This window comes from Paraglaciecola algarum (assembly GCF_021532655.1).
In the GTDB taxonomy this organism is placed as follows: Bacteria; Pseudomonadota; Gammaproteobacteria; order Enterobacterales; family Alteromonadaceae; genus Paraglaciecola; species Paraglaciecola algarum.
The window spans coordinates 1-57,671 of record NZ_JAKGAS010000001.1; the positions used below are offsets into that span (position 1 = coordinate 1).

At 39.3% G+C, this 57,671-nt stretch carries 51 protein-coding genes, 2 tRNA genes, 1 pseudogene and 1 other annotated feature (1 of these 55 running past the window's edge); of the genes and pseudogenes, 24 read left to right on the plus strand and 30 right to left on the minus strand.

Translation table 11 applies throughout. The features are described from left to right. Window positions 1-303 precede the first annotated feature (303 nt). The 9 genes from hisIE to hisG form a co-directional block, all read right to left on the minus strand. Entirely contained in the window at window positions 304-924 is a 621-nt protein-coding gene (hisIE, locus tag L0668_RS00005) for a bifunctional phosphoribosyl-AMP cyclohydrolase/phosphoribosyl-ATP diphosphatase HisIE (protein WP_235310017.1), read from the minus strand. Between the two features lie 148 nt (window positions 925-1,072). Beyond that, window positions 1,073-1,846 (minus strand): imidazole glycerol phosphate synthase subunit HisF, encoded by a 774-nt coding sequence (gene hisF / locus L0668_RS00010; RefSeq protein WP_235310018.1) that lies wholly within the window; start codon window positions 1,844-1,846, stop codon window positions 1,073-1,075. 8 nt (window positions 1,847-1,854) lie between these two features. Continuing rightward, window positions 1,855-2,853: a branched-chain amino acid aminotransferase gene (locus tag L0668_RS00015; protein WP_235310019.1), complete on the minus strand. Its 999-nt coding sequence runs from the start codon at window positions 2,851-2,853 to the stop codon at window positions 1,855-1,857. A gap of 46 nt (window positions 2,854-2,899) precedes the next feature. Continuing rightward, window positions 2,900-3,640: a 1-(5-phosphoribosyl)-5-[(5-phosphoribosylamino)methylideneamino]imidazole-4-carboxamide isomerase gene (gene hisA / locus L0668_RS00020; RefSeq protein ID WP_235310020.1), complete on the minus strand. Its 741-nt coding sequence runs from the start codon at window positions 3,638-3,640 to the stop codon at window positions 2,900-2,902. A gap of 47 nt (window positions 3,641-3,687) precedes the next feature. Next, a complete protein-coding gene (hisH, locus tag L0668_RS00025) occupies window positions 3,688-4,305 on the minus strand; it encodes an imidazole glycerol phosphate synthase subunit HisH (RefSeq protein ID WP_235310021.1) in 618 nt (205 codons plus the stop codon). Window positions 4,306-4,318: 13 nt separating this feature from the next. Beyond that, complete coding sequence (hisB, locus tag L0668_RS00030; RefSeq protein WP_235310668.1) at window positions 4,319-5,389, minus strand: bifunctional histidinol-phosphatase/imidazoleglycerol-phosphate dehydratase HisB; 1,071 nt, start codon at window positions 5,387-5,389, stop codon at window positions 4,319-4,321. Beyond that, entirely contained in the window at window positions 5,383-6,504 is a 1,122-nt protein-coding gene (gene hisC / locus L0668_RS00035; RefSeq protein WP_235310022.1) for a histidinol-phosphate transaminase, read from the minus strand. The genes hisB and hisC overlap by 7 nt, the downstream gene beginning before the upstream one ends. After that, window positions 6,501-7,823: a histidinol dehydrogenase gene (hisD, locus tag L0668_RS00040; protein WP_235310023.1), complete on the minus strand. Its 1,323-nt coding sequence runs from the start codon at window positions 7,821-7,823 to the stop codon at window positions 6,501-6,503. Before hisD ends, hisC begins: the two co-directional genes overlap by 4 nt. Before the next feature lie 16 nt (window positions 7,824-7,839). Continuing rightward, window positions 7,840-8,739 (minus strand): ATP phosphoribosyltransferase, encoded by a 900-nt coding sequence (gene hisG, locus L0668_RS00045; RefSeq protein ID WP_235310024.1) that lies wholly within the window; start codon window positions 8,737-8,739, stop codon window positions 7,840-7,842. An 87-nt stretch (window positions 8,740-8,826) separates the two neighbouring features. Continuing rightward, window positions 8,827-8,935, minus strand: a sequence feature (His leader region). Between the two features lie 235 nt (window positions 8,936-9,170). Here hisG and L0668_RS00050 point away from each other — a divergent pair. Then, a complete protein-coding gene (locus tag L0668_RS00050; RefSeq protein WP_235310025.1) occupies window positions 9,171-9,467 on the plus strand; it encodes a hypothetical protein in 297 nt (98 codons plus the stop codon). Window positions 9,468-9,547: 80 nt separating this feature from the next. After that, entirely contained in the window at window positions 9,548-10,543 is a 996-nt protein-coding gene (locus L0668_RS00055; protein WP_235310026.1) for a YeiH family protein, read from the plus strand. Window positions 10,544-10,621: 78 nt separating this feature from the next. Here L0668_RS00055 and L0668_RS00060 read toward each other — a convergent pair whose 3' ends face one another. Beyond that, window positions 10,622-12,469, minus strand: a complete 1,848-nt coding sequence (locus L0668_RS00060; RefSeq protein ID WP_235310027.1) for an arylsulfatase — start codon at window positions 12,467-12,469, stop codon at window positions 10,622-10,624. 222 nt (window positions 12,470-12,691) lie between these two features. Here L0668_RS00060 and L0668_RS00065 point away from each other — a divergent pair, with 222 nt between their 5' ends. Next, window positions 12,692-13,354, plus strand: coding sequence for a FlgO family outer membrane protein (locus tag L0668_RS00065; RefSeq protein WP_235310028.1), 663 nt, complete (start codon window positions 12,692-12,694; stop codon window positions 13,352-13,354). A 128-nt stretch (window positions 13,355-13,482) separates the two neighbouring features. Here L0668_RS00065 and L0668_RS00070 read toward each other — a convergent pair whose 3' ends face one another. Both L0668_RS00070 and L0668_RS00075 read right to left on the minus strand, forming a co-directional pair. Then, window positions 13,483-14,214, minus strand: a complete 732-nt coding sequence (locus L0668_RS00070) for a FlgO family outer membrane protein (protein ID WP_235310029.1) — start codon at window positions 14,212-14,214, stop codon at window positions 13,483-13,485. A gap of 9 nt (window positions 14,215-14,223) precedes the next feature. Then, window positions 14,224-14,835, minus strand: coding sequence for a FlgO family outer membrane protein (locus tag L0668_RS00075; RefSeq protein ID WP_235310030.1), 612 nt, complete (start codon window positions 14,833-14,835; stop codon window positions 14,224-14,226). 158 nt (window positions 14,836-14,993) lie between these two features. On the opposite strand from L0668_RS00075, the gene L0668_RS00080 reads away from it, so the two are divergent. From L0668_RS00080 to L0668_RS00090, 3 genes are all read left to right on the plus strand, one after another. Then, on the plus strand, window positions 14,994-15,614 hold the full coding sequence (locus L0668_RS00080) for an HvfX family Cu-binding RiPP maturation protein (protein ID WP_235310031.1): 621 nt from the start codon (window positions 14,994-14,996) through the stop codon (window positions 15,612-15,614). Between the two features lie 97 nt (window positions 15,615-15,711). Then, complete coding sequence (locus tag L0668_RS00085; RefSeq protein WP_235310032.1) at window positions 15,712-16,263, plus strand: NAD(P)H nitroreductase; 552 nt, start codon at window positions 15,712-15,714, stop codon at window positions 16,261-16,263. Window positions 16,264-16,736: 473 nt separating this feature from the next. Then, complete coding sequence (locus L0668_RS00090) at window positions 16,737-16,907, plus strand: hypothetical protein (RefSeq protein ID WP_235310033.1); 171 nt, start codon at window positions 16,737-16,739, stop codon at window positions 16,905-16,907. 251 nt (window positions 16,908-17,158) lie between these two features. On the opposite strand, the gene L0668_RS00095 is transcribed toward L0668_RS00090, so the two are convergent. Then, window positions 17,159-17,644, minus strand: a complete 486-nt coding sequence (locus L0668_RS00095) for a VOC family protein (RefSeq protein WP_235310034.1) — start codon at window positions 17,642-17,644, stop codon at window positions 17,159-17,161. 122 nt (window positions 17,645-17,766) lie between these two features. Between L0668_RS00095 and L0668_RS00100 the strand changes: the two genes are divergently transcribed. From L0668_RS00100 to L0668_RS20805, 5 genes are all read left to right on the plus strand, one after another. Beyond that, on the plus strand, window positions 17,767-18,654 hold the full coding sequence (locus L0668_RS00100) for a LysR family transcriptional regulator (protein WP_235310035.1): 888 nt from the start codon (window positions 17,767-17,769) through the stop codon (window positions 18,652-18,654). 384 nt (window positions 18,655-19,038) lie between these two features. Next, window positions 19,039-20,016: a DUF1852 domain-containing protein gene (locus tag L0668_RS00105; protein WP_235310036.1), complete on the plus strand. Its 978-nt coding sequence runs from the start codon at window positions 19,039-19,041 to the stop codon at window positions 20,014-20,016. Between the two features lie 64 nt (window positions 20,017-20,080). Next, complete coding sequence (locus L0668_RS00110) at window positions 20,081-21,139, plus strand: methionine synthase (protein WP_235310037.1); 1,059 nt, start codon at window positions 20,081-20,083, stop codon at window positions 21,137-21,139. A gap of 95 nt (window positions 21,140-21,234) precedes the next feature. Then, window positions 21,235-22,119 carry a LysR family transcriptional regulator gene (locus tag L0668_RS00115; protein ID WP_235310038.1) on the plus strand — a complete coding sequence of 295 codons (885 nt, stop codon included), beginning with the start codon at window positions 21,235-21,237 and terminating at the stop codon, window positions 22,117-22,119. A gap of 265 nt (window positions 22,120-22,384) precedes the next feature. Further along, window positions 22,385-26,431, plus strand: coding sequence for a S8 family serine peptidase (locus L0668_RS20805; RefSeq protein ID WP_349815620.1), 4,047 nt, complete (start codon window positions 22,385-22,387; stop codon window positions 26,429-26,431). A gap of 265 nt (window positions 26,432-26,696) precedes the next feature. On the opposite strand, the gene L0668_RS00135 is transcribed toward L0668_RS20805, so the two are convergent. Continuing rightward, window positions 26,697-27,479 carry a DUF3800 domain-containing protein gene (locus tag L0668_RS00135; RefSeq protein ID WP_235310039.1) on the minus strand — a complete coding sequence of 261 codons (783 nt, stop codon included), beginning with the start codon at window positions 27,477-27,479 and terminating at the stop codon, window positions 26,697-26,699. 661 nt (window positions 27,480-28,140) lie between these two features. On the opposite strand from L0668_RS00135, the gene L0668_RS00140 reads away from it, so the two are divergent. The 4 genes from L0668_RS00140 to L0668_RS00155 all read left to right on the plus strand — a co-directional run bounded on the left by L0668_RS00140 (window position 28,141) and on the right by L0668_RS00155 (window position 31,593). Continuing rightward, the gene (locus L0668_RS00140; protein WP_235310040.1) at window positions 28,141-28,374 is read left to right on the plus strand and encodes an RH3 domain-containing protein; all 234 of its coding nucleotides are present in this window, start codon (window positions 28,141-28,143) and stop codon (window positions 28,372-28,374) included. Beyond that, window positions 28,361-28,624, plus strand: a complete 264-nt coding sequence (locus L0668_RS00145; RefSeq protein ID WP_235310041.1) for a type II toxin-antitoxin system RelE family toxin — start codon at window positions 28,361-28,363, stop codon at window positions 28,622-28,624. The genes L0668_RS00140 and L0668_RS00145 overlap by 14 nt, the downstream gene beginning before the upstream one ends. A gap of 324 nt (window positions 28,625-28,948) precedes the next feature. Then, complete coding sequence (locus tag L0668_RS00150; RefSeq protein WP_235310042.1) at window positions 28,949-29,347, plus strand: hypothetical protein; 399 nt, start codon at window positions 28,949-28,951, stop codon at window positions 29,345-29,347. A gap of 86 nt (window positions 29,348-29,433) precedes the next feature. Further along, a complete protein-coding gene (locus L0668_RS00155; protein WP_235310043.1) occupies window positions 29,434-31,593 on the plus strand; it encodes a TonB-dependent receptor plug domain-containing protein in 2,160 nt (719 codons plus the stop codon). An 86-nt stretch (window positions 31,594-31,679) separates the two neighbouring features. Here L0668_RS00155 and L0668_RS00160 read toward each other — a convergent pair whose 3' ends face one another. Then, window positions 31,680-32,576 (minus strand): LysR family transcriptional regulator, encoded by an 897-nt coding sequence (locus L0668_RS00160; RefSeq protein ID WP_235310044.1) that lies wholly within the window; start codon window positions 32,574-32,576, stop codon window positions 31,680-31,682. Between the two features lie 99 nt (window positions 32,577-32,675). Between L0668_RS00160 and L0668_RS00165 the strand changes: the two genes are divergently transcribed. The 4 genes from L0668_RS00165 (at window position 32,676) to L0668_RS00180 (ending at window position 35,927) form a co-directional block, all read left to right on the plus strand. Beyond that, window positions 32,676-33,395 (plus strand): NAD(P)-dependent oxidoreductase, encoded by a 720-nt coding sequence (locus L0668_RS00165; protein WP_235310045.1) that lies wholly within the window; start codon window positions 32,676-32,678, stop codon window positions 33,393-33,395. A gap of 703 nt (window positions 33,396-34,098) precedes the next feature. Beyond that, window positions 34,099-34,605 (plus strand): sigma-70 family RNA polymerase sigma factor, encoded by a 507-nt coding sequence (locus L0668_RS00170; protein ID WP_235310046.1) that lies wholly within the window; start codon window positions 34,099-34,101, stop codon window positions 34,603-34,605. Window position 34,606: 1 nt separating this feature from the next. Continuing rightward, window positions 34,607-35,266, plus strand: coding sequence for a hypothetical protein (locus L0668_RS00175; protein ID WP_235310047.1), 660 nt, complete (start codon window positions 34,607-34,609; stop codon window positions 35,264-35,266). Window positions 35,267-35,441: 175 nt separating this feature from the next. Then, on the plus strand, window positions 35,442-35,927 hold the full coding sequence (locus L0668_RS00180) for a hypothetical protein (RefSeq protein WP_235310048.1): 486 nt from the start codon (window positions 35,442-35,444) through the stop codon (window positions 35,925-35,927). A 109-nt stretch (window positions 35,928-36,036) separates the two neighbouring features. On the opposite strand, the gene L0668_RS00185 is transcribed toward L0668_RS00180, so the two are convergent. Both L0668_RS00185 and L0668_RS00190 read right to left on the minus strand, forming a co-directional pair. Continuing rightward, window positions 36,037-37,062, minus strand: coding sequence for an endonuclease/exonuclease/phosphatase family protein (locus L0668_RS00185; protein WP_235310049.1), 1,026 nt, complete (start codon window positions 37,060-37,062; stop codon window positions 36,037-36,039). Window positions 37,063-37,410: 348 nt separating this feature from the next. Then, window positions 37,411-37,634, minus strand: a pseudogene (locus L0668_RS00190) (endonuclease III); the annotation flags it as partial. A gap of 234 nt (window positions 37,635-37,868) precedes the next feature. Between L0668_RS00190 and L0668_RS00195 the strand changes: the two are divergent. Beyond that, complete coding sequence (locus L0668_RS00195) at window positions 37,869-39,032, plus strand: mechanosensitive ion channel family protein (RefSeq protein WP_235310050.1); 1,164 nt, start codon at window positions 37,869-37,871, stop codon at window positions 39,030-39,032. Window positions 39,033-39,058: 26 nt separating this feature from the next. On the opposite strand, the gene L0668_RS20970 is transcribed toward L0668_RS00195, so the two are convergent. Continuing rightward, window positions 39,059-39,328 carry an iron-sulfur binding domain-containing protein gene (locus tag L0668_RS20970; protein ID WP_370659872.1) on the minus strand — a complete coding sequence of 90 codons (270 nt, stop codon included), beginning with the start codon at window positions 39,326-39,328 and terminating at the stop codon, window positions 39,059-39,061. Between the two features lie 134 nt (window positions 39,329-39,462). On the opposite strand from L0668_RS20970, the gene L0668_RS00205 reads away from it, so the two are divergent. Together L0668_RS00205 and L0668_RS00210 are read left to right on the plus strand one after the other, a co-directional pair. Beyond that, on the plus strand, window positions 39,463-39,696 hold the full coding sequence (locus L0668_RS00205; RefSeq protein WP_235310051.1) for a PAS domain-containing protein: 234 nt from the start codon (window positions 39,463-39,465) through the stop codon (window positions 39,694-39,696). Between the two features lie 36 nt (window positions 39,697-39,732). Beyond that, on the plus strand, window positions 39,733-41,880 hold the full coding sequence (locus L0668_RS00210) for a PAS domain S-box protein (protein WP_235310052.1): 2,148 nt from the start codon (window positions 39,733-39,735) through the stop codon (window positions 41,878-41,880). Window positions 41,881-42,047: 167 nt separating this feature from the next. On the opposite strand, the gene nth is transcribed toward L0668_RS00210, so the two are convergent. The 9 genes from nth to L0668_RS00255 form a co-directional block, all read right to left on the minus strand. Beyond that, a complete protein-coding gene (gene nth / locus L0668_RS00215) occupies window positions 42,048-42,680 on the minus strand; it encodes an endonuclease III (RefSeq protein ID WP_235310053.1) in 633 nt (210 codons plus the stop codon). 57 nt (window positions 42,681-42,737) lie between these two features. Beyond that, complete coding sequence (locus L0668_RS00220; RefSeq protein WP_235310054.1) at window positions 42,738-43,436, minus strand: electron transport complex subunit E; 699 nt, start codon at window positions 43,434-43,436, stop codon at window positions 42,738-42,740. Beyond that, window positions 43,429-44,091 carry an electron transport complex subunit RsxG gene (gene rsxG, locus L0668_RS00225; RefSeq protein WP_235310670.1) on the minus strand — a complete coding sequence of 221 codons (663 nt, stop codon included), beginning with the start codon at window positions 44,089-44,091 and terminating at the stop codon, window positions 43,429-43,431. The genes L0668_RS00220 and rsxG overlap by 8 nt, the downstream gene beginning before the upstream one ends. Before the next feature lie 98 nt (window positions 44,092-44,189). Continuing rightward, a complete protein-coding gene (rsxD, locus tag L0668_RS00230; RefSeq protein ID WP_235310055.1) occupies window positions 44,190-45,284 on the minus strand; it encodes an electron transport complex subunit RsxD in 1,095 nt (364 codons plus the stop codon). Then, window positions 45,284-47,620, minus strand: a complete 2,337-nt coding sequence (gene rsxC / locus L0668_RS00235) for an electron transport complex subunit RsxC (protein ID WP_235310056.1) — start codon at window positions 47,618-47,620, stop codon at window positions 45,284-45,286. Before rsxC ends, rsxD begins: the two co-directional genes overlap by 1 nt. Window positions 47,621-47,628: 8 nt before the next feature. Continuing rightward, window positions 47,629-48,195, minus strand: a complete 567-nt coding sequence (gene rsxB, locus L0668_RS00240) for an electron transport complex subunit RsxB (protein WP_235310057.1) — start codon at window positions 48,193-48,195, stop codon at window positions 47,629-47,631. Further along, window positions 48,195-48,776, minus strand: coding sequence for an electron transport complex subunit RsxA (rsxA, locus tag L0668_RS00245; protein ID WP_235310058.1), 582 nt, complete (start codon window positions 48,774-48,776; stop codon window positions 48,195-48,197). The genes rsxB and rsxA overlap by 1 nt, the downstream gene beginning before the upstream one ends. A 178-nt stretch (window positions 48,777-48,954) precedes the next feature. Further along, window positions 48,955-49,031, minus strand: a tRNA-Asn gene (locus tag L0668_RS00250). A 49-nt stretch (window positions 49,032-49,080) separates the two neighbouring features. Then, window positions 49,081-49,157: transfer RNA gene (locus L0668_RS00255), tRNA-Asn, on the minus strand. A 946-nt stretch (window positions 49,158-50,103) separates the two neighbouring features. On the opposite strand from L0668_RS00255, the gene L0668_RS00260 reads away from it, so the two are divergent. Together L0668_RS00260 and uvrB are read left to right on the plus strand one after the other, a co-directional pair. Continuing rightward, window positions 50,104-51,480 (plus strand): MATE family efflux transporter, encoded by a 1,377-nt coding sequence (locus L0668_RS00260; RefSeq protein WP_502572561.1) that lies wholly within the window; start codon window positions 50,104-50,106, stop codon window positions 51,478-51,480. Between the two features lie 43 nt (window positions 51,481-51,523). Continuing rightward, on the plus strand, window positions 51,524-53,542 hold the full coding sequence (uvrB, locus tag L0668_RS00265; protein ID WP_235310059.1) for an excinuclease ABC subunit UvrB: 2,019 nt from the start codon (window positions 51,524-51,526) through the stop codon (window positions 53,540-53,542). Between the two features lie 172 nt (window positions 53,543-53,714). On the opposite strand, the gene L0668_RS00270 is transcribed toward uvrB, so the two are convergent. The 3 genes from L0668_RS00270 to L0668_RS00280 form a co-directional block, all read right to left on the minus strand. Next, complete coding sequence (locus L0668_RS00270) at window positions 53,715-56,576, minus strand: M16 family metallopeptidase (RefSeq protein ID WP_235310060.1); 2,862 nt, start codon at window positions 56,574-56,576, stop codon at window positions 53,715-53,717. Between the two features lie 102 nt (window positions 56,577-56,678). After that, window positions 56,679-57,518: a sugar phosphate isomerase/epimerase family protein gene (locus L0668_RS00275; protein ID WP_235310061.1), complete on the minus strand. Its 840-nt coding sequence runs from the start codon at window positions 57,516-57,518 to the stop codon at window positions 56,679-56,681. Further along, on the minus strand, window positions 57,515-57,671 hold the 3' portion of the coding sequence (locus tag L0668_RS00280; protein WP_235310062.1) for a YiiD C-terminal domain-containing protein. Its footprint extends 290 nt past the window's final position; the window shows 157 of its 447 coding nt (coding positions 291-447); its start codon lies off the right edge, out of view; the stop codon is at window positions 57,515-57,517. Before L0668_RS00280 ends, L0668_RS00275 begins: the two co-directional genes overlap by 4 nt.

Consider the following 57,671-nt stretch of genomic DNA (forward strand, 5'->3'; position numbering starts at 1 on the left):
TTAAAGACGTAGTAGCGATGGCGATAGATGTTTTAACTATTTTCAACATGGTTAAATTCTCTTTTTAGTTAAGTTAAATGGATTTGTTTGGAAGTGATGTTTGCTTCCGATGTGTGTATTAAAGCTCAACTAATTTGATTAAAAAATCTACGTGTGAATACTTAGGTATGTGAAGTGATAACTAACTATTTTGAGATGATGAGTATGAGTTCTGGGTAGTTAAACCGCATTCACAGTTTTAGAAACTAAAAAAGCCGCAAAGCGGCTTTTTCATAATAGATGTTATCTTCTAACTAGTGTGGCTTATTTAGCGTGGCGTTTTTTTAAAACGTTAACTACATCAGACAAATTTAAATCACTGGCTTGAAGTAAAACTATTAGGTGGTATAACAAATCAGCTGATTCATTTTTTAGTTCTTCTAAATCTTTAACCGTAGCAGCTAGGGCTGTTTCAACGCCTTCTTCACCGACTTTTTGGGCTATACGTTTAATACCACTCGCATACAAGCTTGCCGTATAACTTGAGTTAGCATCTGCACCTTTACGTGAGGCGATAACTTGTTCCAGTTCAGCAATGAAACTGACATCAGCAGATCCACTAGCAGCCCAGCATGTTTCTGTACCTTTGTGACAGGTTGGCCCTACTGGGTTAACTAATGCCAATACACAATCGTTATCACAATCAACGCTAATCTCTACTAAGTTTAAGCTATTGCCGGACTCTTCACCTTTGGTCCATAACCTTTGCTTAGAGCGACTAAAAAAAGTGACTAACTGAGTATCTAAGGTTTTTTCAAGGGCTGCTTGGTTCATAAAACCTTGCATTAATACTTTGCCGCTAACCGCATTTTGGACAACGCAAGGAAGCAGGTTATCCATTTTTTGCCAAGCCAAGTCAGCCATGTTTTGTTTAGTAATAATCATCTTAATCTCTAATAATGTTTTAGCTACGAGCGTAAAGCGTTTGAACCACAGAGGTCACAGAGCGCTTCGCTACACAGAGGGGAAGAATGTTAAGAGTTAAATTTTTATTTTCTCTGTGCACTCAGTGTCCTCTGTGGTGAATATTTTTTTAGTTTCTGATGGCTATATTTTGTGTGCGTAAATAGGCTTTCAATTCTGGAATTGGAATAATGCCTTTGTGAAATACAGAAGCGGCTAGGGCGCCATCTACGTCCGCTTGTTCAAATACATCTTTAAAGTGAATTGATTCACCTGCACCACCTGAAGCAATCAAAGGTACTTTGCATGCGGTGCGAATAGCGCTTAATTGGGCTAGATCGTAACCTTTGCGCACGCCGTCTTGGTTCATGCAGTTTAATACAATTTCTCCAGCACCACGCTCTTGTACTTCTTTTACCCAATCAGCGGTTTGCCAAGCGGTGACTTGGGTTCGGCTTTCGTCACCTGTGTATTGATGAACTTGGTATTTACCGGTTTCTTCATTGTAGAAACTGTCTATGCCTACTACCACACATTGTTGGCCGAAGGTGTCATGTAATCGGGTAATTAACTCGGGGTCCGCTAAAGCAGGAGAGTTGACTGAAATTTTATCAGCCCCCATCTCTAGGATCTTACCTGCGTCTTCAACGGTCTTAATGCCACCTGCTACACAAAATGGAATATCTATCACTTGTGCAATACGGGTTACCCAGCTTTTGTCCACGACTCTTTGATCACTCGAGGCGGTAATATCGTAAAAAACCAATTCGTCAGCACCTTGTTGAGCGTACTGCTCAGCCAGAGGAACTATGTCGCCGATGATTTCATGGTTACGGAATTTAACCCCTTTTACTACCTTGCCATCTTTTACATCTAGGCAAGGGATAATGCGTCTAGCTAACATAAATAACCTTATTTAACCTGAGTTAACCAATTATGATTGTCAGGCGCCTTGCCCCACTGAATATCGTTCAATGCTTGACGTAACTTTTGTGTGGTTGGGCCTAATTCGCCAGTGCCAACTTGGTATTCTTTATCGTTATGGATAAGTGTTCCTACAGAAGTGAGAACCGCTGCAGTACCAGCTAAAGCCGCTTCAACATTCGGTTTAGCTGCTCTTTCTAGCAATTCGGTAACGGTCAAGTCTCGCTCAGATACTCTCATACCTAAATCAGCTGCAATTTGTAGGATTGAACTACGGGTCACCCCGTGTAAAAAGCTAGAATCCAAGGCTTTAGTAATGATTTCGTTGCCATCTATTAATAAGAAGTTTGCTGCGCCAGTTTCTTGTACATCGCCATTTGGACAGAAAAGAATTTGATCAGCTTGAACCTGTTGTTTGGCTTTTAAAATAGGACCTAATGCACTGGCATAGTTACCACCACTTTTGATCATACCCATATGTGGAGCACAGCGCATACCTGTTTCATCCAACAGAATACGTAGAGGTTTAGCGCCTCCGGCAAAATAGTCGCCTACCGGAGAGATTAGTACATATAACATCGAACTTAAGCTTGGCGCTGCAGCTTTACCAATTGCCGCTTCAGTCCCAATATGAGTAGGACGAATGTACATTGACCCCGGAGGCTCTGGAATATCGTCTATGTATTTAGCCAAAATTTGCAAAATCATGTCAGACACTCGAGTTTGGTCAATTTGTGGTAAATGTAATAACTGGCTGCTTTGGTCGAAACGGTTGACGTTTTGATCCATACGAAACACGTGTACGCTACCGTCTTGATGTTTAAAGGCTTTTAGCCCCTCAAAACAGGTACTTGAGTAATGTAATACGTGTGCACCAGGGTGCAACTGAATGCTGTCTGAGGATACAATTTCTGCATCACTCCACGCATTGTTTTCAAATTGACTTAATGCCATTTCGGGCATAAACACTGAACCAAAAGCCGCCATTATAATTTCCTAAGCCGTTGTATTTTAATACTAATAAATCTTGTTTTTATTGAGCGCTGTTCCAGCATTCAATTGCTTGTTCTACGGTGAATTTACCTTCAAGTAAGGCTCTACCTAAAATCACACCACTTACATTAGTGGGCTTTAACACGGCAATATCGTCTAAATTACCTATGCCGCCAGATGCCTGCCAACCCACAGTAGGGAAACGCGCGGTCATTTCTGTATAAAGCTGATGATTTGCGCCTTGTAAGGTGCCATCTCGGCTTATGTCTGTGCATAACACATGTTTTGCACCTACTGATAAAAAGTCTTCTAGCAGAGCTTCAATGGATACACCAGAGTTTTCTTGCCAGCCATGGGTGGCGATAAACTTGTTACCCGACTCGTCAATATTGATATCAAGAGCCAGTACAATGGCTTCTGGGCCATATTTAGTGATCCAGCCTTTGACTAATTCAGGCTCTTTAACAGCTAGAGAGCCAATCACCACTCGTTTTACACCTATGTCTAATAATTGTGCCACATCTTGTTCACTGCGAATGCCACCACCTGCTTGGAATTGCATGCGGTTGGTGGCGACCATTTTTCCAATGAGCTCTAATTGACGTTTACTAGTGTCTTTTGCGCCGGTCAAATCAACTATGTGTAACCACTTTGCACCTTGATCTGCGTAGTTATTGACTACGTCAACTGGATCAAGTTTGTATTCGGTTTTTTGTTCGTAGTCGCCTTGATATAAACGAACTACTGAACCTTCTATTAAATCAATTGCTGGAATTATCATGTTTGCTCTTAATTGTTTGTTTTTAGCTAGCTATTTATCTTGTTAATTTATAGCTGGATAAAGTTTTTCAATAATTGTGCCCCAGCATTGCTCGAGCGTTCAGGGTGAAACTGCACCCCGAAGAAGTTGTCTTTATGGATCCCTGCTGAAAAGTCCATACCGTATTGGCAACTCGCCATAGTATGCTCTGAAATTCCAACCGCAAAGCTATGCACAAAGTAGAAATAACTATTGTCATCTAAGCCTTTAAATAGCGGTGCATCACCTACAGGTGTCACTGTATTCCAACCCATATGAGGTAGGCGTAAATCACCCACTTGCATACGTTTTACTTGGCCGGGGATAAGGTTTAAACACGGCGTATTATCAGACAAACTTTCTTCTGATGACTCAACCATAAGCTGCATGCCTAAACAAATACCTAACACAGGTTGAGTTAGCTGTTGAATACTGGCCACTAGTTGTTTTTGTTTGATGCTAGCCATAGCTGCATTTGCACTGCCTACACCGGGTAGAAATACTTTGTCAGCTTTTTGGATGATATTCACATCATCACTTACCTCAACTTTTACACCTAAGTGTTCAACTGCAAATTTTACCGATGAAATATTGGCGCAGCCAGTGTTCACAATCACAATTTTTTGATTCATTTTTATATCGCTCATGCAGTCTATTTAACTACAGCGCTCCTTTACTACTTGGCAAAGCTTCACCCTGTTTGTGGATGGCTTGACGTAAGGCACGGCCAAATACTTTAAACAAACTCTCTACCTGATGATGGGCGTTGCCTTCAGTGGTTGATAGGTGTAGAGATAACCCCATGGCTTGAGCGATTGAATAAAAGAAGTGCTCAACCATTTCAGTGGCCATTTCGCCCACTTGTTCGCGAGTGAAAGTCGCATCAAACTTAAGGTGCGGGCGATTGGAAATATCTAAAATACATTCAGCGCGGCACTCATCCATAGGCAAAGCAAAGCCAAAACGGCCAATGCCCCGCTTGTCACCTAGGGCTTTTTTCATGGCTTCACCTAACGCCAGTGCAACATCTTCAACACTGTGGTGGTCATCAATATGTAAATCACCATCACAGGTTAGGTTTAATTCAAAACCGCCGTGAGTGGCGATTTGATCTAGCATATGATCGAAAAAGCCTAAGCCTGTTTCTATGGTAGATTTAGCACTTGAGTCTAAATCGACTTTCACTTGGATGTTGGTTTCAGAAGTAGTACGCACCACAGAAGCCACACGGCTTGAGGTTAACAACTGTTTTTGAATGGTATGCCAGTTGTTGCTTTGTGGATTATATTTGATCCCCACTATGCCCATGTTTTCGGCTAATTGAATGTCGGTGTCACGATCACCAATCACAAAAGAGCGAGTGAAATCGACTTTACCTTGTTGCAGGTAGTCTTTAACTAAGCCTAATTTAGGTTTACGACATGAGCAGTTATCGGCATCAAAATGTGGGCAAATAAGTACATCATCAAACACCACGCCTTGACTGGTAAATATGTCCATCATTTTATCGTGAGCTAAATCAAAGTCAGCTTGTGGAAAGCTATCTGTACCTAAACCATCTTGATTAGATACCATGACTAAACGAAAACCAGACTGTTGTAGTTTTAATAACACTGGGATCACATTTGGTTCAAACACTAACTTCTCTAAGGTATCGAGTTGTTTGTCAATTGCTGGCTCTTCAACCAGAGTCCCGTCACGATCGATAAAAAGAATAGGTTGGCTCATGATTGATTTCCTGATTGTTGATAAAAGCTGGTAATTAAACCTAGCAATTGTTGATTTTGTGCTGAACTGCCTACTGTAATGCGTAAACAATTAGCTAAATTTAGTTGTTTAGATTGGTCGCGAATAAACATTTTGTGGCTAACCAAATAATTCATTAATGCCTGTTTTTGTGCGGTTCTAAACAGAATGAAGTTGGCATTGTCGTCGCCCACTAACTTAATGTCGCCTAGTGAAACTAAGCTTTTCTTCAACAAGTCTTTTTCTGTTTGAATAGCAGATACTTGCTGTTGCATAGTCAATAAACCCTTTTCACTTAGTGCTTGTGCGGCAATTTGTGCCACTGGCTCAGGCATAGGGTAGGGTGCAATGACTTTTAGTAAAGTATGAATCACTTCTTCATTTGCTATGGTAAAGCCACATCTAAGTCCAGCCAATGCAAAGGCTTTTGATAACGTACGTAGTACAACTAAATTAGGATATTTCGCTAACTGAGATGCCCAAGTATTGTCTATATCAAATTCGATGTAGGCTTCGTCAACTACCACTAGTGCAGAGTCGATAAAGTGGTTTAATACTTGTTCAATTTGTTCTGCGGCGACTGAAGTGCCTGTTGGATTATTCGGCGAGCAAATAAATACTAGGTTCACTTTGTCTTTGAAGGTTTTTATTGCTTCCAGATCTAAGGAAAAATCAGTGTTAAGCGGTGCTTTGTGAATACCTATATTGCAGGTCTCCGCACTTATTGCGTACATACCGTAAGTAGGTGGACAAATTAGAATATTGTCTTGACCTGATGTACAAAAAGCTCGGATCAATAATTCTATACCTTCATCAGCCCCGCGACTCACCAACAGTTGTTTGTGGTTGACGCCTGCATATGCCGCATACGGATTAATGACCGCACTTGGTTGGCAATCAGGGTATCGATTAAATAAATCACTCTTTACTGCAAAATCATTGGCATAGGGGGATTCGTTGGCATTTAGCCAAACCGGCACTTGTTCGTCTTGAGTGTTATCACTAGCGGCAAACAAACGCCTTGCTGACTCATAAGGTACTAAGGTTTTTAAATTTTCACATACCAATTTATTGATTAATTGACTGACAGGCTGACTCATGAAGCATTACCGCCTTTATTTTCTGCGCATAAATCACTTTGTAAGCGTAAAGCTACAGCTTGTCTGTGAGCGTCTAAACCTTCAGCATCAGCTAAATCCATAATCGCATCACCAATATTTTGTAATCCTAGGTAACTTAACTCTTGTACCGTGTAGCGGCGCATGAAATCAGCTAAACCAAGGCTTGAGTAATTACGAGCATAACCATAAGTAGGCAAAACATGATTAGTGCCGCTGGCATAATCTCCAGCCGACTCTGGTGACCATTGACCAACAAATATAGAGCCTGCATTGGTGAGTTTATCTAAACTTTCCCGAGCGTTTTCTATTTGCACAATTAAGTGCTCAGGGCCATAGCTATTGCTTACTTCAAAAGCTTGCTCAATGTTGCCGGTTAAAATATAACGGCTATGTTGAATAGCTTGTTGGGCTATATCTTTGCGGCTTAGAGTGGCTAATTGAGCTGATACTTGTTGTTTGGTGGCTTCGATTAACGCTTCACTATCAGATACCAATACAGCTTGCGAATCTGCACCATGTTCTGCTTGAGATAATAAATCAGCAGCAACGTAAACAGGATTCGCGTCTTTGTCTGCGATCACTAATACTTCTGACGGACCAGCAGGCATGTCTATAGCTGGGCCAGCTGGGATTCGACTCACTTGTTGTTTAGCTTCGGTTACAAAACTATTACCGGGACCGAAAATTTTATCCACTTTAGCTATGGAATCTGTACCAAGGGCCAGTGCGGCAATGGCTTGTGCCCCACCGACTAAATAAATTTCATCAATGCCGCACAACTTGGCTGCATAGCGAATTTCACTGGCAATTTGCCCATCTTTATTCGGAGGTGTACATAACACTTTACGAGCGCAACCTGCTACTTGCGCTGTGGCCCCCAACATCAAAACAGTTGATGGCAAAGGTGCTGTACCACCTGGGATATATAAACCAACAGAGGCAAGCGGTGCATGTTTTAATTCACACACCACGCCTGGTGCTGTTTCAACTTTCACATCTTGTGGATATTGCGCCTGATGAAAGCTTTTAATGTTAGTGTAAGCTTGATCAATGGCTTTTTTAACTTTAGCCGATATCAAGCCTGACACTTCTTCAAGACTAACTTCGTCAAATTTTACACTTGTCAGTTTTGCGCCATCAAACTTTTCAGTTAGTGCTAAAAGTGCTTCATCACCTTGATACTTAACTTGCTCAATGATGTCAGAAACAATATCACTTAACTTTTGATTATCGGCCATAGCTGGGCGACTCAATAAGTTTTGTTGCTGTTGATTATTCAGTGTTGACCAAATTTGCATTGTGTTGCCTGCGTACCTATTTCATCATTTTTTCGATTGGCATAACCAAGATCGAACTACAACCAAGAGATTTTAATTTCTCCATAGTTTCCCAAAACAGTGTTTCTGGGCTGACTACGTGGATAGCCACGACATCTCCATTGCCCGCTAGAGGTAGTACAGTTGGCGTTTCTGAACCTGGTAATAAACTTTTTACTTGTTCTAGGTAAGCCTTTGGTGCGTGCAGCATGATGTATTTGCTTTCTTTAGCTTGAGTCACACCGTCCATACGAGGTAATAAAGTATTAATAAGCGCTTGTTTTTCTTCGCTTAATTTACCTGCTTGCTGGATTAATACGGCCCGAGATACAAAAATTTCGTCGGCTTCTTGTAAGCCGTTAGCTTCCAATGTGGCACCTGTTGACACTAAATCACAAATTGCGTCAGCAACACCTGCACGAGGCGCCACTTCAACTGAGCCGGTCAACATGACTGTACTGGCGTTAATGTTTTCTTTTTTGAAGAAACGTTCTAACAAATATGGATAAGTAGTGGCGACTTTTTTACCTTGTAACGATTGAATACCTTGGTAATCCATTTCGTTTGGTACAGCTAAAGATAAACGACAGCCTCCGTAATCTAGTCTACGTAATTCTTTATATTCAGCTTGTTTGCCAGCGGCTTGGCGTTCTAACATTTTTTCTTCAAGCTCGTTTTGGCCGATGAACCCCATGTCAACTACACCGTCCATTACTAAACCAGGAATGTCGTCATCACGAACTAACAACAAATCAATGGGTTGATTAGTAGAATGAGCTATCAATAAACGGTCACGAATTTGTAATTTAATACCTATAGCTTTTAACAGTGAAATACTGTCGTCACTTAGGCGTCCTTTTTTTTGTACTGCAATACGTAGTCTTTTACTATCACTCATGATGAATGTGTCCCGTTTAATCTTGAATTTGTTAATTTAACCCGGTTGACCTAACCAATACTTAGATCAACATTAAGCCTTTAAATGAAAAACCCCCGAAAGTTGCCTTCCGAGGGTTGAGAAAATTTTCTGCACCGCCAGAAGGTTCCACACACCTTCCAGCCAAAACCTGAAAGGTTAAGCTTTATGGTGATGGACGACTTGCAGTGTAATTTTCAAAATTTTGTTCATTCCAATTAGTGTGAAGTACTAAAAAATAGCAACATCAATTTATGGCGCATACATTATGCAATCGGCCCGATTAATGCAATGAAAAATGCCAAGAAAGTTAGCTATTTCTTACAATTAAATCGACTATGGTATGTTGAGCTTGTATATTTTGAATTATCTGCTCAAAAATAGGTCAAAATTTGTAAAGGAGGTTAAAAGTTATGACCAGTGATTTATTGTTTTCTGTATTGCCTCGTGAAGGTAAAGTGCCAATTAAACAGGATACGCAGAAAGTTGAAAAAGTAGACAAACAAAATAAAATGAAGTCTCTTAGCGATGAGGAGCAGGAATTACACCTTGAAGAAAGGGAAGCCCGTCAACAGCAACAAAAGCAGCAAGCTAAGAAAGAACCGGAAGAAACACCAACTGAAAACACTGAACAAGAAGCTGAAAAGCCTGATGAACCTAGCAGTAAGAAAAAACCAAAAGGGCCCAAACATCTAGATATCTATGTTTAGGTAATCAAATTTGCGATAGTCTTGTTTTTCGTTGGTCTTTTAATTCATTCATTTTCAAATACTAATGGTATCCAGAACTAGTGCCTAAATTTACCTCAGCCTTAATCAAACCTTATTTCCCTGGCCTAGTCGTTTCAGTCATAGTGGGATTAGCTGCTTTGTTTTTAAGTCAGCATTATGGCGCTCCGGCCATGTTATTTGCTTTATTGTTAGGTATGGCTTTATCGTTTCTGTATGAAGATACCAATTGTAAAAAAGGTATCGAATTTACCTCAAGTCATATATTACGTTTAGGTGTGGCTTTATTGGGCTTAAGAGTGGCATTTGGTGATTTAGCGGTTCTAGGGTGGCATACCGCACTTCTGCTATTGGGTGCCATTATTAGCACTATATTTGTCGGTATTGTTTTGTCTAACTTACTTGGGCTACAAAAGCGTTTCGGTGTGTTAACCGGTGGCGCAGTCGGCATTTGTGGTGCGTCCGCTGCTATGGCCATTTCAGCGGTATTACCAAAGGCGAAACACAAGGAAAGAGATACCTTATTAACCATCATTGGCGTGACGGCTTTTTCTACCACGTCCATGATTTTGTATCCAATGATTGCCGCTAGTTTAGGGTTAAGTGCTACAGACACCAGTATTTTTTTGGGTGGTACCATTCATGATGTTGCCCAAGTCGTAGGTGCGGGCTATTCGGTATCAGAACAAACTGGCGATTTAGCGACCTTAACGAAATTGGTCAGGGTCGCTTTTTTATTACCTGTTGTCCTGTGTATTTTGCTGGTGATTAAAATGAATTTAAATAAGGATGTAGGTGGAAAAAGTCCTGGGGTACCAGGGTTCTTAATCGCTTTTGTAGCCTTAATGACCTTAAATAGTTTAATCACCATTCCTGAGTTAGTTACCAAAGTCGCGACTGACTTGTCCCGTTTTGCGTTAATGATCGCGATTGCTTCAATTGGCATGAAATCCAATCTAGGCCAATTAAGAACGGTAGGCATTCGACCAATTATTTTGATCTTTTTAGAAACCGCTTGGATAGCTGGCGTGATACTGATGGCTTTACCTTATTTGTAGAAAGGTGTCACTACCTGTTACTTTGTGAATGTTTAGAACAAAAACATAGGTAACAAGAAGTGGCGTTGATTTTGTAAATTAGCTTGATGATTTAATCGGTTTTAAATACATATAGTAGGCACTTAAATCTTGGCCTTGGGTATGTAAAATACCTTCAATATTATGTAAGCCCTTTCTTAAGTTGACTTCAAATGTTGCCACTTTTTGTTGTTGCGATATTTTTTGTATTTCTTTGTGTTGGCCTAACACTAATTCAACACTTTCAACTTTTATCGCTTTGGCAGGACGTTTGTATAAGTCAAAGTTTTGATCCAGTTTTACCGCACTAAAATCCTTTTGGTAAATATCGCCAAAGCTTAGCCCTGACTCTTTTGGCCAGCGGCTGAATTCAACTTGATAGTTTCCTGCTACTTCAACATCGATATGCCAAGCGCCTCGGTTACGCACTCCTGCTCGCACATGAGCTTGATCATAGGTAGCAATATCTCCGTACCAGGCTTGCGAAGTTAAGGTGATTTCAGCTTGTTTAGTTGGATTGATCACAGTGGGGGAGAGGCGTTGGTGTTTTGTCACGTCAGCCCACCAATCTTGATAAAAAGATTGTAATTCTTGAGCTTTTTCTGGGTATTGTTTAGCAAGGTTATGACTTTGTGTTGGATCGCTCACAAGGTTATATAACGCTTTTCCAACCAGTCTCCACTTGTCTTGCAGTACAACATAGTCTTTGTCTTTGATTAACGAACCGTCACCTAAAGGTTTACCAAATGCGGCTTGGTTGTGGATCACCATTTTACGCTTGGCTAATCCACTTTTTTTATCAACTAGCAGTGGTTTAAGGCTGCTACCATCAAACTTCACTGGGTGAGGTGTTTCCAATTTTAACAAATCGATTAATGTCGGTAATACATCAATTTGTGCCGTTAACTTATCTCTTGTTTGATTACCGACAAAACCACCTTTAGGCCAATACCAAAATGAAGCTGCTCTGTGTCCTCCTTCAAATGCTGAGGTTTTTCTTCCACGCATATTGGCATTATACCCTCTATCTGGTAAGCCATTTTTACCACCGTCAAATCCTTTGCTGGTGCCGTTATCGGTCATATAAATAATTAAGGTGTTTTCAGCTAATCCATTGTGTTTTAAGAAATCTCGTAATTCGCCAACATTATTATCAATAGTTTCGATCATGCCGTAAAACCTTGCACGAGTTTCCGGTACCCCTTTTTCTAAATATGGCTTGAAAAACTTTTCTTCTACATTAAACGGCCCATGGGGGGCATTTGCTGCAAGGTAGATAAAAAATGGTTGGTGTTGGTTTTGAGTTTGCTTGATAAACTTTTTGGCTTGGTTAAACCAAACATCAGTGGTGTAACCTTTAGTCTTGACTGGTTTGCCGTTGTCGAAATACGTATCGTCGAAATAGTCATTATCCCAATAATCAGGTACTTCTCCGGCCACCCCTCCTGCGTGAATAAATGATTGGTCAAATCCACGGTCCGTGGGTCTAAATGGGTAATTGTCACCTAAGTGCCATTTGCCAAAAATAGCTGTGGAATAGTCATTGGCTTTAAACACATCTGCCATAGTCATTTCTTCTTTGTACAAATGGTTTCGGCCAGCGAAAGTCAACCAAACGCCAACTCTGGTGGAGTATCTTCCAGTCATGAGGCCTGCTCTAGAAGGTGAACAGGTTGGGTCAACATGAAAATCTGTCAATTGAATACCGTCGGTGGCTAGTTTATCTAAGTTAGGCGTTTTGATGACGGGGTTACCTGTGATGGAAAAGTCACCATAACCTTGATCGTCAGACAAAATAACAATCACATTGGTTTGGTTGTTAGTCGATGACTGTTGGTGGTGAGCAGAGATTGTTGGTTGGCTAAGAAGGGCAACAACAATACTAAAAATTATTACAGGTATTTTCATAATAAGTACGAACGGTTAACAATTTACAATGAGGTAATTGTATGCGTAAACATGTAACATTGTATATAAATTAGGATGATTTTATGGCCATTAAATTTGTCGTTATATAATTGATTGAGACTTAATTATATTGGCTTATATATTGCTAGATATAAAATACAGAGAGTATTTTGTTAGAAAATAGTCAAGTACAAGTCGTTTATTGGTCAAATGGGACTTCACATGAAGAGTTCGTTATTAAAAATTGTTTCACCTCCGTTGTTACTATTAACGTTATCTAATTGCAGTAGTAATCTTTTTTCGGTTTCGATTGAAGATAAAAATGTATGTATTAGTAACAGTGGAGAATCCATTCAATGTGAGTCTGTCAGCCAAAGTGAGTCGCATAAAAATGCTTACACTCCTCCTGAAGAGCCAGCTGCAGATGCTTTAACCGACCCAAGTCTGTTTCGAACAGGATTACATTTTAACTTGTTAAATGATTATGTGGAGCAAATGGCTTTGGATATTCGCCAGGATTTGTCGGAAACCAGATTAGCTTTTCCCATAGCAGTGGCATCTTTTGTTCATTTAGATTCCAGTTTGACCAACACTAATGTACTAGGTAACCAAATTGCTGAACATTTTATAACTGAACTTAGAGATATGGGGTTGGCCGTGAGTGATCACAAAATAACTGGTCGATTACAAGTTACCCCGCGAGGCGATTTTGCCTTTTCTCGTGATGTTGAAAAGTTAAAAAACTCACAAAATGTAGGCTATGTATTAACTGGCACTATGACCAAACAAATGAATGGCACCTTGATAAATGCTCGTGTAGTGGGGCTTACATCTAATATGGTGGTAGCGTCTAGCTCAAAGTTAATACCCAATGTAGTGTTGTAAACCATCAGTTTATACCATTCTAAGACGAGATTTATTAAATAAAAAGGCCGCTGTGATTTAACACAGCGGCCTTTTTATTTGTCTTCAAGTTTTTATTTGTTTTAAGTTAAGTTCAGTTTTGATTAGTGTTATTGACTCACTAACTTAATACCGTCTACTAAGTTGTTGTTAAGTAAAGAGTTAGCTATGTCTGCAGGTAAAAATCCTTGAGCTGAAGCCACAACTGCTTTTGATTCAAACCCAACTATGCGGGCATTAACCAACACACCACCTTGCTGTTTAGTCAATGTGCCTAATAGTACATAATCAGCTCGAACATCCGCTTTTAGTTCCAAAAAATCACGACTCAAAGCAAAGTCACCGGTTTTGGTAATTCGGATATAATCGGTGGCTTTATAATCAATAACTGGAATACCAAATTTATGAATTTCATGAATGAAACTTTCAGCTATTTGATTACCCAATAAATTGGATGCAGAAAAATCACTATCTAAATATACAAAGCTAGTCACCATCATAGGTGTGGTTTGATTTACATATTGTAAATTGGATACTAAGTCTTGCATTAACCCACGAACATAATGATTCACATTACGGTTTTTCGGGTTTAGTTTATTCATGGCGTAAGCGTTAGGCTCTCCGCCATTTTGGCTGAACTTGTGTTTATAGTGGTTTTGAAAATGAGCACTGGCTTCAAGAGGTTGCATATTGTCAGTATCATCTGAATTTAAAACCTGAGTTTTTCCCGTTTCCATCTGTTTTTGATGGCTATTAAACTCTGAATTAGACGCGTTTGGATCGAGCCCTGCACAGCCATTAAGTAAAACACTCAAACAAAGAGCGAGTTTGCATAATTTCATTGTTTTCTCCTAATAGGCGCTACGATAAATTTGGCTATTTTTGAGCGTCACTTTTGAACTACTCCACATGGTATCGTTCGGTATATAGTCTGTCGCAGCGGCTAGTACAATATTGTCTGGCAGTTGTACCAATCTAATATTCACTATGGTGCTATTTTCTTGTTTAGTATAAGTTCCGGTTAAAAAATAGTCGGCAGATATGTTCTGATTTAAGTCGTTCACGTCTCTGCTTAACATCTTATCGGCAGCAGGCGTAATTTTTATAGTTGGCATGGTTTTGTATTCCACAACTTGTAAGCCAGCTTGAGTGGCGAAGGTCATTAAACTTTCTTGAATTTGAATGCCTAACATTTTCGCTTGGGGCAATGAATCGCCGCTATCTTCTACTGCCGGTAAAATTGTGCCGACAGCTACCGTTCGCACATTGTCAATTAACTGTGAGCTACTTAATAATTGGCGAGCTAATTTTTCCACATGTCTGTGTAACGTATCTTGTTGGTGGAAGTTAGCTTCTTGCTGGTAGGTATTCGAGTTAAGGTTATCGTTAGAACTTCCCCAATCCGATAGTACACACCCAGATAGTAATACAGAGAAAGACAAAACCAATAATGAATAACGCATAGTGAGTTCACACTTTATTAAAATATTGCTTTTTGAAAAGCAATATAAGTGCCAAGGAGAATAGCTTAAAGCCGGTAATTTGAGGTTTTCACTTTTTGGTCGAAATGTTTTGGCCTATTTGACTATCTATATAAACCTAGAGTTTTATCGGAGTTGTTATGAAGGTTTTTCAGTTTTATCAAAGATCACACAATATATTAAACAAAAGTCGAAGTTTTGAAGGGCTTGCACCTTTATTAATTCGACTATATCTAGCCCCTATTATGTTACAAGCAGGGTGGAACAAATACTCACACTTTAATGATATTGTGGATTGGTTTGGTAATCATGATTACGGGCTTGGTTTGCCATTTCCTGCTTTGATGGCATTTCTAGCGGTAGCTGCTGAATTAGTGGGTGGTGCGTTATTACTTGTAGGTTTGGCCACTCGTTGGGTGTCGATACCTTTAATGGTGACTATGCTGGTGGCTGCATTTTCAGTACATTGGCCAAATGGCTGGGCGGCAATTGCCGATGCGAATAGTTGGATGTCTAATGGCGTTCTCATGTTAAATGAAAATGTCATGAGTGCCCCAGAAAAATTAGACATGGCTAAAAACCTTCTTGAAAAGCATGGTAATTATGATTGGTTGACTTCTAGTGGCAAATTTGTAGTACTGAACAACGGCATAGAGTTCGCTATAACGTATTTTATTATGTTGTTGTCTTTGTTTTTTACTGGTGGTGGTAAGCACACCAGTATCGATTATTATTTAGCTAATCGATACTTAAACAAATAACCTGAAAGTGATATAAAGGCTTTTTGTGCTTTTGGGTTTATTTCGTTGCTACAAGTGAATATCATAATGGCAATTAAAATTGTGTAAAGGTAAAGTCATGCAGGCGTTAGATTTATTATTAAATAGAAGCTCTCAACCCAGACTACAAAGTCCAGCGCCTAAAGGACAAGTATTGGAAAATATTATGCAAGCCGCTTTGCGAGCGCCAGACCATGCAGCTTTAACCCCTTGGCAATTTATTGTGTGTCAAAATCAAGGTTTAATTAAATTGGGTGAAATATACAAACAAGCCGCAATTTCAGGAAATAAAACTCAAAAAGACATAGAACGCGCCCCGCAACTTCCAATTCGAGCACCTATGGTGATCGTGGCTATTTCTAAATACACAGAACACGCTAAAGTGCCTTGGGTTGAGCAGGTGGCTTCTACTTCTTGTGCTGTGCACAGCATGCAAATGGCGGCTTTAGCTCAAGGGTTTGCAGGTGTATGGCGAACTGGATTTTATGCTCAAGATGAACATGTAAAACAAGCACTAAATTTGCAAGAAAAAGATGAAATTGTGGGCTTTTTGTATTTAGGTACAGCTTGTACAGAAACACTGCCTAAACCAAGTAAAAACTCAAACGATTATTTTGAATTCTGGAATTAGTCTTAGCTGTTATAAGTAAAGCTCTGGCGGTAATTGCCTTAGTAAATAGGTATTTAAGGATGGCTAAGTCAGCTTTACCTATTGACCAGTTAGTCAAAAACAGTTGCTTATTGTAACTATGTACTTTATAGTGCTTAACGGTTTGTACAACCTCTCTCAATACAAACCTTCGATGTTATGTCTTTCCTTGATCCAGTCAGCCAGCATTAAAACAAAGTAATCAATAGGTTAAGTCTATTTGAATTACATAATAACAAGCTGAATTATTGTACGGCGAAAAGTGAGCGTTAAGCACTGTGGTAGTTAGCCCCTAATAGGCAGATAAACTTACCAGTGTCTCCTTAGTAAAACCTTATTGCTTAATTAAGCCTTATGCTTAGTTAAGAATCTAGGCAGTATCGTCAACACTGTAGTGAAGCTTATTGAAAAATAAGATCGGGTTTGTACCTGGTCATTTTAAAGTGAGTTTTATTATGTCTTATACATATAACGGAACACAGATCCGAGTGAAGTGCCCTGTGCATCAAATTTCTGTGAATAAACAAAAAGTGGTATTTGCTGATAAGTGTGGCCAACAAATGAATACCTTTGCAAATAATACTGAAGCCAAACAATTTGTTGATTGGCTATTAAATATACATTAACAGTCCCTAATAGATAAGCTTGTTAAATGTAGCTGCGGTTAACGAATATGTTTAAATTAGCTCCAAGAAAATAAGCTTATTTTTTAGTGAATTGGTATCGGTTTGAGTATATCAACGGCTATTATCGACCAGTCAATGTATAACAAAGATAGATATTAATCCGGATGAGTTTGGATTAAAAATTAAGTCAAACCTATAACAAATGGTAGTTTTTATGAGGGCAGGTTTTAATCTGCCCCATAATTTAATTATCACGCATAATCAGACGCGTATGTTTCTTCATAGGTATGGGAATAAAGTTCAAAAAGGTTACCAAATGGGTCTTCTAAATACACCATTTTGGCCGGTTTGTTATCATCTTGAGGGTGATAGCGCATTACATCCATTCTAACCTTCCCACCAAACTCTTCTGTCTTTTGCATCACAGTTTCAAAATCATCTGTTTGTAAACAAAAGTGGAATATGCCTAATCTCGAAAAATCAAGATCATGTCGCTCGGCTCGATCTTTCATTTCAAATAACTCAACGCCAATACCATCTGTTGTGACTAAATGGGCAATATTAAAGCCCTTAAAACCTTCGCCAAAAACAGCGATACACATTCTTCCTATGGCAGATTCTCGTTCTTCCATCACCTTAGTGTTGTTCATGATAATTCTTAGACCCAGTACTTTAGTGTAGAACTCCAATGCTTGATCCATTTCTCCGACCATAATACCGACATGATTCATTTTCATCGCTTGCTCCAAATATTGGTTGTTAACAATTTATAAGATGGAGTTAGTTTATGAAAATACTGTTATTACATGAAATTATCATTAATAATTAAAATGATAATATTTTGTTATGTAGGTGATTCGTGTTGAACCCAGTTTGGCTGCAAACATTCGTGACCCTAGTGGATACAGGTCACTTTACTCAAACCGCTGAAAAACTATTTATGACTCAGCCAGGTGTGAGTCAACATATTAAAAAGCTTGAACAAGTGTGTGGCCACCCATTAATAAAACGAGAAAATAAATCTTTTGAGGTGACAGAGCAGGGACGTTTGGTATATCACCACGCTAAAAAGTTAGTCTCAAATGAGCAAGCTTTATTAGAACAATTAGCATTTGACGATCCTTATGCTGGAGATTGCACCTTGGCATGCACTGGCGCGGTGGCTTTATTTTTATATCCTAAGTTACTGACTCTTCAGGTTCAACATCCTAATTTAGTTGTAAGGCTCAAAGCGGCGCCAAACCATCAAGTATTGACCGACATTAAACAAGGCATTATTGATCAAGGCATAGTGACAGATATTCCTAATCAAAGTCTTTTTGATGCTATAGAGTTAGGTAAAGAAGAGTTGTGTTTAGTAGTACCGCTGAACGCACCCACTAAAGTCAATAAAGCACAATTGTTGCAACATTTAGGATTGGTCTGCCATCCAGACGCAGAACACTATTTGTCTTTGTATATCGCACAAAGTAAAGATCAAGAGCTAAAACAGCTCGATATTAAAAGTATTCCAGAGGTTGGGTTTATTAATCAAATCAGTCAAATATTACAACCCATAGTAAAGGGGATTGGTTTTACTGTGTTACCTAAAAGTGCCCTAGAGAGCTTTCATGATGTTAAACATTTAAAGGTGCTAACCCCCCAGCATCCAGTTATTGAAAGATTATATTTAGTCAAAAAGAAAAACCGCTTATTGCCGGCTAGATATGAAACTCTTAACTCAGTTATCGAAAGTGAATGGCGCTAACACAATTAACTTTGAAGTTTGTTAATAGCTTCCTTCCCCTCTATTAACCACCTTTTCCTACCAAGCTAAATTCATCGCTGAGATGGCCTAGAATTACATGTATGAATATTGTTCATGTGTTGATGAAAAATAACCATTTTTATTCATGATAGTAAGCCAGTATAAATATCTACCTACTTTTAACTTTGTACCAATTACATAAACCGAATTCTGGATAAGTAACCTTTAGGTTAATTGTTAAAAAATAAACTAACTGGCTTATGCCGATCGGTATTACCACAAAAGTAAGCGAGTGATTGAATAAGCGATTTATTGCCTAAGGGCAGTTGAGTTAACCAGCAATAAAAGCGACTGTTATTTTAGAGAATTGGAAACCAGATGAGCATGAATAAGAATTTTACTTTTACAATTAAGAACATAAGTCTGGATGAAAACTATCATCCTGCAGACAATACACGTATCACCACCAACTTTGCGAACTTGGCCAGAGGAGAAAGCCGTCAGCAGAATTTGCGCAATGCGTTGAAGATGATCGACAATAAATTTAATGCTTTGGCCAATTGGGATAACCCTAAAGGTGACCGTTATTCTGTTGAGCTTGAAATTATTACGGTTGATATGGATATTGAGAACATTGGGCAAACTTTTCCGTCAATCGAGGTATTGAAAACTAATATTGTTGACCATAGAACTTATGAGCGTATTGAGGGCATAGTTGGCAATAACTTCTCATCTTATGTGCGAGATTATGATTTTAGTGTGTTGTTGTCTGAGCATAATAAAGGTCAAAGCACATTTAGTGTTCCAGATGATTTTGGCGAGCTACATGGCAAGCTATTTAAGTCTTTTGTTAATTCAAAAACCTATAAGCAAAACTTTACTAAATCCCCAGTGATTTGCCTGAGCGTGTCTGACAATAAAACTTATCATAGAAGCAATAACCAACATCCTTTGTTAGGGTTTGAATATCATGCAAATGAATCATCTTTAACGGAACAATATTTCAAAAAAATGGGCCTACAGGTGCGTTATTTTATGCCACCTAAAAGCGTGGCACCTTTGGCTTTTTATTTCTTTGGTGATTTACTGAATGATTACACTAACCTTGAGCTGATAAGCACAATAAGCACAATGGAAACCTTCCAGAAAATTTATCGACCTGAAATTTATAATGCCAATGCCGTTGCCGGAAGTTGTTATCAACCTAATTTACAGAATAGCGATCACTCATTAACTCAAATCGTTTATGACAGAGAAGAGCGCAGTAAGCTGGCGATTAAACAAGGAAAATTTGCCCAAGAACATTTTATCAAGCCCTATCAGACTGTGCTTGAGCAGTGGTCTGCGAATTGCTCTTTATAATTGAATACTCTTTAGCAAATAATAAACAATTAAAAATCAAATAATATATATAGCGGCGTTATTTATGAAAACAAGTACTAACAACCCCCATCCCGAAACACAAATATTATCTACCTCAACAGCTGGCAGCTTGCCTAAACCCGCGTGGCTAGCACAACCGGAAGTGTTATGGTCACAGTGGAAGCTAGAGGGAAAAGAGTTAATAGACGGTAAACACGATGCTTTACGAGTGTCTTTGCAAGAACAGCAGCAAGCTGGGATTGATATTGTCAGTGATGGTGAGCAAACACGTCAACATTTTGTGACTACCTTTATCGAGCATTTGAATGGTGTAGATTTTGAAAAACGCCAAACCGTTAAAATTCGTGATCGTTATGATGCGAGTGTGCCGACTGTAGTCAGCGCTATCACTCGTCCTAAGTCTGTGTTTGTAGAAGACGCTAAATTGCTTCGTCAACAAACCTCTCAGCCGATTAAATGGGCGCTACCAGGCCCAATGACCATAATTGATACACTTTATGACGACCATTATCATAGCCGTGAAAAACTAGCCTGGGAATTTGCCAAAATCCTTAATCAAGAAGCCAAAGAGTTGGAAGCTGTTGGGGTGGATATTATCCAATTTGATGAGCCGGCATTTAATGTGTTTTTTGATGAGGTTAATGATTGGGGCATGGCTTGTTTAGAAAGAGCCATCGAAGGACTTAAGTGTGAAACCGCAGTGCATATTTGTTATGGCTATGGCATTAAAGCCAATACAGATTGGAAAAAAACACTAGGCTCCCAGTGGCGACAATACGAAGTTATCTTGCCTAAATTACAAGCATCTAATATCGACATTGTATCTTTAGAATGCCATAACTCCCGTGTTCCCATTGAGCTACTAGAACTAATTCGAGGCAAAAAAGTCATGGTCGGCGCCATAGATGTGGCAACCGATACCATAGAAACGCCAGAGGAAGTGGCCAATACCCTAAGAGAGGCGCTCAAGTATGTTGATGCCGATAAACTTTACCCTTGTACAAATTGTGGTATGGCACCATTGTCTCGTCATGTCGCAAGAGCGAAATTACAGGCCTTAAGTGCCGGTGCTCAAATAGTTCGCACAGAACTCTGCGCCTGAAACCTTGCTCAAGCCAATGCAATATAGTGATATGATTGCATAAATTGAATAATGGATGTTTTTCATCATCAAAACTTAAAATAGGAACATAACGGATGTTGGAGAGGATCCATTTAGAAATACTCAGCGCAATAAAAGAGCATGGCACCCTGACAAAAGCGGCTGATTCGTTACACTTATCTCAATCTGCTTTAAGTCATAGTATCAAAAAGTTAGAGAGCCAAGTCGCGACGCAAATATGGAAAAAAGAGGGGCGCAATCTACGCCTTACCGCCGCAGGGGAGCGTATTCAAACCTTGGCTAGTCGAGTCTTGCCTCAATTTTCACATACCGAATTATTATTAAGTCAGATAGCCAAAGGTGAAGCAGGGGCTCTGCGAATAGGTATGGAGTGCCACCCTTGTTATCAATGGTTACTCAGAGTCATTCACCCTTATTTACAGCGCTGGCCAAATATTGACATGGACGTAAAGCAAGAATTTCAATTTGGTGCCTTAGGGGCATTACTTAGCTACGAAATTGACGTGCTGATTACGCCCGACCCGCTGTTTAAACCTCAAATAAATTATATTCCGGTGTTTGGTTATGAACATAGGCTTGTGGTTTGTGCAGAGCATAAACTGGCTGATCAAGAGTTTGTCTTGCCTGAACAATTAGCTCAAGAAGTTTTGTTTAGTTATCCCGTTGAGCCACTTAGGCTGGATATTTTTAGCCAATTTCTTAACCCTGCAAAATGTTCGGTCAAGAAACACAAAAATATAGAAACCACTGAGATCATGTTGCAAATGGTCGCAGCTAACCGCGGTGTGTGTGCCTTGCCAGGTTGGTTAGTAGATGAGCACGCAAAGTCAATGCCCATCAAGAGTCTGCGTTTTGGAGAAAAAGGCATTAATAAACAAATTTATGTGGGTATTCGTAACAAAGAACAACAAATTGAGTACTTAATGGATTTTATTTCTCAAGCTAAAAAAACTAAGTGATTAACACAAGTTACACCACCGCTTCAATTACACAGCCTTGTTTTTCGCCACAACAATGACTATGCCGGCCGATACATTATTAGGTTTGATTGTGATGTTTTTTAATTAGATGGTTATTGTTTATCATTCTATTAATTTCTTTAGGTTACAAATTATTACATTCCGTTACGAATTGCTGAAGTTTAGAATCTTCTTCTAGGTACCATCAAAAAACTAATTTATTAAATCGTTTCTAACAACGGTATAAAGCAGGGAGTTAATCGTAGTGGTTGGATCTTTTGTAAAGCGCTTAAATAGTCGTAGTGTATTGATTTTTATTGGTTTAGTTTTAACATTTAGCAGCTATGCTAACACACCGGCATCGCACAGTACCGGTGGAGAAATTGACAAAACCAAGTTAAAACAACGTTATATTATTCAGCTAGAAGATCCTGCGATTAGTACCTATTTAATCAATTCATCCAAATCAAAACAAGCACTTAATAAAACCTCAAAACAGTCAAATTTAGTAAAATCTTATAGAACTAAGTTAATTACTAATCAACAAGGTTTTATTCAAACATTGCGTTCTTCCATACCAAATATGGCTGTTCATGCCAGTTATCAGTCTTTATTAAACGGCTTGGCTGTTAGCGCCACCCAAGATGAGGTGACTAAGTTAGCTAAAACCCAAGGTGTGAAAAAGATTTATCCCGATCGACTACGTTATGTGCACCTTGATCAATCTCACAATTTAATTGGCTCTACAGCAGCGTGGCAGGAGATTGGCGGGCAAAGTGAAGCGGGCAAAGGCTTAAAAATTGCGATTATCGATTCTGGTATTCGTAACGACAATCCTATGTTTTTTGATGATGGATTCAGCGCACCGGATTTATCGAACAATAGTTATTTAACAGAGAACCCTGATTATTGCCGCGCGAGTGATGGCGATCCTGAATTTTGTAATAACAAGATTATTGTAGCGAGATGGGTCGATCCCTTTGCGCATGCATTAATGGATAATGAGTCGGGGCAATTAGGGATTGTCAATATCGACCCCAATGAACATATGTCACCTTTAGGTCATAACCGACATGGTAGCCATGTAGCAGGTATTGCTGCAGGTAATCCTGTACAAATCGAATATCAAGGGGTACCTGTCACCCTTTCTGGGGTGGCACCAGGTAGCTATTTGATGATTTATAAAGCGCTTTTTTCATCCCACGGCAGTACGTTTGGCTCGGATAGCATGTTACTTGAAGCCTTAGAACATGCAGTCAATGACGGCGCTGACGTTATTAACAATTCATGGGGTTCCTATGCCGCCGAACAACCAGAAGATTCTGTTTATGCTGATGTTTATGCCAATGCTGAGTCCTTAGGTATTACCATTGTTAATTCTGCAGGCAATTCTGGTATTGTCGAAGGAGGCAGTATTAATTGCCCTGGTTGTATCGAATCGGGGATCACCGTGGCTAATACTATGCACGGTAGGTTTTTTGGACACAGGATCACAGTAGATAATACCAGCTTTATAGGAGTGCAAGGCGAAGCAGCTGCTTTGCCAAGTGATTACAGTCTTTCTTTGCGGGCATACAGTGAAATAGGTGCAAATTTTACTGGTGCTTGTGAGTACCCTTTTAATGAACCTACCTTTGAAAATGCAGCTGTGTTAGTCAATTACCTTGGAGACTGTGATTTAAGTAGAGTGGTTGAAAACGTCAGATTAGCGGGCGGCGACATGGCTATTATTTATCAATATGCAGTAGCTGATACTCAAGCTCGTAGCCCATTTAAACCTTATGAACTCGATTATGCTATTCCGGTGTTAGGGGTATCCAGAGCAACCGGAATTGCTTTATCAAACAAGTCTCACTCTAGCCAAGCTATCATCAACATAGACGCCAGTACGAGTAGTTATATTGACCCTGATTTTTTCGATATCGTCAATTTATCAAGCTCAATGGGACCAAATAAAAATCCTAATGTGTTAAAGCCAGATTTGGCTGCGCCAGGTACTCATATTCTTTCTGCTTCTGCTCCGGTTGTAGAAAATATACCGGATCTGCCTGGCTTACCGGGTATGCCTGATCCCATCTCAACACCCGCTGAACCTCAAGAGCCAAGCTATATTGCGATTTCTGGTACCAGTATGTCGTCGCCTCACGTTGCTGGCGCGGTGGCATTGTTAAAGCAAGCCCATCCAAGTTGGAATACAACACAGATTAAATCAGCACTCACTTCAACTGCTTATCACAATATAACGGCGGCAGGTGAACAAGCTACGCCTTTCAATATCGGATCAGGGCGAATGCAAATAAATGCAGCTATAAATGCGGCATTGACTTTTGATAAGGTGTCTTACGCTAATGCGGCTTGTATTGGCCAATGTTATTTTAGAGATAGATTGCAAAATATGACGTCATCGGCAGGGCAGTGGTATGTATCGGTAGAGCTTGATAACAATGCCGCTATTGCAAGTGTCAACCAAGAAAGCTTCACGTTAGATGCACATGGTGAAACTAACGACAGTGCTGAATTTGAAATTAAATTTACGACTACAGATGTTGAGCCTGGTACTTGGGTGTTTGGGCGTATAGTTTTGAGTAGTAGTACACAGCCAGAACAACATATTGCGGTGGCCATTCATGCTAACGACAATGCAGATAACAGCGCTTTAAGTACCAGTGCAGATGCGACTAATCCTAGTGATGGCATTATTATGCATACTAAAGTGAGAAACTTTGATTTTACGACTTCACCTGTTTTGACCATTACATTGCCGCCAAATGCAAGTCTAATCACTAACAGCGAGCAAGCAGACTTAGTCAGAGGACAAACAGATGAATTTGATTATCAACAACAAAGCAATCAACTAACTTGGAAAGGGCAGTTAGAGCAAGGTGAAATGACGTTAGCACCTCAAGAAGCTTGGGGTAACCAGTCACTTGATTCAATGGGCGTGCCAGCAATAAGTTGTGATGGTAGTTGTAGCGATTTTAGTCAAGTAATTGAATTTGATTTTGAGTTTAATGGAAAACAATACTCCCAGTTAATCTTGTCGAGTCAAGGGTATATTGTGGCGGGTGAAAACCAATCTAACTTGTATAGCGCTCAGCGTTTTCCGCAACCAGATGAAGTAAACAATATTATTGCGCCATTGTGGGCCCGTTATATTTATCAGCAACAAAATAATGAAGACGAATTTCCAGGCTTTGAAGCACCAATCCAAGCTAACAACAGTGCTATACGTCAGACCGTGCGTACTATTGATGGTCTGGAGTATTTAATAGTGGAGTGGGATTCGGTTAAAACCTACCTCGTCGATGACAATGGTGCGCCGGCTCCTGAGTATACGTTTCAAGTAATAATCCAAAAAAATAGCGATAATATTTGGTTCAATTATTTATCTATTCCCAGCATGCCCCAGTTTGCAAGTATCGGTGCAGAAGACAGCGAAGCCTTGGTTGGTGTGGATTATTATTTTAATGGCGAAGGAACGCCATTACCCAATCCACTGCCAGAAAACGGCTATAGCCTAAAACTTGAAACTCAAGCAACTGGCGAAGCAAATATTTCATTTGCTCTTGCATTAGAGGATGGGCAAGGCTCAACAAATATAGATGAGTTCGATATTGTGGAAGATACACAAGTCGAACTTGATCTATTGGCCAACGACAGAGGCTCTGTAGATATTAAGGTAGATGTTGAATTAGAGGCAGGGATTACCCATCAAACATCGCGTTTAATAAAAGCGTCTAATGTTTTAACTCTAGACTCTTCAAGCCTAGAGATAACCCAACAACCCGCTAATGGCACTGCCTCTGTTAGTCAGGGCAAGGTTATTTACACGCCTTTAGATAATTATGCTGGGGCAGATGCGTTTTATTATCGTGTTGCGGATGACAAAGGTGTGTTGTCGGTTGCCACTGCGGTAGAGCTTAATATTGTGAATACTAACGATGTACCAGTAGTGAGTGTCGAGCCTAATTCTGAAGCCCGTGCTGGGGAAAGTGTGACCTTAGTGGCCACTGTAACTGATCCGGATGACACAGATATCCAACTCACTTGGCGGCAAACAGCAGGTACAATAGTGGAGTTTGAGCAACAAGGACAAAGCTTAGTTTTCAGTTTACCTAGTGATTTTGATAGTCAGCAATTAATCTTTGCAGTGTTTGCTAGTGATGGTGAGTCGCAAAGTGAAGAGGCCACAACCAGCATAGATGTGAAGCGTATAAATGGCGGTGGAATTGGGCTGATGAGTATCTTTTTAACCCTAATCTTACTAAGTCGGTTGGGCTATAAATTCAATAAAGTAAGGGCTATCACCTAAGCAATGGAGTCAAGCTAAGGCCATACCTGAAGGGGTAGTGGTGCATTAGAAGCACTGGCCATATAAGCAGGGAATAGATGCTAGTAAATAGAGGTTAGAAAAAGCAAAGACTAGAAAACCAAAAAGCAGTGACTAGTTGCTAGTAAATAGATACTAGCATTTAACAGCACGGCTTCGCCGCCAAAGAATTTCACCACAGAGAACACAGAGATCACGGAGGAAAAGCAGTTGAAAAGTGGATGGATTAACTAACAGGAGGTTATCCTTATTTATTAGATTGTTCTATTTCACTTGGCTCGAGTGCCTTGATACTAAAATTAGGCGTAATTGTTTTTGTTGAAGGTCTTGACCTATTTTCAGACGGAAAGTGCCAAATGTTAAAGTCTTTATTGGGGTATGTATCATAAACCAGTTGATCCCAACCAAGCATATTTGCCATTTTAATAAATGTTGCTTCTTTTGCTACAGATAAAGTTAACTTAGGGTTTAGGAATTTCATGTAACCGGAGTTTACTGCACCAGTTAAGATATCTACGACTTGTAGACCAAGGTGCTCTTTTGAATCATTCATTGTTACTCCTTGAATGGTTCTATCTGAGCCAAGTTTTGCCAACATATTGTTAGCAACTATGCCAATAACTTCATCGTTCTTTTTATACTTGTCACACTTTTGGTCTATCAAAACGATAAGTTTTGATTTTACTTGTTTGGCAGTGTTTTTTAATAAGTACGTGTAGGTTTGATAAAATGCTTTTTCTCTATCTGATTTCCAGTTGTTGTAAATAGATTTTTCAACAACGATAGAGTGAAAGCAACACGAACTCCTCAGAACCATTGAGAGGATATCTACACAGATATTTGCTTGCCCAGCACTATTCTTAATTTTTGACCACTTTAATTCACCAACAATCCCACGTTTTTTCTTTAAATCAATAACGTATTTATTGAACTCGTCAACCTTTGGTTTTGGGACGCAAAGCAAACCAATAGAGTAACAGCGGTCACTTCCTGTCGTCCCACTTTCGTCTCCGTATACTAGATAGTCCAAGTGAGCCTCCGTACTCAGTGTGAAATATAACGCTTATTATCAAGCATGAGATATATAACTTCTCGATTTCATTTTTAGTTTCGTCACTATCAGCACTTACCTTGTAATAATTTTACCGCTATCAAAATTACTAAGAGTTGCAAAAGCAAAAGGAGGCCTGACTTAACGATACGTTTCTACTTGTTATTAAAAACCATGTGAAAAATATTTTCCATAGTTAAATTAATAACTTATTCAATACATCCTAGTTTCTGAATTTTTAGGTCATCCTATGAATGGGCAAATAGCTGCTTCATTTTTGTGTTACTGCTGTCGTTCCCTGATACGGCATTTCTGTATGTGGTTAAGAGGAAATACAAGGAGACTGTCTTAGAAGCTAGTAAAAACAAAAGCAACAAAAATATTGAACCACAAAGGGCACAGAGAACACTGAGAAAAGCATTAAAAGTAATGGTTAATCATTTTATATCTCAGCCATCTATTGCTTTTTTGTGTAGCGAAGCCTCTGTGAACTCTGTGATGAATCGCTTTTAGTCTCTTGGCTTTTGATTTAGTTAGCCTTTATTTACTCGCTACTGCTGTTTACTTTCTTTCCTTTAAATTCCTCATTACAATGTCTTGGTGCTATAATGTTATAACGCTATTTAGGTTTAGGTGATTCATGAGTACTTTATCAAAACGTTCAACTGTTTATTTTGAACCATCAATACACAGCGCGCTTAAGCTTCGTGCTGCATCATCTGATACGTCTGTATCAGAACTTATCGATGAAGCCGTAAGGCTGCTCATGCGTGAAGATCAAGAAGACTTAGAAGCCGTTAGGCAGAGAGTTGATGAGCCCGAAATATCATATGAAGACCTGTTAAATAGTTTGCAGTCTGATGGAAAAATATAAAATAACTTTCAAAAAGTCAGTGACCAAAGATTTTAAAACGCTTCCAAAAGCCGATATCAAAAAAATTCTTACAAAAATTGACTCACTTGCTGAAAATCCTCGAAGAGAAGGGGCTATTAAACTTAGTGGTCACGATCTATATCGAATTCGACAAGGTCTGTATCGAATAATTTATCAAATTAGAGATAATGAATTAGTCGTTCAAGTGATTAAGCTTGGCCATCGTTCGGATGTTTATAAACGTACCTAATACGAACTGTAGAGATGATGGTCTTAGAAGCATAAATTGGATTCTAGAGAAAAGCAGAAGTAAAAAAGTTTAACAATCAGTTAGTTTTTCTCTGTGTTGCGAAGCCTCTGTGAACTCTGTGGTGAATAGTTTTTAGCCTTTTGGTCTTTGGATTTAAACTAGTTTCTATTTACTCGATACTGCTCTTCACTTCACCCTTAAAAATCCTTACAATAGCCGCGTTTTTTGTTAGAGGTTAACTACCTCATTAAGGGTAATATGTTTAAACCATTGTCAAAATTGCTGTTGATGATAACTCTGTTGGTTGCTTTTATAGGGCAATCTATGGCTTATCATTTTATTGCCTTTGATGATGTTAGTCTTAGTGTTAATGCTGAGGTACAAGTCTTTGACGACGTGTCTAATTTACCAACGAAAAGTACTCTACCAACAAAAAACTCTCAACAAACAGAAAACAGCCTGCAGCAGGCTCCTCTACAAAACGATAATCTCGATGACGTTAGCGCAACAGTGCCAGATGAAGTTGATGACTGCTGTGACATAGACTGCTGTGACGGCGAATGCTTTTGTCCGGCTAACGCTTGTAGCTCTCTAGCTTTTTTAGACAATACTCTTGGTTACTTAAAGATAATGCTTGCCAGTGAGTCTATGTTGTCACTCGCCCAAGCATCCCCCGTGCATATTGTTACCTCCTTGTATCGGCCGCCTATTTTTACCTCATAGTCTGCTAGTTCCACCCCTAGAAACCACTAAAACTCGTTTTATTAATTGCGAAATTTTCGCAGTTTTTAGCATTATTTGAGGTAAAAATGCTTACTAAATATTCTAATGTCGCAATGGCTATGCTGTTAGTGCCGGCAATATCTTTCGCAAGTGCAGATGACCAGTATCAAGATCTCAATAAAGAAGCTCATGAAGAGCAGCTTACAGATCACCAAGCAGATCACCAAGACGCTCACAATAATGAAGACCATCACGATGGCCATGAAGAACAACACCATGAAGAAGAGCATCACGAACATCATCATGAACACGGCGAAACTAAGGTTGAAAAAATCCAAGTTACCGCATCACGCCTTGGCCGAATTGTTACTGAGTCGGCGACCCGTATCGAAATTATCAACGGTGAAGAAATTCAAGAAAAAGCCCTAATGCGCCCGGGCAATATTTCTATGCTGGTGGCCGAAACGGGCGGTGTGCGGGTGCAAAATACCTCTCCAGCTTTGGGCAGTGCCAATATTCGATTACAGAGTATGTATGGCCGTTATACCCAGTTACTCAGTGATGGTTTGCCTTTATACGGCGGGCAAACGGCATCTATAGGTTTATTACAAATTCCACCTACCGATTTGGCGAATGTTGAAATTATTAAAGGTTCTGCATCGTCTCTTTATGGTGGTTCTGCTCTAGGTGGAGTGATCAATTTAATTTCTCGGACGCCGTCAGATGAATTTGAAGGGGAGGTGTTATTAAACGCCACCTCAAAAAATGGCCAAGATTTTACCTCGTATTTTGCCGCGCCTATAAACAACAGCACTAGTGCTTCGTTAACCGCTGGCATCCACAATCAACAGCAACAAGATTTAGATGACGATGGATGGCTGGATATGGCCGAATTTCAGCGCGCCACCATTCGCCCTCGTTTGTATTGGGAGGGTGAAAATGGCGCTAATTTATATGTGACTGTTGGCGCTATGAAAGAGCAACGCATAGGCGGCACCACAGAAGGCGGCACTGTGCCAGACGGCAATCCTTTTGCACAAAATCAAGATTCACTGCGTCTCGACAGTGGTTTTATTTTTGATAAACCCCTAGCTGATGAGCTTAATCTAAATGTGCGTGGCTCGGCCATGCGCCAAGAGCACGATCATGTTTACGGTATGCTTGAAGAAAATACTGGAGAAAACGCTGTAGAAAGCGATCTTCACCAAAGCTACTTACTTGAATCCAGCGTATCAGGTTACAGTAATAAAACGGCCTGGGTAGTGGGTGCCGCTTACCAAGTAGAACGCTTTGATTCTGAAGATTTTGCCGAGTTTAATTATCACTACCAAGTGCCGGGCTTGTTTTCGCAAGTGGATTATGAAGCCAGTGATGAAGTGTCAATGTCGCTTAGCGCTCGCGCCGATTGGCATAGCGAATATGGTACTCAGTTTAGTCCAAGAGTTTCTGTACTATATAATCCTGACAACTGGACCATTCGCGGCTCATACGGCCAAGGCTTTTTTGCTCCCACACCTTTTATTGAAGATATTGAAGACGCGGGTTTATCGCGCCTAGCACCTTTTGAAAATGTTATTGAAGAGCAAGCCACCACGGCTTCTATCGATATTACTTATCTGTTTGATAGTGTTGAAACTAGCCTGACATTATTTTCATCTGACGTGGATAATGTCACTGAACTTGAAGTGATCGATCCCCTTGATGCTATGGATAATCCAGCTGGCTCAAACAAACAAGTGCGTATTGTTAATGCCTTAGGTGCCAGCGAAATACGCGGTGCCGAATTACTACTGCGCTATCGCTGGCACGACATAAAACTAACGGGCAGTTATTTGTATACTGATGCCACTAAACAAAGTGACTCTGGCTTTGGCCGCGAACCATTAACCCTCACGCCAAAACACTCGGCAGGTGCGGTAATAATGTGGGAAGAGCATGGCAGTCACCTAGTAGGGTTCGAAGCTTATTACACCGGAACTCAGCACTTAGAGGGTAGCTCTTTTTCTGCCAGTAATGGGCCCAGTAAAAGCGATGCCTATTGGCATTTAGGCTTACTTGGCCAAATTACCATTGGCAAAGTCAGTTATTTCCTTAATGCCGAAAACCTCCTCAATGTGCGCCAAACCAGAGAGCATTCTTTGCTGCTACCACAACAAGCCCCAAGCGGACGCTGGACCACTGATATTTGGTCACGAAACGACGGCTTTACTGTTAATGCTGGTGTGCGTTTTAAATTTGGTGATTAACGGGATTAATAGTTAAGGGATCTAAAACACAAGATTTTACAAGGCGTATTCATACAAATGAATACGCCTTTGTATTTTGTATAAGGTTAGCTACTCTGACCTAACTCACTACCTAGGAAGTCGAATACACGCCTTACTCTAAGGTTTGTTCGTAGCTCTTGGTGGCAAACTAACCAGATCGGTAGCTCCATTGCAGGTCCAATATGTTCAAATGCGCGTACAAGCTTAGGTTGTTTGTCAGCCATATTTTCAGGAAAAAATATAAGGCCTAAGCCCTCTTTACAAAGTTCAAACTGGAGTAATTGGAAAGAAGTTATAAGTTGAAAGTTTTGTTTCGACAAACTCCAGCCTTTTGGTTTGAGTATTTCAGAAATAGCGTCGCTTTGATCAAAGCCAATAATTTGCACGCCTGCTAATTCAGTAGGTTGTGATAAAGCGGGTAATTGCTGAACATAATCTCTTGTACCGTAAAGCCAGATAACTTCGTCAGCTAATTTTTTGGCGATCAAATCTTGCTGAGTGGGTCTAAAGTTTCTAATGGCGATATCTGCTTCTCTTCGCTTTAGGTCGCTTGCTTCATTTGTCACTACTACTTCAATGTTGATCCCCGGCTCTATGTTGCGTAATTTCGCAATGACTTTTGGTAAACGAAATACGGCGTCTAACTCACCGGCAGAAATAACCACAGTGCCTTCAATTTGTTGCGATTGTCCAGTAGCCGCTAATGAAAACTGCATCGCTGCACTGCCCATAGTTCGAGCATGCTCTAAAAGTTCTACTCCGCTATCGGTTAATACCAGTCGCTGACCCACACGTTCAAATAATGTGGTGTTAGTTTCTGCTTCAAGAGCTGCAACTTGCCTACTTAAAGTGGGCTGTGTCATACCTAAGGCTTTTGCGGCAGCAGATAAAGTGCCTTCTTCAGCTGTGACTAAAAAAGCGCGAGTATGGTTCCAGTCAAATTTTATGGACTTCCAGTTCATACAAATATGTATACCTATCTTGCAAGTTTAGGTAATTTACCTACTGTTATCGTATATGTATAGTGCCAACTAATTACTTTATATGTGCGGAGGTGTTGTATGACAATTTTAGTTTTGGGCGCGACTGGGGCAACGGGGCGCTTGTTAGTTGAAGAGTTACTACATCAGGAACAAAAAGTGAAAATCGTTGTTCGTTCACGAGACAGGTTCCCAGATTTTTTAACCTCTCATAATCAGCTAACTATAACGGAAGCTAATTTATTGGATATGTCAGATTTTGAGCTTCAAAGCCAAGTTCAGGGGTGCAAAGCCGTGATATCGTGTCTAGGCCACAACTTAACCTTTAAAGGCATGTTTGGTCACCCTAGGCGTTTAGTTAGTATTGCAACTAAGCGTATATGTGAAGCAATAGGCAAAACCAGTCCTAAAGTGCCAGTCAAATATATTTTAATGAATACTACAGGCAACCAAAATAAACTGGCAGGTGAGACTGTATCGATCGCGCAAACTATGGTGCTCGGATTGTTAAGACACCTTTTACCTCCTCATGCTGATAACGAGGAAGCCGCCGACTATTTGCAATCGAAGTTCGGCATAAATCAAAAGGTTATTGAATGGGCAACGGTGCGCCCAGATAGTCTTATTAATGAGTTATCTGTCACTGAATACCATGTCTATTCATCTCCTATTCGCAGTGCTATCTTTGACGCAGGGCAAACGAGCCGAATTAATGTCGCTCATTTTATGTCGCAGTTGAGCATAAAGCATGACTTATGGAAAAAGTGGAAAGGCCAAATGCCTGTGGTTTACAACGCTTAGAGTTAAATAATGTTTAAAAATTAACGCCAATTTGAAAGTAATAAGGTTACCCCTAATGAATTCTTGTTATTCAGTTAATTTTTAAACTCACATAAGTTTTCGATGGTACATGAAACGACTTTTAGTCGTTTTTGTTTTACTAAGTAGACTTTTTGCACTATGGGCAATTTTTACAATTCGAGCCTCTAAATATCTGGATGTGTGCTGCTATGCTGGGCATGCATTTTGTACACTGTGTTTTAGTTGCTGAGAATAACGATTTCACAAAACAATACTCCTTTTCTGATTATTTACACAATATTATTTACACAAAATTTTGATGAAGTTAAAACTTAATAAGTTGCTATTTAAAAGCGATATTCAGAATGAGGGGCGAGCACTAATGTCATTAGTTGAACTGGCTCTGATACCCAGATTTAATGCCATACCTTTTTGAAAATTACGACTCCAGTTCCAGCTACTGCCCCGAATAGTCATTCTACAAAATTGCGGTTTATTTCAATATTTTTAAAAATATTTGTGATTATCTCAGCCATGCTGCGAATAACTAGATAACAATATTATGTAAGTATTATTAAGAAGCGAAGGAACAAGAAAAGGAGACAAGGATGTCTATATTTAGAAAACACAAAAACATAGTATTGGCAGGAAACATACTTACATACATTACTAGTTTTAAATTAAATGATGGATTGAAGAATGAATGAATACAACTAATAAGGCGTTATTTGCGCAAACAATGGAGCAACATAAGGGCATTGTTTATAAAATTGTGAATTCATATTGCCAAAATCAAGATGATCGACAAGACCTTGCTCAAGAAATATTAACCACTATGTGGCTGGCTTATGACAATTACGATCCAGAATACAAATTTTCTACTTGGATGTATCGAATAGCGTTAAATGTTGCCATTTCATACTACCGTAAAGACAGTAAGCGAGTAGATAGAGCCAACGCAGATGAAGAATGTCTTGTGAAAATTGCTGACTTCTCTCAAGAAGAAGAACGCAACCAAGATGTCATGTTGTTATATCGATTTATTGGACAACTGGATAAGTTAAATAAAGCGATCATGCTGCTCTACCTGGAAAGTGAACCATACGACAGCATAGCGAATAGCTTAGGTGTCAGTAAAACCAATGTGGCGACGCGGATTGGCCGAATTAAAGAAACATTAAAAAATCAATTTGAAAAACAGGAGTCCTAATATGAATTTAGATAACTTTAAACATACTTGGCAGCAGCAATACAGTGGCACTGTAGAGGCTATTAAAATAGACCAAACAATGTTGACTGAAATGAAAGTGAATAAACAAACCAAAGAACTCAATAACATGAAATGGGCGCGTATTATTGAGAGCGTAGCGTTTTTCTGCATCATTGTTTTATTGGGGCAGTATATTGCTACGGACTTTAGTCTTTCAGCATCTACGATATCTGCATTTATCCTTAATATCTTTGCCATTGTTGGGTTGGCGGGAAACATTGGTCAAATTGTTCTCATTGCAAAAATTGATTACGCCAAGCCGGTTAGCCAATTGCAGAAAGATATCTACAGCATTTGCTCACATAAATTACAATTAACTAAGTTATTACTCATGTCAGTACCTTTTTATCTGGCTTATGTTTTTATAGGATTTGACGTGCTGCTGGGAATCGACTTGTTGCAACACTTAGAGCTGCACATGATTTGGTTTTATTCCTTATCATCATTATTGCTTTTAATTGGCACAACAGTGGTGTTAGCTAAATTAGATTACAAAAATATAGAGAGATCTTGGGTTAAAAACACCATTCAATTTATTGTTGGTGATCGTTTAGTCAATATGGCTCAATTCATAAACAGTATAGAGGCGACTGACAGCTAAAGGATTAGCTGTGTTATTCCCAGCATCTGGAGTAACTATGGATGCTAGGGGCTATTCCGTCTTATCTTTACAGTCACTCAAACCTTCTAATAAAGAAGCGTCACATATAGATTTTCGTGCTGTACATATATAACGACCATACAAGATCAACCAATGGATTTTAGGATCTAGAATTATGATGAAAGTACTTAGAGTTGGGAAAACCAGAGTTATTGGCGGGGGAATTTCGTTAGTTGGATTAATCTTGAGCGTTTTTTTTGCAACGCAGACAAGTTTCAGCATCAGACTGGAAAGTTGGTTGAGTCAGGAATACTGGGTGCAGTTTATGCCTTTGGTATCAAGTATATTATTACTCTTCGCTGGTTTGTTGGCCGTCTTCGAGCGACCCAATGCAAATTTCACCTTAGCGCTTTTTGGACATACAGTTTCAGAGCAAATCATTTTTGCTTGGCTTGGATTAACCGATCTCAGCTCCAGCATATTGGACCTGATTGGACTAAAAAGCCTTAACTTTCCGGATTATACGATATTGTGGTTCTTTGGTTTATCTCTCATCTCCCTGTTGATAGCCTATAGCAATGTACTAAATTTGAGGCGCGTGTCCTTTGGCGAAGCAATGATTGGGATCGCCACCGGAGTGGTCGTTAGTTTTGTTGCCTAATCAATTATTAAATATGGATTTATAAGGGCTTAATATACTGGTCGGCAGTATAAAGTGATGATGCAGAAACTAATCGCTCTAGCTATTCTGTCAGTTTTACTAACCCTTTTTATTTTTTCTGCCAACTAAACTTTGTAATTAGTGGTAAATGATCAAACACCTTTTCTACGTTTTTTCCCGAAAGGTTTAAAGACTTTCGGGCTTCAAGCGAAATAAGCTCTGGATTAAAAATATAGCCATTATTCAGTTTTAAACTGGTTGGGCTATAAATAACTAAATCTAACACACGGGATGGAAATTTGGTGCCACGCCCGTCCCATGTCCAAGTTTGCCTTCCGTCAATATGAGTTAGCTCAGCTGCAATAAGACCAGAAAGCGGCTTGTCATATGGACCAGACATAATTACTAGTGGCGTAACTGTGCTGACTAGGTTCAAATCCCCGGCGACAATAATTCCATCCACTCGAATCCGTTTGGTTATACGCTTTATTTGTTTCCGAATTTCCCGCGCTTCGACTCTGCGCTTATCTTCTTCCCAACTACTCGGGTCACTGCCACAGCATTCTAAATCAAGAGAAACTAATAATAGCCGTTTGTCTTGGTGCAAAATTATTGCGCCATTAACCGATATGCCAGTGTCTAGGCTTTGTGCGTATTTTAACTCACCACCTTTAATTATAAGCTCTTGTAAACGTGCTTTGTCAACGTCTGGATAAGCCACTATTTTTTGGAATTCAGGCAGTGTTTCAATAGGGTAACGGCTGGCGATAATAGTTCGTTGTCTACCACCACTTGCCCCTAAATTAACGTACCAGTTACGTTTACCCTTAAAATTAGAGGCAGGTAATGCTTTTAGTAGTTGCGCCTCATTTGCTTTATCTGTTACTTCATCTAACAACAGAATATCTGCTTTTGATTTTTCTATCAGTGATTTAAATAGCTCAGGTTTTTTTATAAACGCATCGCCAGAAATGTTCCATGAAAACACATTAACATCCTTCGCTGTAGATGCTGTTTGGATTTCATCAATAGTTTCATCTTTGAGATAAACAGTGGAAGATTCGCCTAAGCTGCTCTTAGCAAAAATTGTATTGGTGTTTAATATAATTATAAATAGCGAAAAAATACGGAACATAAATGGTCTCTTTAATTCACGATGCACTGAGAGGTTAACTTCTGAAATTTAATAAGATGTGACATGCAACTCTTTAGTCAACATGAATATAAGTAAAATAAAGCATCAGCCCGCTCTATACAAGAGATCAATTTTTCTTGAATTTTGGTTTTACAAACAGGCCTTTATTCTAAAATAAAGGCCTTACAAACAGTTAAAATTGCCATCCAAAAGACAATTAATTACCCAATTGGATAGATCGAGTAAATACCCAAGATAATGCCCTCACGTTAAGAATATGACTGAAGCTGTTTTAAATTGACACTCTAAATAGTTTTCATAGATGCAGGATCGATTGTAGTCAAAACATTACTCAGTTTTATCCTTAAACTCACACAAATCTTCAATAATACACGAGCTACATATTGGTTTTCGGTCGATGCTGGTGTAGCGGAAATCTAGTATTAACCATTGGTGTACGTCTACTGTAAATTAAGCAGGAACCACTTTTAGCAGTTTTTGTGCGACCAAGTCGACGTTTTGTCCATGACTAATTTAGTGTAATTGGTATAAACATGAGTGTTTAGAGCCATTATACTGGGTCAGCCAAAAGATTTAGAGACTAGATATAAACAAGTTAGACATAAGATAATTCGGAACAACGCTAATTTACGGTTGAAAATGTGCCAAAGCAGATATGCAGGCTACACTCACTCTCGTTGCGTTTTTGTATAATATCAATTTGGTGCGATCTTGCATGGATTGGGTGCGATTGTTTGTTCTGAACAGTTAAATATTTACCATATATTTCAATTGGCTACGGCACTATGACTGCCTTTTTTAGTGGTGTGATAATTGCTTCATTGGTCAATAAGTACTTTAACAGGATGCATATTTCCTTGACCGCAATCGCAAATATTCCTAGTTGGCTAGCTGAGTGGATTCCTTTTTGGGCAATAGGGCCAGCATTCTTCTTTATAGTCTTGTTTAGCCTTTGGTTGGTCAAGCGCTTTTTATACGTGTATTTAAGAGCATTGAATCATCCCAAAAACTATAACTGGTCTGGAATAACAGTCCGAGCGGCCAACCGTCCCTTAAGTTTGTTGATAGTGACAATAAGTTTAAAGGCAACAGAAAAACTTGTTCAACTCTATGACGAAACAGTCATCACCTGGGCGACTCAGATTAATACTGTTGCATTGCTGTTAACGACGGTATCAATGTTAGTTTTTACTGATCACTTTGCTCGTATGAGTATTACACGCATTATTTCAAAGGGAAGTGGTTTGCGCAGTAGTGGCACCCTTTTAAGAGGGCTTCTGCGGGGAGTCATTATTATCATTGGTGTGCTGTTTATACTGAGTAATATCGGTATTTCGATCACGCCGTTTGTTGCCTCGTTAGGCATAGGCTCCCTTGCCGTTGCACTAGCCTTACAACCTACCTTGGAAAACTTTTTCTCAGGTATTCAAATGCTGGCTGATAAGCCTATTAGAGTAGGTGATTTTATTGAGTTAGATTCAGGTGAACAAGGGTTCGTTGAAAAGATAGGATGGCGTTCTACATGGATAAAAATGCTTCCAAACAACATAGTTATCATGCCTAACAGTAAGCTTGCACAGTCTAAAATAATTAACTATTACTACCCCGAAAAACAGCTGTCTGTGCCGGTAGATCTTGGTGTTCATTATGACTCTGACCTAGAACATGTTGAGAAAGTGACACTTGAAGTTGCAAAGCAAGTGTTAAAAAACCACAAATGGGGAATTCCAGAATACGACACATTTGTGATTTTTACGGGGTTTGACGACTCTAGTATTAATTTAACCGTGATGTTGCGGGCACAAGAATACTTTAATCGCTTTTTTATTAGATCCGAATTTATCAAAGCTTTACACAAAAGGTACGCGCAGGAAGGAATTGTGATCCCATACCCAATTCGAGCGGTAAATCTCAATCAAGAAGGTAGCGCAGATACTTTAAAACGTTAAATTCACAGCAGGTTGTGAGTGATTTATTACTCTATTTTATTCTTAATCTCACACAAGTCTTCAATGATACAAGAGCCACAACGAGGTTTACCAGCCACACAACTATAGTGGCCGTGGAGAATTAACCATTGATGTGCGCTTGCTTTGAGAGATGCGGATACGACTTTTAACCGCTTTTGCTCAAATTTAAGTATTAAGAATGCGTGACATGTTGAAGTTCGATGAGACCCTAGGTGAGGAAAAGCGGCTATTAGACTGAATAAAAGCCTACTATCTCTTGTGTATCTATCTTGCACTCTTTATTTTCCAAGCATATAAAAACTTAAAAAAAGGTAAAAATATAACACTAAGTCTTTTACTATTAAGAATCATAAAATATAGTTATTGTTATATTTGATTAAAGAATAGATGTCCTTAATAGTGAGTTATTATGAGTAATCCCAGAAACGCCCTCGAAGCTGAGATTGACCAGCTAAAAGCTCAACTTTTAAACGCTAAATCTGAAAATATAAAGTATAAAAAATTATTTGAAGTTTCTGCAGACGCATTATCAATAATTGACCTGAAATCCGGTGAATTCATAGAATGTAACCAGGCTGCAATTGACTTGCATGGCGTCCAAAATGAAGAACATTTCCTTAATTTAAAGCCTTCCGATATCTAACCAGAGTATCAACCATGTGGCAGACGTTCAGAAGAAATGGCTAGAGAATATATTGAAAATACTCTCACTAAAGGCCCCCAACTTTTTCAGTGGACCCACTCTCGGATAAACGGCTTAACATTTCCATGCCTTGTCTCACTCACAGCATTAAATATGGATGGTAAATCTCTTGTGTTAGCCATAGGTAGAGACATTAGTGAACTAATTGAGACGCAAAATAAATTGCATATTGCATCAACAGATATTGAACGAATTAGTTCGGCTTTCAATGAGGAAAAAGAAAAATTTGAACAGTTTTTTAGTTTAGCGCCGGTAGGAATTGCAATTAATAGAATTGACGATGGGACATTTGAATATATTAACAAAGAGTTGAGTCGTTTTAGTGGTTATAACAAAGACGAACTAAACCAAATGGACTATTGGCAAATGACGCCGAAAAAGTACGAAGAGCAAGAAAAAGCACAACTGCAATCTCTATCAGAAATAGGCCGTTATGGGCCATACTTTAAAGAATATATTCATAAAAAGGGCCATACCTATCCAGTACAGTTGTCTGGCGTAAAAATTAAGAGTAGTAATGGTGATGATTTGATTTGTTCTGTTGTCCAAGATATTACTCATCAAAAACAAATAGAGACTGAATTACAAATAGCCAAAAAACAAGCTGAAACCAACACTCTGAGAATGAAATTGGCGAATGAATCGGCTCAAATAGGTGTTTGGGAGTGGGATGTGGTTTCGGGGGAACTCATCTGGGATGAATGGATGTACAAGTTGTATGGGATTCAAGAGAATACCTTCTCTGGTGCTTATGAAGCCTGGACTAATAGTTTACAACCTGATGATATGGAAGAGTCTAACAAACAATTAGAGGATGCCGTAGCCGGCATAGGAACTTTTAATCCAGAGTTCAGAGTTGTGCATCCAAATGGACAGGTTAGAACACTTAAAGCAAGTGCAGAAGTTGTCAGAGACAAAGATGGCAAGGCTTTAAAAGTTATTGGGGTGAATTACGATATCACAGATAAGATAAATGCAATAAATGAGCTAGAAACTGCTAAACATAAGGCAGAGCAGGCAACCCAGACTAAAAGTGAGTTCCTTTCTAACATGAGTCATGAGATACGCACGCCTATGAATGCAATTTTAGGCGGGCTACAAATGGTCAATACTAACAGCTTAGATACTATGTCAAAGGTAATGCTAAAAAATGCAGTATCTTCTTCTAAATCTTTGTTGACCATCATCAACGATATTTTGGACTATTCAAAAATAGAGAGTAATAAACTAAGCCTTGAGCAAGAACCTTTCTCAATGAAGGATATAATTAAATCAGTCATGTTTGAAGTAGACAGTATCGTCAGTAATAAGGGTATTCAACTCGTTAGTAATATTGATGAAAGTTTTAATGAACACTGGTTGGGAGACATTGTCCGAGTTAAGCAAATCTTGCTCAATCTTGTGTCGAATGCTGTTAAATTTACACAAAAGGGGAGCGTAAATATTGCTTTGAACCAAATTCTACATAAAGAGCAACAGGCTATTAGTATTGAAGTGGCTGATACAGGCATTGGCATGGGCGAGAAAGCTCAAGCACGTATATTTGAACGTTTTTCCCAAGCTGACAACTCAACCACTCGTAAGTTTGGAGGCACTGGACTAGGTATGTCGATTACACTCGACCTTATTCGGATGATGGGAGGAAAAATTGATGTAAAAAGTAAGGAAGGTAGAGGTACTAGAATTATAGTCATATTACCCTTAGCTATAACTGATAAGAGTGTCAGTTCTCTCATGCAAAAATCTATGACTCCGTCGCTACTGAGTGAAAAGAAAATACTGATTGCAGAGGATAACGAAATCAATCAAATTGTTATTCAGTCAATGCTCGAAAGTACTCACGCGGTATTAACGGTAGTAGATAATGGTAAACAAGCTGTGGAAGCCGCTAAGAAGGAAGATTTTGATTTGATACTGATGGATATACAAATGCCAGAAATGGATGGTGTTGAAGCAATGCAAAATATCAGTCATTTCAATAAACATATACCGATAGTTGCATTAACCGCGAATGCCATGGTTGATGACGTATCAAATTATTTAAGCCAAGGATTTAATGCTCATATAGCCAAACCTATCGATATTGGTACTTTATACGGTGTTTTAAACTCATTTTTAAAGTAAGCATCTGTTGTGTTTTAGGTCTCAACCAGTTTGGACTCTGCAATAGCAGCAGAAGATAATGCTCATGATTACAGACTAAAGTTAACTGGGCCGAAAATCAGTTAAATCGCAGGAATTGGCTTTTACATCCACACAATGAACGGATTAACCTTACAAAAAATCGAGAGTTATTCCGTCTTATCCTTAAACTCACATAAGTCTTCAATAATACATGAACCACATCTTGGTTTACGGGCTACGCAGGTGTAACGGCCATGTAGGATTAACCAGTGGTGTACGTCTACTTTAAATTCAGCGGGTACTACTTTGAGTAGCTTTTGTTCTACTAAATCTACGTTTTTACCCATGGCTAATTTAGTACGATTCGATACTCTAAAAATATGCGTATCTACCGCTATTGTAGGCCAGCCGAAGGCTGTGTTGAGTACTACATTAGCGGTTTTACGGCCTACACCGGGCAGCGCCTCTAAGGCTTCGCGGTTTTCGGGTACTTCGCCACCATGCAAGTCCACTAACATTTGGCAGGTTTTCATGGTGTTTACGGCTTTGGTATTAAACAAACCTATGGTTTTAATGTATGACTTTAAACCATCTAAACCTAAATCTAAGATGGCTTGTGGGGTGTTAGCTACGGGATATAACTTAGCAGTGGCTTTATTCACCCCTACATCGGTTGCCTGAGCTGAGAGTAAAACCGCGATTAATAGCTCAAAGGGACTATTGAAGTTGAGTTCAGTAGTAGGGTGGGGGTTGTTGTCTCTTAATCTAGTTAATATTTCTAAACGTTTAGTTTTATTCATTTTATTATCGTTTTATTATTTTACACTCTAAAAATCTAGCATCTAGCATCTAGCTTCTTAGCTTTCAGTGGTGACTCGGGCTCTTTGTACTATTTTTTGTTCTTTTTTAGCCATGAATAGGTTTTCCATATGTTCATCTAGCACATTTTTTAAGGCAATAATTAAGCCCATAAATAAAAATGCGCCTGGCGGCAAAATAGCTAATAAAAATGGACTGTCAGTTTCAAATACGGTGATTTTTAACATACGTGCCCAATCCCCTAACAATAAGTTGGCACCATCAAATAAAGTACCGTTGCCTAATAATTCACGAATGGCACCTAATAAAACTAGCACTAAGGTAAACCCTAACCCCATCATTAAGCCATCAAAGGCAGACTTTCCTAGGGGGTTTTTAGAGGCATAAGCCTCGGCACGGCCAATAATGGCGCAGTTGGTAACTATTAGTGGAATGAAAATACCTAAGGCTTGGTACAACTTAAAAGTGTAAGCATTCATTAATAATTGCACTATGGTTACAAAAGCGGCAATGATCATCACAAAAATCGGTATGCGGATCTCATTAGGGATCCAGTTTCTAATAATTGATACAGCAGAGTTTGAACCAATTAATACAAGTGTGGTGGCTATGCCTAAGCCTAAACCATTGGTCAGAGTTTGAGTGACAGCTAATAAAGGACATAACCCCAATAACTGAATGAGGGCTGGGTTATTTTTCCAAAGACCTTGCCACGTTAACTCTTTAAATTCACTCATCTAGGTTACCCATTTCGGCAGTGGTTGGTAATGCGCAGGCGTTTTCTGCTTTAAAAATTGTCTCTTTGTTTTTTAGGTAAAACTCAATACTTTTCTTGACCGCTTTGACAACAGAGCGAGGGGTGATTGTAGCGCCAGTAAATTGATCAAATTGCCCGCCATCTTTTTTAACTGCCCACATGTGGGCGTTGTTTTGATTGTATTCTTGTTGGTTAAAATCGAGGATCCAATCACTTATTCTTAGTTCAATTTTGTCACCTAAGCCTGGGGTTTCTTTGTGGGATAGAATTCGTACGCCAGATACAAGTGCATTTTCTGCATTTGTTGAAAACATGCCAACAACCAAGTGAATTTTTCCACTATAACCATCAGGGGCTGTGGTTTCTATGGCGACTGCAGCTGCATCACCTTCCAGACGGGCTCGATATATACGATGAGGTTTATTGTCGCCTAAATACTTTGGGTCTTGAATTTGAGCACAATCAAGGTGGATCTGATTGTCGTAGCTATTTTCGTTAACCACAGCATTTAATATGGATAATAACTTTTGTTGTTGCTGCTCAGCTATTTGTTGTTTGGTACCAAAGTAGGTCAGGGCAATTAAGCCTGTAGTAACAATTGCGAAAACCCCTAGAATGATTCCATTTCTAGCCATGTTACTTTGTACTGTGGGAGTTTTGGCTTGATTAGCATCTTGGTTCACGCCATGATCTTGGTTCACACGATTATCTTGGCTCCCGCCCTTATCTTGGCTCATGGCTGTTTCCCCTTAGACTTTAAAGCGTTTGGGGCTTGGTGTCCGTACGTACGAGGACGAGTGTAATAATCAATTAATGGCACTGCCATATTCATTATCACTACAGCAAAAGCAATTGCATCGGGATATCCACCCCAAGTACGAATAATATAAACCCAAACACCTATAGCAGCACCAAAAATTAAGCGACCTTTATTGGTTGTAGAGGCTGATACAGGATCGGTAGCTATAAAAAATGCACCTATGATAATACTGCCATTTAACAGATGGAATATGCTAGAAGGGTAAACATCTGAGTCAACCAATGACATAAATAAAGCACACACAAATAGCCCTGCAAGCATACTCACGGGAATATGCCAGTTAATGACTTTTTGTTTGATTAAAAATAAACCGCCTGCTAGATAGGCTAAACTCACCCAACTTGAGGCTACGCCAACTCCAGTAACCACACTATCAAAAATTTTATGCTCTAAGCCTTCTGAATAGGTAAAACCTTGAATTAAGCTGGTTTTAACTGTGTCTAGTGGCGTGGCCATAGTCACCCCGTCAATATCCGTTTTTAGTTGAGCAATACTAAATCCTTCGACACTGTAACTGGTGAATATGACGGATAAAGCATCCCAAAAATCATGAGTATATTGCGCTAAGTTTACCGGTGGTAACCATTGGGTCATTTGCACTGGGAATGAAACCAACAACATAACGTAAGCGGCCATCGCAGGATTAAAGATATTAAAACCTAAGCCACCGTATAGCTGTTTTACAATGGCAATTGCAAAGAATGTCCCGATAACAATAACCCACCAAGGAGCAAAAGGTGGAATACTAATGGCCAATAATATAGCTGTGACTATGGCACTATAATCTTTTAATGCCCGCTCAAAATCACGTTTACGCAATTCTAGGATGGCGGCTTCAGTCACAGTCGCTGTGATAACCGCTAATATAACTTGAATAATGGTACCCCAACCAAAAAACCAAGTTTGCATCAAGATCCCTGGAACTAGGCACAAAATGACTAACTTCATGACTTGACCGAGATCTCGATTAGCATGTTGATGAGGAGAGCTAGCTAATTTAAAGTTCATTAGGACTTATCTTCTTTGTTTTCTTTGGGAGCCGAGTTCTCTACGGTTTTCTCTGCTTGCCTTTTGGCTTTAGCCTTGGCTACAGCAACTGCGATTCTGCGCTTTTTAGTTACTAAGGGATCTTCTATAGCAGAGTGTTCAATGTTTTGTTTTGAGCTCGATTCTTGCTGGTTATTCGGATCTTCAGCTAATTGCTCTACTTGGGCTAAAGTTTTTTCATTAGCTAAAGATTTTTCTTTGGCTAAAGGCTTTGTTATTTGAATTTCAGATGCTTTAGCTTTCTTTTGAGCTTCTCGTTTGGCTTTTGCTTTGGCAACAGCTGCGGCAACTTTGGCTTGTTTTTGCTCCGCGATGTTTTGAGAGATTTGGTTGTCTGAATTTTCCTCATGTGAGGGGGAAACTGACTCTTGCTCTGGTTTCTTTGTATCTTGTTGCACTACTGTACGGGGCACATCAGAGACTTTGGTTGCTTCATGTACAATCGGTTTAGACTCTACAATGTTCTCATCTTGATTTTCAATGTTAAGGCTACCAGATGAAGACTTTTCTTGCTCGGTAGTTATCTCTGGTGTTTGATTACTCTTTGTCGCAACCGCCGCTTTTTTAGCTTTAGCTCTGGCAATTGCGGCTTGTACTCTTTGATTAGAGCTGGCTGAAGGTTTTTCTGTGGCTGCATCAACGATTTCATGTTTTTGAGTTGGCTCATCATTACTTTCGATGGGTGGAGTCTTCTGAGAGTTAATCTCACTTTTAGTGTCAAGGTTTGAGTCGGCAGCAGCTAATCCTTGTTTTTTGGCTTTAGCTCGAGCCAAAGCAGCGGCAATTTTATCTTTAGCATTATTACCTTTAGATTCCATCGCTTGTTTTCTAGCCTCTGCGGCGAGTCTGTGCTTTTCATCTCTGGCGGCTTGCTCCGCTTTTAGTCTAGCGGCACGTTTTTCAAAACGTTCTCGTGCTTTATCTGCTTGTTGTTTTTCATCTAGTTCATTGCGAATATCCGCTTTGGCTACTCGATAATAATGGACCAATGGTATTTCACTGGGACAAACATAGGCACAAGCTCCACATTCAATACAATCAAACAAATTGTATTCTTGGGCCTTGTCTAATTCTTTGGCTTTGGCATGCCAAAATAATTGTTGGGGTAACAAGCCTGCCGGACAAACATCGGCGCAGGCCCCACAACGAATACATGCTTGCTCGTTGAGTTCAGCCATTTCTGAATCAGCGGGCACCAATACACAATTACTGGTTTTAATAATTGGTACTAGTTCGTCTGTGACCGTAAAGCCCATCATGGGGCCACCTATAATGGCACGAGCTTGTTTTTGTGAACTCGCCTGATATCCGCATTCATTGAGTATGTGTTTAATTGGCGTGCCAATTAAGGTCCAATAATTAGCGGGTTTTGATACAGCTTCACCAGTCACTGTGGTCACACGCTGGATCAAAGGTTTACCAGAAAAAATTGCGTCAGCAACAGCAAAACAAGTACCCACATTATGGCTAATAACACCTACATCAATAGGTAAACCTTGAGCAGGGACCTCTCTATTAGTTAATATCTGAATAAGTTGTTTTTCACCGCCAGATGGATATTTAGTAGGTATCTCAACCACTTGATATAATGGATTTTCTCTGCAAGCAATTTGCAAAGCCTCTATGGCTTCTGGCTTGTTTTTTTCTATGGCGATAAAAACTTGTTGGGGTTGTACCATGTGGGTTAACACGTCTATACCTTGACGAATTTGCCAAGCATGTTCGCGCATTAATCTATCGTCAGATGTAATATAAGGTTCGCATTCCACTCCATTAATAATCAAAAATTCCACTTTTTTGCTGGTCGACAATTTAATATGAGAAGGAAAACCTGCGCCACCCATGCCACTGATACCGGCATCACAAATCTTAGTTAACAAGTCTATTTTAGGTTGATTTTGATAATCAAGGGTAGGGGATAATTCAGTCCAAGTGTCCTGTCCATCAGTTTCTATTTCTATACTTAACTCTGGTATGCCAGAGGGGTGAGGTGACACGTGTTTTCTTATCGCGGATATTTTACCTGATGTAGGCGCATGAATTGGTACGGCAAAAGGATTGGCGCTTTTAGATAAAGCTTGGCCTTTTAATACTTGTTGGCCCACTTCTACAATTAAATTACCTTCAACTCCTTTATGCTGTTTAACTGTGACATATAGTTTTTCAGGAATAGGTAATGTAGCAATGGGTTGTAAATTTGATATTTCTTTTCGCTCAGGCGGGTAAATTCCACCTGGAAAATCCCATAATTCATCACTATCTATTTTGTGAACTATTTGCTCATAACTTGTTTGCATAGTTTTCGCTAATTTACTTGTTTAATTGGGATAGCATCTAATTTCCATCGCCAAGACGCGGTATTGTTTTCAACCGGTACCATATCAATACAATCAACCGGACAAGGCTCTACGCATAAATCGCAACCTGTGCACTCATCCTTAATCACAGTGTGCATTTGTTTCGCAGCCCCTAAAATGGCGTCAACTGGACAGGCTTGAATACACTTAGTACATCCAATACATTCATCTTCGCGAATATAAGCGACTTTTTTTACATCTTCTTGGCCATGTGCCGCATCTAAGGATTTAGCTTCAACGCCCATTAAATCTGCTAGCTTTTTAATGGTAGCTTCGCCACCTGGCGGGCATTTGTTTATTTCGTCTCCATTTGCAATGGCTTCTGCATAGGGTTTACATCCTGGATATCCACATTGACCACATTGGGTTTGTGGCAAAATTTCGTCTATTTGATCCACTAAGGGATCACTTTCAACTTTAAATTTAATAGCAGCGAAGCCTAATATAGAGCCAAAAATGATGGCCAGAATACCGAGTGCCAATAAAGCTGTAAGTATTGCTAAAGATAAAGACATTAAAACTTAACCAAGCCAGTAAATCCCATAAATGCTAATGACATTAAACCTGCGGTGATCATGCCAATAGAGGCTCCTTTAAATGGTTTAGGTACATCTGCTACCGCTAATCTTTCGCGCATAGCGGCAAACAAAATTAATACCAATGAAAAGCCTGCAGCGGCGCCAAAACCATAAATAATTGATTGCACAAAATTATGTTCTTTGTTGATATTTAATAGTGCCACACCCAATACCGCACAGTTGGTGGTAATTAAAGGTAAAAATATACCCAGTAAACGGTATAAGGTTGGACTGGTTTTGTGTACTACCATCTCGGTAAATTGCACTACTACGGCGATAACCAAAATAAAACTCAAGGTACGTAAATAGCCTATACCTAAAGGCAGCAAAATATAATGTTCAACTAGATAGCTTGAAACTGATGCCAGGGTTAGCACAAAGGTAGTGGCCATAGACATACCTATGGCAGTTTCAAGTTTTCCGGACACGCCCATAAATGGGCATAAGCCAAGAAACTGAGCCAATACAAAGTTGTTTACTAAAACAGTGCTAATCAGTAGTAATAAAAATTCGGTCATCTTTAGTGAGTATCTGCCAAAGGTGGTGAAAACCTGCTTATTATCTAAGTTTAAGAGTCTATTAACAACTTGATATTAAAAAGTTTATTGGTAATTGAGTGAAAATGTCTAAAAAAACGAGAAAAAACAGAATTAGAAAAGGTATACGAAGGTTTTATACAGTGATATGAGCCAAATTTGGCTCCCCCTCCCCGACTCGAACGGGGGACCTGCGGATTAACAGTCCGTCGCTCTAACCAGCTGAGCTAAGGGGGAATACAAATTTACATTCAAATAGTAAGCTACTATTTGAACCAACTATAGTTGGCTCCCCCTCCCCGACTCGAACGGGGGACCTGCGGATTAACAGTCCGTCGCTCTAACCAGCTGAGCTAAGGGGGAACTATAGTGTTGTTGAATACTCAGCTTGGTTAGTAATAACCGGCTGCTTTTCAACGGTGGCGAATGTTAATGAGCAAGCAGCTCTGTGTCAACACTCAATTCAAGTATTTTTGAATCTTTTTTTAAAATTGTATTTTATCTAATCAATTGAACAAAAAGTGACTGCAAACAAGTGAAAAATTGAGCAATTTTTAAATATAAAATGAAATGGCTTGTCAAAAGAATATGACATTTTTTTAAAGATCCTTTTTATTGGCCTTTATAGTAATTAGTTATTAATAATCTATTGAATACTGTGTTTAATACCAGTGTTTAACAAAAGTGTAACCTTAAACGGCTTATCAAAAGGTTAGTGTTTACTAACATTAATATTCTAACATCACTTGTCTAAACTGCGCCAAATAACGTGCGAGGCTAGTTATCCACTAAACCTGTGGATAAGGTTGTGAATTAAAATGTTTCAGGATACAAATGTAATAGCTAAATGATGTCAATACTTTTAATTGGAAATAGTTGAATTTAATTTAATTTACAATTAAAACAATGGTTTATGATTTTTTTTGGTTGGTTGGTTAAAGATTGTACTTTAGTCGTAATGATGAATTTATTGCTTGTGTGTTGTTTTTAAAGAGAAATTTAAATTTCTCTTTAGATCAAGGGTTTTTATTGTTTTTATTTAATATATTTTTTCTGTCACATAGTTGACAAAAGACTAAAGATTAAATATTTGCATACAAAACCGTCAATATAACGACATTAAAGTGTATCTAATTAGGTACGCAATGAAATTTAATTAATATTTACAATTATGTAACATTAGTTTTGGTAAATATAACTAAAGCTGCAATAAAATTCGGGTATTATGGTTCTAATGATTTGATGTTTGGGTCTGATGAAATTTTAGATTTTTTATTTCATCTCTTCGCCATTTTAAGTGAGATATATATTGAGGTCAGTAACTAACCAATCACGCTCACCAGATTTGTTAAATAATGATATCGCTAAAACCTTATATAAAATGACCATGCCTATGATAGTGGGCATGATCATGTTAATGACATTTGGTTTAGTGGATACATTTTTTATAGGTTTGTTGGGGACCCAAGAACTAGCCGCCATTAGTTTTACTTTTCCTGTGACATTTACCGTAATCAGTTTAAACATTGGTTTAGGTATAGGTACTTCCGCTGTAATCGCTAAATTCTTAGGTGCTGGAGATAGTATCAAAGCCAAAGAGACGGCAACCGGAGCCTTAATGTTAACCTTTGTGTTGGCAATATGTTTAGCTGTGATTGGTGTCTTTACCATTGATCCAATTTTTCGTTTATTAGGGGCTGACAACAATTTAATACCATTAATTCAAGAGTATATGGTTGTGTGGTACGCAGCAGGTCTATTCTTAGCCATGCCTATGGTGGGTAATAGTGTGTTAAGAGCCTCAGGTGATACCAAAACCCCCAGTTATGTAATGGCCTTTGGTGGTTTAGTTAATGTAGTACTTGATCCTATTCTCATTTTTGGTTTAGGTCCTATTCCTGCTTTAGGGATCCAAGGTGCGGCCATAGCGACACTAATAGCTTGGGCTATTGGGTTATTTTATATTTTGTATTTGCTGGCCATTAAACGCCAATTAATGGAGCCTAAACTCTTAAATTGGCAAGAGCTTAAACGCAGTACAGGTGGGATTCTAAGAATTGGTTTACCTGCTGCAGGTGCTAATATGTTAACCCCGATCGCTACAGGTGTAGTGACTGCCATAGTGGCAACTTATGGTAATACCGCGGTTGCTGCTTGGGGAGTAGGGGGAAGGTTAGAGTCTATTGCTAGTATTGTGGTTTTGTCTTTATCTATGTCCTTACCGCCTTTTATTAGTCAAAATTTTGGGGCAAATAAATTAAGTCGAGTGAATCAAGCCTATACTTTATGCATTAAATTTGTGATTGCTTGGCAGTTTTTAATTTTTGTGATTATTGCCTTTTTAGCACCGTATATTGCCGCAGTGTTTACCGATGAAATAGAAGTAGCGAATACTATAGTGTTATTCTTGCTGATTGTGCCCTTAGGTTATGGTTTACAAGGTTTAGTGATATTAACTAACTCGTCGTTTAACGCTATGCATATGCCCATGTCAGCACTGATTTTAAATTCCATTCGTTTGTTTGCCTTTTTTGTACCAGTTTGTTATCTGGGTAGTCAGTGGTTCGGCTTAAAAGGGATATTTTGGGCCACCGTTATTGCAAATTGTTTAACTGCGTTAGTGGCTTATGTGTGGTGTAAAAATATTTTGAATATCAAGTTTAAACATACTGAAGAGATCGTTTAGTTTATTAATTGTTACTAGAGAATAAGTAGAGAATTGGTACAGCATGAGTAGAGCATTTGAAGTAAAGTCGTCCTATTCGCCAGCAGGCGATCAACCTAAAGCGATTGATTCGTTAGTTGATGGTTTAGAAAATGGTTTAGCTAGGCAAATTTTACTGGGTGTGACGGGGTCAGGTAAAACCTTTACTATGGCTAACGTGATTGAAAGAGTGCAAAGACCCACCCTCATTTTGGCTCACAATAAAACCTTAGCGGCCCAGTTATATGGAGAAATGAAAGAATTCTTTCCGAATAACGCAGTGGAATACTTTGTATCTTATTATGATTATTATCAGCCCGAAGCCTATGTACCCTCAAGCGATACCTTTATTGAAAAAGATTCGTCAATAAACGAACACATAGAGCAAATGCGTTTGTCTGCCACTAAGTCTTTGATGGAGCGTAAAGACGTCATTATTGTGTCTAGTGTTTCGGCCATATACGGATTAGGTGATCCCGATTCGTATATGAAAATGCTAGTGCATTTTCGTCAAGGCGACATTATGAATCAGCGGGACATTTTACGCCGCTTAGCTGAAATTCAATACACCCGTAACGATGTAGCATTTGAGCGGGGCACATTTAGAGTAAGGGGTGACGTAATTGATGTATTTCCGGCAGATTCTGAGCGAGAAGGTATTCGAGTTGAACTGTTCGATGAAGAAATTGAACGGATCAGTATTTTTGATCCGCTAACTGGTGCCATTGAAAAAACCGTGACTCGCGCCACAGTATTCCCTAAAACTCACTATGTGACACCTAGAGAGAAGATCCTTGAGGCTATTGAGCATATCAAAGTTGAGCTTAAAGAAAGGCGTGAGCAGTTAAAGTCTGTTAATAAATTAGTAGAAGAACAAAGAGTTTCTCAGCGTTGCCAGTTCGACATGGAAATGATGCAAGAACTCGGTTATTGCTCTGGTATTGAAAACTATTCTCGTTATTTATCTGGCAGACCACCGGGTGATCCACCGCCCACCTTGATTGACTATTTTCCGGCTGATGGATTGATGTTTATCGATGAGTCCCACGTGACAGTTTCACAAATCGGCGCTATGTACAAAGGTGATAGATCCCGTAAAGAAACCTTAGTGGAATATGGCTTTCGTTTACCTTCGGCCCTAGATAATAGACCCCTTAAATTCGATGAGTTTGAAAAAATTAGTCCACAAACCATTTATGTATCAGCCACTCCAGGTAAGTTTGAGTTAGCAGAAGTGCCTGAAGAAGATATTGTTGAACAAGTAGTACGGCCAACCGGTTTACTCGATCCTCAAATTGAAGTGCGGCCTGTAGGCACACAAGTGGATGATTTGTTATCAGAGATCCATAAATGTGTGGCACTAAATGAACGAGTACTAGTGACTACGTTAACTAAACGTATGTCTGAAGATCTAAGCGATTATTTAGATGAACATGGTGTGAAAGTGCGCTATTTACACTCAGACATAGACACAGTCGAACGCATCGAAATTATTCGCGATTTACGCATTGGTAAGTTTGATGTATTGGTTGGGATTAATTTGCTTCGAGAAGGACTAGATATGCCAGAAGTATCGTTAGTGGCCATACTTGACGCCGATAAAGAAGGTTTTCTACGTTCAGATCGCTCCTTAATCCAAACCATAGGACGAGCTGCTAGGCATTTAAATGGTCGTGCGATCTTGTATGGCGATAGGATCACCGGCTCGATGCAAAGAGCCATGGAAGAAACCGATAGAAGGCGTGAGAAACAACAAGCTCACAACCTTAAACATGGCATAACACCCATGCAATTAAATAAACCTATTACCGATATTATGGATGTAGGTGATGGTGCCAACGATGACGGTAATAAAGTTAAACTTCGATTAGTGGCTGAAGGGGCTAAGAAATATCAAACCCTTAGTACGCCGCAGTTATTGCAAAAAATCGCTGAATTAGAAAAAATTATGTTTAAAGCGGCGAAAGATTTGGAGTTTGAAAAAGCCGCCAGTTTGCGAGATGAAATAGAAGAATACAGAGCACAAATAGTTAAGAATGCTTAGATATTTTGGCTGATATTAAGCTTGAACAGATAGGAATTTATTATGTCTGAACGGGAAAAATTAGAACAAAAACAAACTAACAATTCTTAAAATATACCAATACAGATATTAAAAAAGATAAGAAAACCTATGTGGGTTTTCTTATCTTTTATCTTTAATTATATGATGGGTGTTACTGAACTGGATCCCCAGCAGTATCCAATACAATTGCCTCACCCAAACCGAGTTGATTCACCCGCTCTAACTGTGTTGCAGCATCGCCTACAATTAAATAAATCATTTTATCTGGATCCATATATTTAGCCACGATTTGTTGTGCTTGTTCTAGCGTCATATCGGCAAGGATTTGTTGTTGTTGGGCAACATAGTCCTTTGGTAGTTGATAACTGCTGATATTTTGTAAGACACCCATCAAACTATTGGTTGTTTCAAATGCTCTCGCGTTTGAACGTGATAACACTGATTTAGTGTTCTGTAGAGCGCTTGCATCAAATCCTTTTTGATAATCAGTCATTATTTCTCTAAAGGTTTGTAACGACTCTAGCGTGACATTTGAACGAACACTGGAACGAGCAGTAAATACGCCACCTAAATTTCTACGATTTACTCCTGAGTATGCACCATATGTGTAACCTTTTTGTAGTCGTAAAATTTGAAATAACTGTCCAGAAAAACTTCCTCCAAGATTATGGTTAACTGCAACCAGTGGATAATAATCTTCAGCGTTAGCATCCATCGCTCTAGCTCCAATCTTAATAAATGACTGTTTGGCACCGGGAACATCTACAAAATACAATTGAGCTTTTTCGATACTTGGGGCTGCAGTCGAATGGGGTAAGGTCACTTCACCTGCTTTTAAGCCAGTAGTTAGTCCAGTTAAACTGCTGGTGACTTGTTGTTGAGTGACATCTCCTGCGATATGTACACTAGTTAAATTAGCTACAAAATTATTTGTGTAAAAATCTTTTAAGTCTTGTAATTCGATTTTGTTCACGTCATCAATGGTACCTAAAATAGGTGTTGCTAACATATTTTCATTGCCATACATGAGTTTGTTATACACATTAGTCGATATGGCACCAGGGTTACCCTGAGATTGTTGAATTTGGGCTATGGTGTCTTTTTTAATACGAGCCCACTCTGATTCGTCCCATCTAGGTTGTAATAGTATTTCTAGCGCTAAGGCCATAACTGCATCGTAATTGGCAGCTAGGGTGTTGCCAGTTAAGGTTACGTATTCGCCACTGGTGGTAAACTCTAACTCCGCGCCTAATTCTCCTAACGCTTTTTCTAACTCTTGGGGTGTTTTGTTGGCTGTACCTTCCATCATCATACTAGTGACTAAATTAGCTACGCCTACTTTGCCTGCTTGGTCAAAAACATGGCCGCCTAATACTCGAATAGAGAAAGACACTAACGGCAGTTCGTTGTGTTCGATGCCTAACACTTGTACTCCATTGTCTAAATTAGTATTCCACACTTTGGGTAAGGTGATGCTAGGTTTGGGGCCAAATTCAGGTTTTACTGAGCGGTCGAAAGCCGATTTCGCTTGGGCAATAGGCGCTAACTCTTCAGATTCTTGTTCTTTGCTTAGCTCTGCGCCTTGCACAACTTTTTCTTCCACTACATCTGCTTTTAACGCCCCTGCTAATTTAAGTTCAGTTTGTCCTTTAGGCACAAAACTCGTAGCTACGTAGTGTTGTCCGTTTATATATTTATTAAACACAGACAATATGTCTGTTTGGGTGATACTTTTGTAGCGCTCGATTTCTGTGGTAATCAGCTTAGGGTCACCAGCAAACTCATTGTATCTGGCAAGTGAAGAGGCCTTGTTAAACACGCTGGTTAAGTTGTTATAAAATGACTTTTCTTTGCGCGTCATAATGCGTGCAAGTTGTTCGTCACTAAATCCTTCTTTAGCAAATCGAGCGATGGCTTTATCAATGCTGGCTTTTACGTTATCTAGTTTAATACCGTTGAATGCCCGAACTTTAAGACTAAAAGTACCGGCTAATTCACCTATATAGGCGCTGGTTGTAATGGAAGGCGCGAGTTTATCTTGCTCCACTACCGTTTGATAAAACACACTGTCTTTACCATCGTTTAATACTTCAGCTAACAACTCTAATGCGTAAGCGTCTGTTTGGTACTTTTCAATAGCTGGAAAAGTTAAGGTTAGTTCAGGTAATTGTGCGAAGTTATCTTCATGATACAAAGAAATGCTTTTTTCTAAAACAGCTGGTCGGGGGACTAAAGCTGCGACTTCTGGTTGCGCTTCTAGTTCGCCAAAGTATTTTTCTATCCAGGCTTTTGCTTGTTTATTTTCAAAGTCACCAGCTAGCACCAAAGTGGCATTATTCACGCCATACCATTTTTGATAAAAGTCTCTCACATCTTGCAATGTGGCATTTTGTAAATCTTCAAGGCTACCAATAACGCTCCAGCTGTAAGGATGACCTTCTGGGTAAATAGCTTCCATGACAACTGCATTTGTATGACCATAAGGGCGGTTGTCTACACGTTGGCGTTTCTCATTTTTTACAACTTGTTTTTCGTTTTCTAAGCCTTCTTGAGTAACTGTATTGATGAAGTAACCCATACGGTCTGATTCCATCCACAGAATTTGCTCTAATCCATCATTTGGCACTACTTCATAATATATGGTTCCGTCTTGCCAAGTGCCACCGTTTAAAGTCCCGCCCATGTTGCCAATGTTTTTGATGAATTGGCCTGCTCCTACATTTTCAGAATTCTGGAATAACATGTGTTCAAAAAAGTGAGCAAAACCTGTTTTACCGGGTAGCTCACGGTTTGAGCCAACGTGATACACAATGGCAACTGCCACAACTGGATCAGATGTATCTTGATGTAACACCACATCAAGACCATTTTTAAGTTGGTATTTTTCAATGTTAAGTGATTGGGCTTTTTCCGCGGGAGCTTCAACTGTTGCCACCTGTGTTTCTGGATTGGTACAAGCTGTAAAGATTACAGCTAGGGTGAGTGCAGATACTAAATATTTGAATGATTTCACAATGATCCCTTAGCCAGTCAGCTAAATAAATTATTTCGTCTTAGCCACTGTAAAAGCATGTGCTAACAAAAACAATATCTATCCTATTTTGTATTTATGGGATTACTTGAATAAAGCGTGTATAAATTGAGCCCCCGATAAAGCACACTCTAACTCATTCTCAATTAATGGGCGGGTGATATGTAATGCACTTGCAAGCCCAGGTACTTTGTTTGTGAAAGCTTCTATGGTGATCCAACCATCATAATTAATACTTTTTAACCCTTGAACATTGGTTTGCCAGTCTACTAACCCTTGGCCTAACATACCACGATGACTTTCGGAAAAGTGCACATGTTTAATGCTATCGCCTGCAGCTCTGATTGCTGTTGTTAGGTTCGACTCTTCAATATGAGCATGATGTGTGTCGTAATGAATACCAATAAAAGGGGACTTCACGGCATCAACTATTTGTTTAGCTTGAGACACAGTGTTCATTAAATAACATTCAAAACGATTTAAGAATTCTAAGCAAAGTGTGACTTGCGCTTGTTCGGCATAGCTCGAAGCGATTTGCAGGTTTTCGATACACCAATCTTGTTCTTTTACACTTGCGGGCATACCTGTAAAAACACCTGGTGACGAGTGTATAGGACCGCCAAGAATATTACTGCCTAATGCCTCATTGCAGTCTATGGCCCATTTTAGGTGATCTAAACCGGCTTGCCTGATTGTTGAATTAGGCGAAATTAAATTTTTATCAGGTGAACCATTAGAGGTTGTGGTGCACGCAAGTCCTTCGCTATCTAATACCTGTTTTATTTTTTGGTAATGTTTGGTGTTACCCATGGTCAATGGTATTTCTACACCATCAAAGCCTGCTTTTTTGAGTATGCTGAACAGGTGAAAATGTTTTTCTTCAACATGTGTGGTCCATAATAAAAAGTTAATGCCTATTTTCATTTGTTATTCACCGCTACAAAACTACCTATTAACAAACCGGCTGGTGCATCTTGATATGTCAGTTGAGACTGCACTTCTATACGGGCTTTGCCTCGACGTGAGAGTATCTTTAAAAACTTATCCCAGTTTTGACCTGCTGCCAAACTCGCTTCG

Bases quoted from the DNA above. Each gene is read 5' to 3' on its own strand.
- L0668_RS00170 (WP_235310046.1), top strand. From the start codon at position 34,099: ATGAATACAACTAATAAGGCGTTATTTGCGCAAACAATGGAGCAACAT.
- L0668_RS00165 (WP_235310045.1), top strand. From the start codon at position 32,676: ATGACAATTTTAGTTTTGGGCGCGACTGGGGCAACGGGGCGCTTGTTA.
- rsxG (WP_235310670.1), bottom strand. From the start codon at position 44,091: ATGGCTAGAAATGGAATCATTCTAGGGGTTTTCGCAATTGTTACTACA.
- hisC (WP_235310022.1), bottom strand. From the start codon at position 6,504: ATGAGTCAGCCTGTCAGTCAATTAATCAATAAATTGGTATGTGAAAAT.
- L0668_RS00180 (WP_235310048.1), top strand. From the start codon at position 35,442: ATGATGAAAGTACTTAGAGTTGGGAAAACCAGAGTTATTGGCGGGGGA.
- hisF (WP_235310018.1), bottom strand. From the start codon at position 1,846: ATGTTAGCTAGACGCATTATCCCTTGCCTAGATGTAAAAGATGGCAAG.
- L0668_RS00210 (WP_235310052.1), top strand. From the start codon at position 39,733: ATGGCTAGAGAATATATTGAAAATACTCTCACTAAAGGCCCCCAACTT.
- L0668_RS00060 (WP_235310027.1), bottom strand. From the start codon at position 12,469: ATGAAAATACCTGTAATAATTTTTAGTATTGTTGTTGCCCTTCTTAGC.
- L0668_RS00185 (WP_235310049.1), bottom strand. From the start codon at position 37,062: ATGTTCCGTATTTTTTCGCTATTTATAATTATATTAAACACCAATACA.
- hisA (WP_235310020.1), bottom strand. From the start codon at position 3,640: ATGATAATTCCAGCAATTGATTTAATAGAAGGTTCAGTAGTTCGTTTA.
- L0668_RS00275 (WP_235310061.1), bottom strand. From the start codon at position 57,518: ATGAAAATAGGCATTAACTTTTTATTATGGACCACACATGTTGAAGAA.
- L0668_RS00205 (WP_235310051.1), top strand. From the start codon at position 39,463: ATGAGTAATCCCAGAAACGCCCTCGAAGCTGAGATTGACCAGCTAAAA.
- L0668_RS00145 (WP_235310041.1), top strand. From the start codon at position 28,361: ATGGAAAAATATAAAATAACTTTCAAAAAGTCAGTGACCAAAGATTTT.
- L0668_RS00080 (WP_235310031.1), top strand. From the start codon at position 14,994: ATGAAGGTTTTTCAGTTTTATCAAAGATCACACAATATATTAAACAAA.
- L0668_RS00195 (WP_235310050.1), top strand. From the start codon at position 37,869: ATGACTGCCTTTTTTAGTGGTGTGATAATTGCTTCATTGGTCAATAAG.
- uvrB (WP_235310059.1), top strand. From the start codon at position 51,524: ATGAGTAGAGCATTTGAAGTAAAGTCGTCCTATTCGCCAGCAGGCGAT.
- L0668_RS00095 (WP_235310034.1), bottom strand. From the start codon at position 17,644: ATGAAAATGAATCATGTCGGTATTATGGTCGGAGAAATGGATCAAGCA.
- L0668_RS00150 (WP_235310042.1), top strand. From the start codon at position 28,949: ATGGCTTATCATTTTATTGCCTTTGATGATGTTAGTCTTAGTGTTAAT.
- L0668_RS00065 (WP_235310028.1), top strand. From the start codon at position 12,692: ATGAAGAGTTCGTTATTAAAAATTGTTTCACCTCCGTTGTTACTATTA.
- rsxC (WP_235310056.1), bottom strand. From the start codon at position 47,620: ATGCAAACAAGTTATGAGCAAATAGTTCACAAAATAGATAGTGATGAA.
- rsxD (WP_235310055.1), bottom strand. From the start codon at position 45,284: ATGAACTTTAAATTAGCTAGCTCTCCTCATCAACATGCTAATCGAGAT.
- hisG (WP_235310024.1), bottom strand. From the start codon at position 8,739: ATGAGTGATAGTAAAAGACTACGTATTGCAGTACAAAAAAAAGGACGC.
- L0668_RS00140 (WP_235310040.1), top strand. From the start codon at position 28,141: ATGAGTACTTTATCAAAACGTTCAACTGTTTATTTTGAACCATCAATA.
- L0668_RS00090 (WP_235310033.1), top strand. From the start codon at position 16,737: ATGTCTTATACATATAACGGAACACAGATCCGAGTGAAGTGCCCTGTG.
- hisIE (WP_235310017.1), bottom strand. From the start codon at position 924: ATGATTATTACTAAACAAAACATGGCTGACTTGGCTTGGCAAAAAATG.
- hisD (WP_235310023.1), bottom strand. From the start codon at position 7,823: ATGCAAATTTGGTCAACACTGAATAATCAACAGCAACAAAACTTATTG.
- rsxB (WP_235310057.1), bottom strand. From the start codon at position 48,195: ATGTCTTTATCTTTAGCAATACTTACAGCTTTATTGGCACTCGGTATT.
- L0668_RS00175 (WP_235310047.1), top strand. From the start codon at position 34,607: ATGAATTTAGATAACTTTAAACATACTTGGCAGCAGCAATACAGTGGC.
- L0668_RS00115 (WP_235310038.1), top strand. From the start codon at position 21,235: ATGTTGGAGAGGATCCATTTAGAAATACTCAGCGCAATAAAAGAGCAT.
- L0668_RS00110 (WP_235310037.1), top strand. From the start codon at position 20,081: ATGAAAACAAGTACTAACAACCCCCATCCCGAAACACAAATATTATCT.
- L0668_RS00160 (WP_235310044.1), bottom strand. From the start codon at position 32,576: ATGAACTGGAAGTCCATAAAATTTGACTGGAACCATACTCGCGCTTTT.
- L0668_RS00015 (WP_235310019.1), bottom strand. From the start codon at position 2,853: ATGGCGGCTTTTGGTTCAGTGTTTATGCCCGAAATGGCATTAAGTCAA.
- L0668_RS00220 (WP_235310054.1), bottom strand. From the start codon at position 43,436: ATGAGTGAATTTAAAGAGTTAACGTGGCAAGGTCTTTGGAAAAATAAC.
- rsxA (WP_235310058.1), bottom strand. From the start codon at position 48,776: ATGACCGAATTTTTATTACTACTGATTAGCACTGTTTTAGTAAACAAC.
- L0668_RS00070 (WP_235310029.1), bottom strand. From the start codon at position 14,214: ATGAAATTATGCAAACTCGCTCTTTGTTTGAGTGTTTTACTTAATGGC.
- nth (WP_235310053.1), bottom strand. From the start codon at position 42,680: ATGAATAAAACTAAACGTTTAGAAATATTAACTAGATTAAGAGACAAC.
- L0668_RS00050 (WP_235310025.1), top strand. From the start codon at position 9,171: ATGACCAGTGATTTATTGTTTTCTGTATTGCCTCGTGAAGGTAAAGTG.
- hisH (WP_235310021.1), bottom strand. From the start codon at position 4,305: ATGAGCGATATAAAAATGAATCAAAAAATTGTGATTGTGAACACTGGC.
- L0668_RS00085 (WP_235310032.1), top strand. From the start codon at position 15,712: ATGCAGGCGTTAGATTTATTATTAAATAGAAGCTCTCAACCCAGACTA.
- L0668_RS00105 (WP_235310036.1), top strand. From the start codon at position 19,039: ATGAATAAGAATTTTACTTTTACAATTAAGAACATAAGTCTGGATGAA.
- L0668_RS00075 (WP_235310030.1), bottom strand. From the start codon at position 14,835: ATGCGTTATTCATTATTGGTTTTGTCTTTCTCTGTATTACTATCTGGG.
- L0668_RS00155 (WP_235310043.1), top strand. From the start codon at position 29,434: ATGCTTACTAAATATTCTAATGTCGCAATGGCTATGCTGTTAGTGCCG.